A 57671-nucleotide genomic window follows, 5' to 3' on the forward strand; every position below is an offset into this window, starting at 1 on the left:
TTGAGCTGTAAAACCAAGTGGATCACTAATCGCGACACCAACTGTTTTTGAACCAACATCTAATCCCATCATTCTCATTAGAGATCAATGCCTTGCCCTTTCAAATAATAACGAACTAATTCCTCTACAATCTCATCACGTTCATATTTACGAATTTGATTTCGTGCATTATTATAACGAGGTACATACGCAGGATCACCACTAAGCACATATCCCACGATTTGGTTGATTGGATTATAACCCTTTTCATTCAGCGACACATAGACATCTTTCAATGTTTCACTAATTTCTTTTTTGTTTGAATCATCAAGATTAAACCGTACTGTCTCATCTGTAAATCCCACAATTACACCTTCTTTCACTAGAATACCTATATTATAGCACATTTCAAGACTTTTCACAAATTAAAGAGGTTGAAAATGTAGTGGAACAGAATTAAAAATTTTTAACTGATAACCTTAATATCGTGAGGATGATTAGGAATTTTTTAGAGATAAAAAACGAACAAAGTCAATACTGCTATAAGAGGCTTTACCTACAACCTCAAACAAATGCTTTATGCAATCGGCTTAAGTACAGGATTTTTTATACCAAATTAAGGCTGGGACATCATCGTCCCAGCCTTTTCTTTCACATATGACTATTCTTATCATGGATTTGCAACTTCTTTAGCACCAGCTGCTTTGACAGATTCAATATATTGTTTTGGGGTTAAGTTTTTAATGGTTGAGAACATAGAACCATATGTGTCTAATTTTGATGCTTCATCAAGGTTGATTTTGCTCATATCAATATTAATGTTAACTTTAATAACATAGTCTTTCGTAATATCAGTTTTAACATCAACACCAGCTAAAGACTTAAATTTATCCAATCTTGCAGCTGTCTCAAAACCAGAGATTAACTGTGGCTTTCTACTTTCTAAATCTTGTCCTCTTAAAGCGCTTTTCATATTTTCTGGAAGTACTTGCTCAAGATTGATGACAAATTTCTTAAATGTTTTTCCCTCATAAGAAATCGTTTGGATAAGTGTTTGTTCTATTCCTTGAACAGTCTGTTTTTGTTGGAAAGACTTAGTTACGACAGAATCTTTTTTTACAACACTTGAACCAGTCTTATTCCCCCCTGATTGCTTTTGCTCAGATTTCTGGCTACAAGCCGTTAGCAAGAGCAAGCTTGCACCTAATACAACAATTGATTTTCTCATAATATATCCTCCTTATATTTTAGAGTTTTACAAGAAAAGTGTACCACCTTTTGTAAGCGTTGTCAAATCAACTCGCCTAAAAAGCTCCTATTTAACAATTACAGATGAACTTCTTTTGCACCGCTTGCAATCTGATCTTCAACATATTCCTTAGGTTTCATTTTTAAAAGTTTTTTAAATTTATAATCTTTAACTACTCAGTATCTGTTGCTTTATTAATATCCAAAACTTGGAAAGCAACGTATGCACTCGCTTCAATTCTTGCTCATTAAAGTTTTCGAGAGAGGTTGAAAAGCCTTCTAAACTTTTTTCTTGTGTATATTTTACGTCTCTAGTCAAAAATTTTTCCAACAATTTTTGTGCCTCAGCAACTCCAACTTCAAACCACTTTTTTCATTTCTTCTTTCATCGGCATGATTTACTCAATCGATAAACTTAAAAATTGATTTCCCCTGTAAGCGTTGTTGAACGCCTTCAGCCGTTTTAGGAACAGATAAATTCTTCGTCATAACTGTTTCTTTTTCAGCATTCGCGAGAACTGGTAACTTGCTATCAATCGATTGCTTGCTTGTTTTTGATTTTGTTTCTTTCTTTTGACCACAACCACCTAAAATTGGAAGAATAATGGTTAATGAAATCAGGATTTTCATGGCCTACCTACTCCTCCCTATTTATTTTAACATCTTCTATGATAAACAAAAAAGCGGAAATTATATTCCACTCTTTTCGTATTATAAAGCGGCACGTAGACGTGCTTCTGTATTTTCAACATTACGGACTGAACGAGGCAAGAAAGCACGAATGTCGTCTTCCTTGTAACCCACTTGCAGTCGCTTATCATCGACCAAAATAGGACTCTTTAAGATACGTGGAGTTTCCATGATTAAATCAATCACTTCACTCACACTTAACTCTTCGATATCTACTCCTAAGCCTTTAGCATAGCGATTTTTTGAAGAGACAATACTTGCCACTCCATTTTCAGTTTTTGTTAGAATATCTAACAACTCTTCTTTTGTAATTCCTTCTTTACCAAGATTTTGTTCTTTATAAGTTAATTGATGAGCATTGAGCCATGTTTTTGCTTTTTTACAACTAGTGCAACTTGAGACAGTATAAATTGTAATCATGTAAGTACTCCTTTCGCTACACGGTACTACTATCATACTATATTATACCATAAAATCCCTCCGTCTTGCGACCTATTTTTTAAATTTATTCCTCGATTTCAATCGCACCATCTAAATCTAATGTGACTTCCTCTGCTTTGTTTGCTGAGTTGCTTGTTTCCACCTTTTTCTCATCTTCAGCATCATCCTCAATCAAACCATAATGAATTCTAACCTTGCGATCAATTTCATCAAAAATTTCTGGATGATCTGCCAAGTATTTCTTAGCATTTTCAGACCCTTGCCCAATCTTTTCATCATTGTAAGAATACCACGCACCTGCTTTTTTAATAATGTCTAGATCCGTAGCAATCTTGATGAGCTCGCCTGTTTTAGAAATGCCCTCACCATACATGATTTCTACGAAGGCTTCCTTAAACGGCGGAGCAACTTTATTCTTCACGACCTTGATCTTCGTTTCTTTCCCCACATTGGTGTCTTTTTCATCACCTGTACCTTTGATTTGAGTGTTTCCGCGGACATCCAAGCGAACTGAAGCATAAAACTTAAGGGCACGACCTCCCGGCGTTGTTTCTGGATTTCCAAACATGATACCAACTTTTTCTCGTAATTGATTAATAAAAATTGCAATCGTCTTCGTTTTATTGATAGATGCAGATAACTTCCGCATCGCTTGGCTCATCATCCGTGCTTGTAAACCAACATGACTATCTCCTATATCTCCATCAATTTCAGCACGCGGTACAAGAGCTGCAACTGAGTCGATAACCACCAAATCTACGGCCCCCGAATCAATCAATTTTCCAGCAATTTCAAGTCCCTGTTCACCTGAATCCGGTTGAGAAAGTAATAATTCATCAATATTAACCCCAAGTGCCTGCGCATAAGCTGGATCAAGAGCATGTTCGGCGTCAATAAAAGCTGCAATCCCTCCCTCTTTTTGGGCCTGCGCTACCGCATGAAGAGCCACCGTTGTCTTACCAGAAGACTCTGGACCATAAATTTCAATAATCCGTCCCTTTGGATACCCTCCTGCACCAAGTGCAATATCTAATGCCAAGCTACCTGAACTCATGACTTGAACTTTTTGTTCAGCTCGTTCCCCCAGGCGCATAATTGCTCCCTTACCAAAATCCTTTTCAATATTTTTAAGTGCATTATCTAATGCTTTTTGGCGTTCCTCACCAAATTTCTTTGAAATTTCATCTATTTTTTTTTGTTTTTTCGCCATTTATTTCTCCTGTGTAGTAATAAATTAATTTTCTTGATTATCTAATTATTGTAGCATATTCTCATTTTTTAATAAAGTTTTTCGCAACAAATTGAAAGCATGTAACACAGCTATTTTACGTACATCCGTCCGACTGCGCTCCGCAATATTAACCTGAATAGACTGAACGTTATCTGCAGTTGCCAAGCCAATATAAACAGTTCCTGCTGGATGGCCTTCTAAACTATCTGGACCTGCTACTCCAGTCAAACTCACCGCATAGTCACTAGCAGTCAATTTCCTAGCTTGCGTAGCCATTTTTTCTGCTGTATAAGCTGAGACTACCCCATGCATTTCTAAATCTGCCAATGGAATGCCTAACATTTGACTCTTCTCCTCTATGCCATAAGTAACAAAGCCACCTCCAAAGACCTTGGATGCTCCAGAAAAATTTGCTAAAGTCGCTTGAAAAAGTCCCGCAGTCAGACTTTCAGCTGCTGTGACTGTTTTGCCTGCTTTCTTCAACAATTCAAAAGCTGTCTGTCCCAGAGAATTATCATCTCCATAAGCATAGAAAAGGTCGGCTAATTGTTGTTTCTCAAAAGTCTGTACTGCTAAAATTTTCTTTTCCAGATGAGCAAACTTAACATCTGCTTCCTTTTGACTGCTGGCCTTGGTCGACAATCGCAACGTCACTTCTCCCGTCTTAGCATAAGGAGCAATGGTCGGATCCGTCTGAGTATCAATCAAGTTTCCTAAAAGGGTGACTAATTGACTCTCCCCAATACCAAAGAAACGCAAGACTCTCGAATACAATTTTTGGCCAGTTGCTAAAAGCGGAACCAACTCATTGTTTACCATAGGCTTTAGTTCACTAGGGGGGCCAGGCAGGACTACATAGGTCACTCCGTCTGCTTCTAACAATCCTCCGACAGCTAAGCCGGTCGCATTTGGTAAAGGAGTCGAGCCTTCTACTATCTGAGCTTGTCGCTCATTATTTAGTGTTCGAGTATAGTCCGGTCGGCTGGAGAAGAAACGATTCAATTTTTCAACAGCTACTTGATAAAAGACTAGCCTACGATTCAAAAATTTTGACAAAGTCTGCTTGGTTAAGTCGTCTTCAGTCGGACCTAAACCACCTGTCAAGATAACTAAATTACTACGATCTCTAGCTATTTCTAAAATGGATAACAGACGATCTTCATTATCTCCAACCGCTGTCTGGAAATAGACATCTACTCCCAAGCTCGCTAATTTTTCAGATAAAAATTGAGCATTCGTATTGACAATCTGACCAGTCAAAATCTCAGTACCCACAGCAATAATTTCTGCTTTCATAAAACCTCCTACCTTACTATTCGGAATTGGTTTTATTTTATCACAAAAAAGATTAAAAACTTCATTTTAAGAAAATAATCTTTTATAAGCTATATCTAGCGATACATTCTGACAAAACAAAAGAATCCTTCTTCAAAAATCTCACAAACAATAAAACTGAGGAAACTAATTTGTTTTATCCTAAATATCAATATAAGTCCACTAATCACCCACTACAGTTGCCTAAGTACTGAAAAAGCCCACTAGAATTTTCTAATGGACTTTTAATCTCATCTATCTTATGGTGGAGAAATTACATTTTTTTCTTCATCAAGTAAGCGACTCCGCCCAAAGTAACAAGACCTGTTAAAACAGCTAAAATAGATTCTTGGCTACCTGTAGACGGCAGAATTACCTTCTTCGGCTTCTCTGGTGTACTTGGCGGTGTTTGTGGTTTCTCTGGTGTATGACTATTCGTGATATTCATACCATCTACCTTCGCTGTATAACCTTTCGGTACAGCAACTTCTTCCACTGTATAAGTGATTGCCTTACCTGCTTCATATTTGGCAAGTTTTTCAAAGCTATACTTCCAACCAGTTGCTTCACTTGCTGTTGCTAATTTGCCTGTATCTTTGCCATTCGCAAGCAATTTCACTTGAATCTCTTTTGGACGAAGACCATCTTTATCATTTTCGTCTTCCCAAGTCTTTTGACCGCTAACTGAAGTCACCTCTGGAGTGTGGCTATTGACCAAATTCATTCCATTCGCTTCAGATTGATAGCCTTTTGGTACATCTACTTCCTCAACAGAGTAAACAATTTCTTTTCCAGCTTTGTAACGATCCAAACCTTCAAAACTGTATTTCCAATCAGTTGCTTCGCTTGCTGTTGCTACTTTACCTGTATCTTTACCGTCTGCCAATAAACGAACTTTGATTTCAGTTGGACGTTTGCCATCTTGATTGTCTGAATCATTCCAAGTCTTTTGACCAGTTAATTTGATTTTTTCTGGAGTGTGCTTGTTAGTAATTGTGTATTGATTATGTCCAGACGATTTAACTTCGGATTGGTAAGATTCTACAGCAACTTCTTTCACTTCGTATTTGATTTCTTGACCATTTTCATACTTTGGTAATGGTTTTGATTCAAAGGCCCAACCTTTTTCTTCTGAAGTTTCAATTTCATCAACAACTGGACCATTTTTGCCTTTCAGAATTTGAACCTTGACCATTCTGGTCCGTTTGCCATCTTGGTTGTTGTTATCTTCCCAAATTTTCTTACCAGAAATGACAATCGTTTCTGGAGTGTGCGTATTGGTGATTTCTTGACCCTTGATAGAGGTTTCATATCCTGCTACAGCATCTTCCTTGACAGAATAGACAATTTCTTGACCTGCTTCGTATTTTGGAAGATTACTAAAGGTATGTTTCCAAACATTCCCATTCGCTGGATCCGCTTCAGCGACTTTGATATTATATTTCTCAACTTCGGTAGTCACACCACCAACTGTCTTCATCAAGTGAACTGTGATATGGTCTGGTCGCTTACCATCTTGGTTATTATTATCATTCCAAGTTTTGGTCACTTGATAGTCAATCATTTTAGGGGTGTATTTGTTGGTAATATTGAAACCATTGATTTCGCTAGTATATTCCGAGACTACTTCTTCTGTCAAACTATATTTGATTTCTTTTCCATTTTTATATTTTGGAAGTTTCGTAAATACAGTAGACCATGTTCCGTCAGCTGCGGCTCTTACTTCTTTAGAATCTACTTTCTCACCATTTGCCAAGAGATTAACAGTAATTGATTTTGGACGTTTACCGTCTTGATTATTGGCATCATCCCAGTTTTTCGTTGCTTTAATGTCAATTGTTTCTGGGGTATATTTATTCGTAACAGTAAAACCTGCCTTAGCATCTCCTGTTGTTTCAGTTGTATAACCAGCTACTGTACTGACTTCTACTACTTTATAATCAATTGGGGTGCCACCTTTATCAACATCTAAGTCAGTGAACGCTCCTGTCCAGCTATTTGCCTCTGATAATTCAAGAGTTTTTCCTGTATCTTGACCATCTGCCAAGAGCTTTACAGTTATCTTGTTTGGACGTTTGCCGTCTTGATTATTGGCATCATCCCAGACTTTTTTCACTGGAATTTGTGTTTTTGCTGGCGTGTATTTGTTAGTGAAGACAAGGTCACTTGCTTTCTTAGAAATGGTTGCTTCTAGTTTAGTAGCACTCACTTTTTTAACAGTTACTTCTACTGTTTGAATTGTTGTATCATAGGTAATGCCCGGCTCAGTTCCTTGGACTTCCTCAATCGTATACTTATGTGTACCAACTTGATCTTCGTTGTAAGCCAATTCATCAAAAGCAAAATTTCCATTAGCATCATTAGTAACAGTTTGAACAATACTGCCGTCATCTTTCTTCAAAATAAAGCTATATTTTCTTGCTTCCAGCGCTTTACCTTCCAGTACTTTCTTACCTGAAATTTTGGCTTTAGTAGCTGCTGCAGGAGTGTAAGTGTTAGTAATTGTATACCCGTCTGTGGCAGTTCCTTCTACCTTAGATTGATAGCCTTCTTCAACTTTTACTTCTTTAACTGTATATTTGATGAGTTTATTATCTTTATTATACTTTTCTAAGTTGCTAAACGTATATTCCCAGTTGTTTGCTTCGTTTAAGGTTGTTTCTGATACTTTTATACCATCAGCCTGAAGTTCAACCTTAACCTCAGAACCTGTCTTACCAACCCATTTTTTATTTACTTTAACAGAGGTTACTGCTCTTTTGTTATTTATAGTTTTGATAACACCAGCTTTTCCAACAGTTATTTTCAATGGTGTTGGATTTAATTCATAACCAAGAGGTGCTTCAATCTCAGTAACAGTAAATTCACCCTTTTTAACATCACTTTCTGAATATATTTTGGATTGAGCAACGCCTTTATCATCTGTTGTCACAACTTCTTCTTGTGCAGTTGCTCCTGCGGGAGGAGTGATTTTGAATTTAGCTCCTGCAAGCCGATTTTGAGTCTTTTCGTCAACCTTGTAAAGAGTAATACGATAACCAGTCTCCAATTGGATTGTACCACCAGATGTAACCTGAGAATTTCGAACAGCAACTATCTCTGTATCTGTTTTATCTGTGCGAGTAGTTAGAGGCTTTTTATCACCTGACACTTCCACTTTATTGGCAATTTGTGTACCATCGGCTGGTGCCGTAGTCTTATAAGTAATTCTGTATGCCGCCGGTTTACCATTTGATGCTATTCTAGCTGAAGCATTTTTAATTTTAATTTTGAAATCAGTATAAGATTCATTCCACTCAATCGTATAATCAACATCTTTTGTCATAGTTTTTGAATCATTAAGATTATAACTTTTATCATAAAAACCTGACTCAACTTTTAATGTTTCTGGGATAAATTGTGATGGCGCATAATCGGATGAAATGCTGTCATGAACATCAATAACATCATATTTTGCCTGTCTATCATTTACACGAACAATGAATGGATGAGAATAATCACCCTTCTTTTTTAGTATCTCAGATGACCATGAATCTTTTTCAATGATTCCTCCTACTTTAGCGAAATTAGTTGTCCCAATTTCATAACTGTAATCAGGAGCGACTGGTTTCCTCACTTTAATCTTATGACTTATACTATTTTTAGTTTCTGTACTAGGATAAGTAACGGTTGTTTCGTCCTTTTCTTCTTTCACACTAAAACCAGTAAAGAAGGTTCCTTTAATATTTTCAATCTGAGCGCCACCCTTTTTCTTAAGATATTCTTGTAAGTTTTTTAAAGTAATCGTTACCTTGCCACCCTTACCATCACCATTAGATACAACTTTTGCAGAAGCAAGAGCAACTTTTGTATCATTGTCTTTAATATCAAATGTTTCTGCTTTTACAGTCATTGGCGCTGGAATCGTAAAAGTAAAAGAGTCCCCATCATTGAGCTGACCATTATACTTACTCAAATCAAAGTCAACCATGTATTTATAGTTGGCATACTTATCATTAGTTGTCAACTCATAAACACCCTGAGCATTTGGTTGTTTCTCGTTGCCATTATCAACATCCCACATTTTTATATTGGTAATAACGCTTTGAAGTTCTTTTGCCTGAACAGTATTTGTCACAGCAAGTAAACTAAACAAAACTAGAAGTGGCATCAAAAGATAAAACCATAATTTTTTCCTATGCTTTTTCATTGCATATTTCTCCTTAATTTATATTTATATTTATATTTATATTTATATTTATATTTATATGCCTATTATAATTTAAAGCCTCAAATAAATCAAGATAATTATATACTTTCACAAACGCAAAGGACAGCTATCAAATTTACAAAAACTTCGTTTTACAACACTACAAATTGTCATTGATGCGAACTATTATATAGTTCCCTAAATTAACATGGTCTTCATAATATGTTAAAATTGTTCTTGATCGTTTTCATATCGTTCAACATATGAACAGGGCTACAAACGGCCGTACAGCCAAATCATAATACTGTAGAGAGCAAATCTCACCATATAAGACTCTCAAGAACTCCGATAGCCTTATGAAGTCTACCAACATTTAGTCCTTCATTTTCGAGAGAAACAGGCCAACCAGTTCTTCGGACACATCGAAAAAACGATTTCTTACTTTAATCCTATCTTTCAGACTGGATTTAAACTTTTTTGAAAGAGAAATACAAGATTATCAACGCACTTGAACTCCCTTACTCAAACGCCAAGCTAGAGGCAAGCAATAGCCTCATTAAAAAACCATCAAGTGAAGTACTTTCAGTTTTCAGAATTTTGGCAACTTTAAAACTAGAAGCCTCATCGTTTTTAATATCAAAAAAGAGAAAATCGATTCAACTCTCTCCAAATGCTAGATTTGTATCAAACTACTACACTTGATAAAGAGCGAACATACTAAAACCTAGAAGTTTAAACTTCTAGGTTTTTCATTTATTTATAAACCCTAATGTGATGATGAAAGCAATGATATTATTACAACAATGGAGGACAATTGGATACCAGATATTCTTGTCCTTTTTCAGATACAGAAGCGAGAATAGGAAGCCTCCGGCAATATAGGAAATAGCTGTCACCCACTCTGACAAGGTCCAGCTGTGCATATGAAGGGTAGCAAATAGAGCAGTCGTTAAAACAATACCAATAAAATCAGAAAATTTCTTCAAGAGAGCCCTTAAAAAGAAGCGACGAAAGAAGAGCTCTTCAACAACTGGGCCAATAAAACAGCCGATAACCAAGATTAGAAATGGATTTTTCAAAAGCGCACCTTGAATACTGGCTTCATTCCGTCCCTGCAGCGGCAACCCTAGACTCTGTTTAATCAAAGCTGAAAGCAGATTGCAGGCAATTGTCAAGAAAAAAACAAATAACATATACAAGGAGATTGTTTTAAACAACTCCTTCTTCTTAGGCAGAATCATAGAAAACTGCTTCTGCAATTCCTCCCGATAAGCTAAATTCCCAAAACAAATAAAAGGAAATATACTGGATAATTCAGCCATTTTTGTCCAATAACCTCAACCCCCTACCGAGGAATAAAATGGTATATAGAGAGATAAAAATGAGCTGAAATTTTCTTGTTTTCATTGTTCTACTTCCAGTCACAATCATTTTCATGATCATTGATAAGGCCAGCTGCTTCTAGGAATGAATAGACACAAACGGGACCGACAAATTTGAAGCCTTGCTTTTTCAGCGCCTTGGACATGGTTTCTGACAACTCTGTCTTAGCTGGCGCTTCCTTGTAGTTCAAAATTTGGTTGTCAATCGTTTTAAAATCGACAAAGGACCAGATATAGTCATTAAAAGAGCCAAACTGCTTTTGAACAGCCAAAAAAGCTTGGGCATTGGCTCTGGTCGCATAGATTTTCATCTTATTACGGATAATATCCGGATTGTCCAAAAGACCATCCAGATCTGCATCCGTCATCTGAGCAATTTTCTGGGCATCATAGAAATGAAAAGCTTCTCGAAAAGCCTGACGTTTATTGAGAATAGTCTCCCACGAAAGTCCCGCCTGATAGGTCTCCATGCAAAGCAATTCAAATAACTTCCAATCATCATGAAGGGGCTTGCCCCACTCCTCATCATGATAGGCCACATACAAGGGGTTGTTCATTTTTACCCAGCCACAACGTTTAGTCATATCCTCACTCCTATTTCACCAACATCTTGAGAGCTGACTTGATATAATTTTCAGCTGTATCAGTTGTGCCTTCAAAGAATTTCTTGATTTCCTTAAGTTCAGCAGCCTTGTATCCCAGAGCCAGCATGGCTTCCATGGCTTCCTCCAGCTCCTGATTATCCACAGTCTGAACGGGCGCCTTGCTTTCTGCCGGACCATCTGCAGCCACTACTTTGCCTTCTAAGTCCAGTACCATCTGTTGGGCTGTCTTCTTGCCAATCTTAGGAAACTTGGTCAGGTAGGTGATGTTTTTCTGCTCAATGGCTTGCACTAAGCCAGTATTATCATCTGCAGCAATAATAGCCAAAGCAGACACAGGACCAATACCTGAGACTGAAATCAAGCTGAGAAAGAGTTGCTTCTCCTCCTCAGTCGAAAAACCATATAGAAGCTCCGCGTCTTCTCTCACCACCTGGTGCACATAGACCTTGGCTTCCTGATGAAGATGACCTGAGTAAGCATAGGGGTTGGCCACGTGAAGTATGTACCCAATAGCATTGACTTCCAAAACAATGTATTTAGCTGTGATTTTGGTAATAATTCCTTTTAGATATTCGTACATAATTTTCCTTCTTTTTGTATCATTTTGCCTATCTAGTATATCATATTTTGGGTTCAAAATAGTTTTTGGGTTGCTTTTAAGACTAGGTCGTAAGTTGTAGATATACTCTGCGTTCACATGTTTCATTAACAGATAAACTGAAGGTTAAGAACTGCAAACAGAAGTGCAACCAGTGGTTGACAAAATGTACAGGAAGCTGTATTCTCAAGATAACTAAAAGCTGTTAAGATAGAGTTAGCAAAGAAAAGGAGGCTGTGATCATGAAACTCGCTAATAAATTATTTGAACTAAGAAAAGAAAAAGGCTGGTCACAAGAAAAACTGGCTGAACAAATCAACGTCTCTCGCCAGAGCATTTCCAAGTGGGAGTCTGGCCAAGCGTTGCCCGAGCTCGAAAAAATCGTAGAACTGAGCAAGGTTTTCCAGGTGACGACAGATTATCTGCTTTTAGAAGAAGGTGACAAGCCGGAAATAAAACCCATCCTCTCAGAAGACGAAAAAGACCGCTACTACAAGGAAGTAAAATCTTATGGCTTCTGGCAGGTTTTGTATATTTTTGTATCAACCTTAGCAATCTTTCTCTTCTTTGCAGGTTCTAGCTTTCCAGCAAAATTCACTGCCCTGGTTTGGTTGAGCTTTTTCCTCTTAATCGCATCAGCAATGGCTATTAACAAGGCGCTAAAGATTAAAGAAAAGTATCTGGATAAAGTTATAGGCCTTGATGAGGATTCTAAGCAAGAAGATGCTAAAGATGAAACTAAAAACTGACAATCCCATACCTGTCAAAGCTCGTCTGAAAGAGCTCTTTGGAGACTGGCTCTTCATCTCGGGCTACCTCATTTTTCTTTTTTTGCTAACTATGGGCTTTTACAATCTGATTCTAGGAGGCATTCCTACATTCACTGAAGCCCAGAACCAACTACTGGCTTTTTCTACCTCAGTCCTGCCCCTAACTGTTATCTTTGCTTGGTTAGACTATAGAAAAGGAAGTTTTGGCAAACGTTGGGTAGGTTTACAGCTCATTTACAAACATAAGAGCTTTGCTCATAGCGTTTTGCGCTCTGCTATTAAGTTTTTCCCTTGGCAGCTGGGGCATATGGGAGCTATCCATAGTGCTTATCAAGCAGATGCATGGTCAATTTTCTTGTCAACTTCAGCAGGAATTCTCCTCTTGAGCTTTCTGCTGATGGGACTGCTTCGCAAAGACAAATGCCATCCAGCTGATTTGCTTGCTGGAACACAAGTTCAGCTTCAAGATTAAAAAATAGCCTCAGTCAAGCAACTGAGGCTATGCTATTTTATCATTGTCAATAAAAATCAAAATCAGACTAGACAGTAAAATGTAGGTATAACTTGAATCAGACAAGTCGAAATTAAGAATGTATGGTTTTAATTTTCGAAGAGTATTAATACTTACCCAACTCCCGTAGGCTAGTATGATTTTCCTGAATGCGGCGAAACATTTTTTCCATATCCGACTTGGTAAAGTTAACCAAAACTGGTCGACCATGTGGACAGTTATAAGGATTGTTGCATTGTGATAGTTGGAAAATTAAATCACGTGCCGAGTAGTCATCTAAGCTATGATTGGCCTTAATAGAACGTTTACAGCTCATCATAATAGCTAGCTCTGCACGATATTTCTTAATAGAGACTTCCTTGGTCAAAAGCAGCATATCACACATTTCATAGACACCTGACTCAATTTCCTCTTCTTTGAGCCAAATAGGATGTTCACGCAAAATAAATTGATTGACTCCATATTCTTCTAGGAAAATACCCACTTCTTCCAAAAGAGACATTCGTTGTTGAAGTCGCAACATATCGTCTGCCGGAAATTCAAAAATATAAGGTACCAAAAGCTGTTGCTGACTGTCATCTACATCTCCTATTTTGTCCCTATAATATTCATACTTGACTCGTTCTTGAGCCGCATGCTGGTCAATAATGTAAAGGCCACCATTTCCTTGTGCAAAGAGATAGGTGCCATGCATTTGACCGAAATATTCCAACTCTGGAAAGGTTGATATTCCTTCTCTATCTAGCTTCTCTAAAGCTCTCTCCATACTAGCTTGATCTAACTCAGGATGATCCAGTTGGTCATAAGAAGGCGCCTGCCTTTCTGCAAATTTAATAGAGACTGTTCTGGAATCAGGCATATCTGGAGCAACGGGTTGCTGAGCTAATTGGTCAGTTTTCTCAAAAGAAGGTCGATCTTCTGACACTTGTGGTTTCACAAAGAAATCGGTTCTTCCTTGGTCGTAATAAAGTCGGTTCTCCTTTAGTGGTAGGCTAGTCTGTTCAGGCTTACTTACTCGATTAATAGTTGATTTGGCTAAATTCTCCAAAGCATCTGGAATCAAATCATACTCTTTTAGACTCGCAGCAATCGCTTGTGAAATCAAGACCATAAGCTCTCGCTCTTTTGAGATCCGTACTTCTTGCTTAGTGGGATGAACATTGACATCAGCAAGGTAAGGATCAATCTGAATAGCAATCACTGCAATCGGAAAACGCCCCACCATGAGCTTACTACCATAGCCATCAAGGATAGCTCGATTGAGCAAGAAATTCTTAATATAGCGACCATTGATGAGAATCGTGATATAATTACGATTAGCTCGTGTTAGTTCTGGCAGGCTAATATAGCCTGATACTTCAAAATCCAGATTAGAAGCTGAAATCTCAATCATTTTTTTTGCCGTTGTCAATCCATAAACACCAGCAATCGCTTGGCGTAGATTCCCTGTTCCTACTGTTTGTGTCATTTTTTTACCGTCATTTATTAGAGTAAAAGCAATCTCCGGATGGGCTAAACTTAAACGATTCATCACATCTACAATATGAGATAATTCGGCTTGCTGACTTTTCATATATTTCAAGCGAGCAGGTGTATTGAAAAAGAGATTTTCGACTTTGATTTTTGTTCCGACAGTGCTGCTCGTTGGTTCTACACACTCAATTTCACCACCTCGGGCTACCAAGAGAGTACCATATTGATCTGTCTCTGTTGCAGTTTCAATCGTCAAACATGAAACGGAAGCGATAGATGGAAGGGCCTCACCGCGAAAACCCAACGTCCGAATTCGAAAAAGGTCGGCTTGTTTCTTAATCTTACTCGTCGCATGCCGACGCAAAGCTAAGGGAACTTCCTCATGCTCAATTCCTTCGCCATTATCAATGACTTGAATACTCTTGAGACCTGCTTCTTCAATCTCAACTATAATCTGAGTGGCACCAGCATCAATGGAGTTTTCTATCAACTCCTTGACCACGCTGCTAGGTCGCTCGATGACCTCACCTGCTGCAATCTGATTGGCAAGTTTTTCTGGTAATTCTATAATTTTTGACATAGTTTTCTCCGTAATAATTCTAGCTACCATTATAACATAAAGTCATTTGTCTATCAGAAGTCTAGTATGAAAATAGTTAGAATACCCGCTCCTTCGCAAAGTAACCGAATAGACAGACAAAGCAACCAATTAGGCAAAATCTCTTGTATTCCCCTTTAAAATAATGTTTAATAGATTTAGAAATATGGGAAAGCAAGCAACAAACTAGGAAGACAACATAATCTGGAAAGAAGGGATGTTTATGAAAGTTCAAATGCATATTGACGAAAAATTTTCAGAAGAAAGGATCATTATTGAAGCGCCTGTTTTGTCGGATTCCGTTCAACAACTACTAACATTTGCTCAACATATTGGTAAAAATAAAACCATTCGAGCAAAAAAAGAGGAGGAAATTTACCTACTAAATAGCACAGAGATACAACGCGTCTATACTGAAAATCGGCAAGTTTGGGCCGAAACAGCAACAGACACTTATCTCTTAGGGCTTCCACTTTATCAAGTTTTGGAATTGCTTCCCACTGATTTTCTACAGATTTCCCAATCTGAAATCATTAACATCAAACATATCGATCATCTGAAATTGACTGGTAGTGGTCTGATTCAGATTGCAATGAAAAACGGTCAGATAACTTATTCATCTCGCCGTTATCTCAAAGTCATAAAGGAGAAATTACAGCTATGAAAAAAACATTATTCAGAGATGCTCTAGGAGGTACTGTAATCGGGCTACTCTTATCCACCATCTATTCTTACTTTTTTGCTCCTGTCTATCATCCACTTAATCCTTATTCAACAGTTGGTCTTTGGATGGAACAACACCATATTCATGAAGCTTTAGTTGTGCTCTATTGCGCAGTGATCTGGAGCTTTATTGGCTTGCTCTTTAGCCTAGGAAAAGAGCTTTTCAAAAAAGATTGGAGCATCCTCAAAGCAACTATCTGCCATTATGGTCTTATGATTCTAGGATTTATTCCTCTAGCTCTTCTAGCTGGCTGGTTCCCTAGCAAACTCATTTTTATCTTACAGCTGATTTTAGAATTTACTGTTGTATATCTCATCCTGTGGGCAATCTTGTTTTATCTAACCAAAAAGAAAATTGAACAAATCAACAATGGATTGAAGAAACAGAATCCATAGTAAAGAAATAACCACCAAGTGAATTCTTGGTGGTTGTTTTAGTTTATTCTACTATATATCAATACAAAACCCTACCTACTTTAATAGTAACTGAACAAAAAAACAGGAATTTATTTTAGGCATTTGCATAGTTGTATCTATCAGAGATGTTTTTTCATCTCAGCTATAGCTAGCATCACTTCCATTGGGGTCATATTATAAATATCCAACTGACGTAGTTCATCTAAAATAGGGGATTCAGTTGTTTCTGTGAATAAAGATATCTGCTCAGATACTTGATTTTCCTTGCTATCATTAGCTCCTTTATTAGAAGGATTGAGAGATGGTTTCTCATTTGCTTGTTCTTCTAGTCTTGCTAGTATCTGGTCGGCTCTCATCAACAAATCATTTGGTAAACCTGCAATTCTTGCGACATGAATCCCATAAGACTTATCTGCAGGACCAGCTTCAATCTTATGAAGGAAGGTCACTTGCCCATCTTTTTCTAAAGTTGCTACATGAACATTTTCTAACTGTGTCAAGCTAGTTGACAAGTCTGTCAACTCATGATAGTGTGTGGCAAAAAGGGTCTTTGCTCCTGTTCGATTGTGGATATATTCAATAATCGCCTGAGCAAGAGCCATCCCATCATATGTTGCTGTCCCTCTTCCCAACTCATCAAAAAGAATAAGAGAGTGTTCAGTCGCCTGAGAAATAGCATGATTTGCTTCCATCATTTCTACCATAAAGGTTGATTGCCCAGATACCAAGTCATCTGCTGCACCAATTCGAGTGAAGATGGCATCAAAAATTGGTAATTGAGCACGTTCAGCTGAAACATAGGAACCCATTTGCGCCATGATAACAATAATCGCTAATTGACGCATATAGGTTGACTTCCCACTCATATTTGGACCTGTAATTAGCTGAAGATTGACATTCTCGTCCATTGAAATACTATTCGGAATATAAGTTTGTGCGCCCATAACCTTTTCTACAACTGCATGCCGTCCTTTATCGATTTCAATGGAAGGACGTTCAATAAATTCTGGGCGTACAAAGTGTTGCTTTTCAGCAACTGCTGCAAAACTCTGCAATACATCCACTGTTGCTAGAGTTTGTGCCAAGGATTGTAATCGTTTGATATATTTGCCAGCTTCTTCCCGAATACGTATAAAAATCTCATACTCTAAATTGGCCGATTTTTCACGCGCTTCCAACATTTCGCCTTCAATACGAGCCAATTCCTCTGTACCAAATCGTTCTGAATTTTTCAACGTTGCTTTTCGGAAAAAGTGGCTAGGTACGTGCTCCAACTGTGAATTAGTAACATGGAAATAATAACCGTCTTTTTTATTGTAATCAATTTTTAGATTATTAATCCCACTAGCCACCCTTTCTTTCGCTTCAATATCGGCAATCCAGCTTGTACCATCTCGCAGAACCACTCGATACTTATCTAAGGTTTCATCAAAACCAGTTTGAATGATATTCCCTTCAGTAATAACATTTGGAGCATCAGGAGAAATTGCCGACTGAATCAAATTTGCCAATTCTGGAATATCATCCAAGTTTTCAATCAACTGTCCCAAAACAGGATGATCGATTCCTTGTAAAATTCCCTTAATCTGAGGGACATTGCTCAATGTTGCCGCCAACTGCAATAAATCCTTCGGGTTTGTCTTCCCAAAAGAAACACGGCTTGCCAAGCGCTCAATATCATAAACCCCTTTGAGACTATCTGTCAAATCACTACGCTCAAAAAAATGATCTAAAAAGACTTGTACGACATCCTGTCGCTTAAGAATCCGTTCCTTATCAAGCAACGGATGCTGGATCCATCTTCTTAGAAGTCGCATCCCCATAGCTGTCTTCGTCTCATCCATCAACCAATAAAGACTGCCATGCTTCTTCCCCGTCCGTGCATTCTCCGTTAAATCTAGACTTGTCATAGTTGCATAGTTCATCTGTAAGAAATCTTTAATTTCATAATGATGAACTCGCTTTAAGTGACTAAGCTCACGCAGTTGCGTCTGGTGAACATATTCTAACAGTTTCCCAGCTACTTGATATTCTAGGCGAGACAAATCATCTCCTAATAGCTGAACATCTTCAAAAGCTGTTTCCACCTGTGATAATAACAAATTCATTTGATTTGCCAACACTTGGTGCTCTGCTTCAGGTAATTCATATCCCAACACCACTTCACGCGCTCGTAGATTTCGAATTTCCCCACAAACCATGTTAAAGTCACTGAGAGTTGTCACCTGAAATTCACCAGTTACCACATCCATATAAGCTAGCCCATAGAAATCTTCTAGCTTATCTAAAGCTACCAAGAAATTATTTTGACTATCTGGTTTTGAAGAATCAACGGCTGTCCCCGGTGTGATGACTTGTACCACCTCACGTTTGACTACACCAACTGCTTTTTTAGGATCTTCCACCTGCTCTGCAATCGCTACTTTATAGCCCGATTCAATTAAAACATCAATATATTGTTGCACCGAATGATAGGGAACTCCTGCCATCGGGATTGGCTTTTCCGAATTTTTATTACGGCTAGTCAGAGCAATTTCTAAAATCTGTGCTGCATTGATCGCATCTTCATAGAATAATTCATAAAAATCTCCCATGCGAAATAGCAAAAAAGCATCTGGATAATCTTTTTTTATATCTAAATACTGTTGCATCCCCGGAGATAGTTTTTCTTTTGTCATTCTGAGCCTTTCCGTTTATTAAATAGCAATGAGAGTTGGACAGAAATTAAATATTTCGGAGACACTTGATTTCGTCATACCACTCACATTACATCTTGTCATTAGAACTATATAAATAAAGGAAGCTGAGCGCTTCTATCTCAGCTTCATCATCTTCTCCTCTTAATCCATTTTCTCAAGGAGCTGCTCTTCCATTTGTTTCGCAGCTGCTGTATCACGACAGATCACTAAGAGCGTGTTGGCTCCTGCTACCGTTCCTAAAATCAACTCTCCTTTATTGGCATCTACAAAATTAGCTAAAATAGAAGCATCCCCTAAACGAGTATGGAGAACTAAGGAAAATTCAGCTCGAGAAACTCCTTGCAAATGATAAGATAAAAATTCAGCCAAATCAATCTTATGTGTATCATCCGCTAAAACATAATAAACTTCATTGTTTTTCTTCGCTTTCGTTAAACCAATTTCTCGTAAATCTCGTGAGAGGGTTGTTTGTGTTACAACAATACCTTGTGCCTTTAAACGATCCTGAATATCTTTCTGTGTGCTTAGTTTTTCTTCCTTAATCATTTTTTTAATCAGTTTATGACGTTCAGTTTTTTTCATTTTATCCTCAACAATGTATATTTATACCCTAAATTATACCAAAAAGATTGAAGATTCGTCAAAAAATATGTTAAAATACTAGTAAAAGACCAAAGGAGAAACCATGGATAATAAACAATTGATTGCAAGTGAGTTGGCTAAGGTCATTGACAGCTTAGACCAAGATGCTATTTTAAATTTACTAGAACAACCAAAAAGCTCAGAGTTAGGAGATATTGCTTTTCCTGCTTTCTCTTTAGCAAAAGTAGAACGTAAAGCTCCTCAAATCATTGCTACAGATATTGCAGAAAAGGTTGATACGACAAACTTTGAAAAAGTGGTAGCAACAGGTCCTTATGTAAACTTCTTTCTTGATAAATCAAGAATTTCAGCTCAAGTTATTAAAGAAATTGTAAAAGAAGGAAATAACTACGGGCAACAAGATGAGGGGCATGGAGAAAACATCACAATTGACCTCTCGAGTCCTAACATTGCAAAACCCTTCTCAGTTGGTCATTTGCGCTCCACCGTTATTGGAGATGCTCTCTCTAATATTTTCCGCAAACTAGGCTACAACACCATTAAAATCAACCACTTAGGTGACTGGGGAAAACAATTCGGACTTTTAATGGTTGCTTATAAAAAATGGGGCAGCAAAGAAGCTATTGAAGCCAATCCCATTGATGAACTCTTAAAACTTTATGTTCGTATCAATGCAGAAATCGAAACCGATCCTGAACTTGATGACGAAGGACGCCTTTGGTTCAAAAAATTAGAAGACGGTGACCCTGAAGCTACGGAATTATGGCAATGGTTCCGTGATGAAAGTCTGAAAGAATTTAACCGCATCTATAAATTGCTTGGTGTTGAATTTGATAGCCTAGCTGGTGAAGCCTTCTATAATGACAAGATGGACGAAGGAATTAAGCTCCTTGAAGAAAAAGAATTGCTAGAAGAATCTAAAGGAGCAAGCATCGTCAATCTTGATGATGTCAACCTTCCGCCAGCTATGATTAAGAAATCTGATGGTGCTACTCTCTACATTACCCGTGATATTGCCACAGCTATGTATCGCGCCCGTACTTATAACTTCGTCAAAAATGTTTATGCTGTAGGTCAAGAACAAGCGAACCACTTTAGACAATTGAAAGCCGTTTTGAAGAAAATGGGATTCGATTGGAGCGACGATATGATTCATGTAGACTTTGGTTTGGTAACAAAGAACCGGCAAAAATTATCTACACGTAAAGGTAATATCATTCTACTTGAACCAACCCTTCAAGAAGCTATCAGTCGTGCGAAGAACCAAATTGAAGCTAAAAATCCTGATCTTGAAAACAAAGATGCTGTTGCTCGTGCTGTCGGCGTGGGAGCTGTCAAATTCTACGATTTAAAGACAGACCGCCGCAACGGTTACGACTTTGATTTGGAAGCAATGGTGTCCTTTGAAGGAGAAACAGGTCCATATATCCAATACGCTTATGCGCGTATCCAATCTATCCTTCGCAAAGCTGATTTTAAGCCAAGTGTTGAACTAGCATACAGTCTCGAAGATGCTGAAAGCTGGGAAATCATTAAACTGCTGCAAGATTTCGCCCGTGTTGTTAAACGTGCAGCTGACAATTATGATCCATCACTCATTGCAAAATATGCTATCAGCCTTGCACAAGCATTCAACAAGTTCTACGCTCATACTCGTATTTTGGACGAAAGTCCTGAACGTGACAGCCGCTTAGCTCTCAGCTATGCAACAGCTGTTGTTCTAAAAGAAGCTCTTCGTCTTCTCGGTGTTGACGCTCCAGAAAAAATGTAATTATTTTAATGGTATCATAAAAACCTATCGATATATCGATAGGTTTTTGTCTTATAGCCCGTATAATTCTTCGATTTTTAGACCAATTCGTTTAATATCTTCATTCAAGCCACGAAGTTCAAATGTATCTAAGACCGGAAAGCCAAATCGCTGTGAATATTGCTTAGCTGTTAAACAATATTGATTGTTAAAATTACGATTACCACTGCCAACAATGCCAAAACAACGCTTATAATTTTCTTCAAAAGCAATAAAATCACCTAAATCATTAGTAAGAATTTCGACATCGCCATTGTCCAGACCATTTCCACCTTCTAAGTAAGTTGGCAAAAAAGCTATAAACGGCTGAGATATGGCATAAAATGGTCGTCCTGCTTTCACTATATCTTTTATATCCACTTGCTCAATCTCAATGCTTTCATGTCTCTCTTGCAAAAATTCAGATAAGCGTTTGATAAAACTCGCTGTATTCCCACTCAAACTAATATAAACTAAGGAAATTTTCATAGTTTTCTCTCTTTCTAAAATAAAACACATCTATCATTCTTGTAAAATTGTAAGCTGATAGATATGTTTTGTTAACTATTGCAATTCTTCTTTTGTTAAGTCTTGCTGCTGCTGTTTCATTTTGAAAAAGACAACAACAAGGAAAAGAATATTTAAGACCAAATAAATAATAGTTAAAACTCTTGTTGATGTGATTGCTGTGGCGCGCATCGCTTGATCTTTATAAAGATTATTTAGCGGCATCCCTCCGATGTAATTGTAAATTGTTCCAACCATACCCAATAACACATATGCAATATAAGCAAAATTAGCGTATAAAATGTTTTGTTTGATGAGGAAAACGATGGCAGCAATCACTAATAAAATAGAAAGGACAACTAATACTTTGTGTGGAACATTATGGAGAAAGACAAGGCTTTTTTCAGTCACTTCCACAATTTGTTTTATCACCGTTTCAGAGAAACCTTTGTATGAACTCGTATTTGTTATTTTTTCACTACCAAAAAAAGTTCCTATAAATGTAAAAGATGATAAAATAGCTGATAGCGTCAACAAAATATATAAATAAATTGGTCGTTTTTTCACGATAAACCTCCAAATCGAAAGAGTTTCCAGTTCTATTTATTATAACGTAAGCAAGCAAAAATGGCAATAAGAAGAAATAAAATCGCAAAAAGGTTGTCCGACTACGACCAATATCATGATAATAGTATCTTAAAACGTACAATGGTCTCACATAGACAAGAACCACTCAAAATCACAGAACAAAAGGGAGTGAGGCAGAACTGAATAAAACAACATTTAGTTCTATCTCACCCCCAAAAAGCTAATTAGGATTTCTTCCAAGCTTGGGACTATAATTTTACAAATTCTATCCACAACCTCAAAACAATATGTCAAAGTTGAGAATGTCCTTTATCCTTTTAAACTAAGCGTTCAAATGCCAAATTTCATCGTTGTATTGAGCAATGGTACGGTCTGCTGAGAAGAAGCCTGCTTTCGCAATATTAATCAGAACTTTTTCAAGCCAAACATCACGGTCTTCATAATCCTTAAACATACGTTCTTTCGTTTCGATATAATCTTCTAAATCAAGAAGCGTCATGAACCAATCTTTATGAATCAATTCATTATAGAGACGTTCTAAGCGTTCTTTCTTACCAACTGCGAGAACCGCATCACTAACAATGAAATCAACCAATGGCTTGATTGTTTGACGAGCATAAAATTCGCTTGATTTGTAAGCTTCTTTCGCATACAGGTCAATAACCGTTTCAGAATCTTCACCAAAGATGTAGATATTGTCTTGACCTACCAATTCAGCAATCTCCACGTTAGCGCCATCCATAGTACCAAGTGTCAATGCACCATTCAGCATGAATTTCATGTTACCAGTACCTGAAGCTTCTTTAGAAGCAAGTGAGATTTGTTCAGAAATATCACCAGCTGCAATTAAAAAGCTAGCTGCAGTAACATTGTAATTTTCAACCATGACGACTTGCAAATATGGAGAAACTTCTGGGTCATTAGCTATCACCTCTGACAAGCAAAGAATCAAATGGATAATATCTTGAGCGATTGTGTATGCTGGAGCAGCTTTACCACCAAAGAAGACCGTAATTGGACGTGCAGGAATATTCCCAGCCTTGATGTCCAAATATTTATGAATAACATAAAGAGCATTCATTTGTTGGCGTTTGTATTCGTGAAGACGTTTGATTTGGATATCAAAAATAGAGTTTGGATTGATTTCAACACCTTGGTGTTCCTTCAAATGACGAGCCAATTTCCGCTTGTTGTGAGCTTTAATTTTTTCAAGTTCAGCTTTCACATCAGCCTTGCTAGACACCTCAAGTAACTCTTCCAAATGTGATGCATCATGATGCCAATCACGACCAATTAAACTGTCGATATAATTTGATAAACGTGGATTTGCATGCATGAGCCAACGACGGAACGTAATACCATTTGTCTTATTGTTGAATTTTTCTGGATAAATATCGTAGAAAGCTTTAAGCTCTGAGTTCTTCAAAATTTCTGTATGAAGTGCTGCAACACCATTTACACTATATCCATAGTGAATATCCAGGTGCGCCATGTGTACTCGATTGTGTTCATCAATAATTTGAACAGCCGGATCTGCATATTCTGCTTTTACACGTTTATCCAATTCTTTGATAATTGGAACTAATTGTGGAACAACTTCTTCTAAAAATTCAAGTGGCCATTTTTCCAATGCTTCTGCAAGAATAGTATGGTTTGTATAAGCAGTCATACTACGAACGATTGAGATTGCTTCATCAAGCTCAATCCCACGTGCAGTCAAGAGCCGGATCAACTCAGGAATGACCATTGATGGGTGAGTATCATTAATTTGCACAACTGCGTAGTCAGCCAAGTCATGAAGATTGCTACCTTTTTCAATTGCTTCGTCGAGAATCAATTGCGCACCATTTGATACCATGAAGTATTGTTGGAAGATACGGAGCAGTTCACCTTGTTTATTGCTATCATCTGGATAAAGGAAAAGAGTCAAATTACGAGCAATATCTGTCTTATCAAAATCAATCCCATCTTCAATGATACTTGCATCAACCGAGTCAAGATCGAACAGACGAAGGCGGTTTTTAGTAGCCGTCTTGTAACCAGGCACATCAATATCATAAAGAGTTGATGTTAACGTAAAATTAGCAAATGGAACTTGATAGCTACGGCTTGATTTTACCAACCAATTTTGTTCAGTTAGCCAAAAGTTTGGAATTGTTGTTTGCTCATTATTTTTCAAGACTTGTTGGAACAGGCCAAAGTGATAATTTAGTCCAACACCATCTCCATTCAATCCAAGAGTCGCAATTGAATCAAGGAAACAAGCAGCCAGACGTCCCAAACCGCCATTTCCAAGTGAAGGTTCTAATTCTACTTCTTCAACTTCAATTAGATCTTTACCAGCGTCTGCTAACTCTTTTTTAACATTGTCATAAAGGCCAAGGTTAATCAGGTTGTTTGACAAAAGTTTCCCAATCAAAAACTCGGCAGAAATATAGTAAAGCTTCTTTTTACCAGTATTGACTGGCTTTTGCGCACTAGCCAATTTTGTATAGTTTAAAAGGGCAATATACAATTCTTCATTGCTACATTCAGCAATTCCTTTTTGATAAGTTTGTTGGATAAATTTTTGTAAATTTGACATTTTTTCTCCTACCTAGAAAAGAACGTTACAATTCATTCTATTTCTTTAATAAATTTTTATTTAAACGACGATATGTTTTCGTCAAGCTATATAACTCTGCTTCAATCACAGGATCCAAATCATCTGCTGTCATACGCCAGGACCAATTTCCACCAATAGTTGATGGATAGTTCATGCGAGCTGAACCGTCTAATTCAAGTAAATCTTGCATGGTTGCAATTGCCATAAAGCTGACAGAAGAAAAAATAGTCCGTAACATTGCATGAGGTACTGTTTCATATTCCTTACGATTGGTATATTGAGCCATATATTCACGTGTAGCATCATCGATTTCATCACGATACCAACCAAGAACAGTATTGTTATCATGTGTCCCTGTGTACATCACAGAATTATTAGGCGCAAGATGTGGACTATCAATACTTTCAGACTCTGGATTAAAAGCAAATTGAATGACTTTCATGCCAGGGAAGCCCGTTTTTTCACGCAGAGCAATCACTTCATCGGTCATAAAGCCCAAATCCTCAGCGATAATATTTAGTTCACCCAATTCTTCCTTTACAGCTTTAAACAAAGCATAATCAGGACCTTTTACCCATTTACCCGGAGCTGCTGTGTCAGAACCCGCAGGGATTTCCCAGTAAGATTCAAATCCACGGAAATGATCAATACGTACTACATCATAAATCTTGAAGCTTTCGCGTAGGCGTTTAATCCACCAACTATAACCATCTTTATCCATTGCTTCCCAGTCATAAATTGGGTTCCCCCAGAGTTGGCCAGTCGCAGAGAATTCATCTGGTGGGCATCCCGCTACGCATGTAGGTTGCCCTAGCTCATCTGTTTTAAAGAAGTGTGGTTGTGCCCAAACATCACAGCTATCAGCTGCTACATAGATTGGCATATCGCCAACAATTTCAATGCAATGTTCATTAGCATACGCTTTTAATTCTAACCATTGTTTAAAGAAAAGATACTGCGTTACACGATGATAAGTCAATCTGTCAGCTAATTTTTCACGATAATGGGCTAAACTAGCTGCTTCACGACGTCGAAGAGCCGCATCTGGCCATTCGGTCCAAGCTTTCAAGTCAAAATACTCTTTAATCGCCATGTATTCAACAAATACTTCGAGCCATGATGAGTTGTCAGCCACAAACTTTTCATAAGCTGCTAAATCATCAACTTCTAAGAAACGTTTCACCGCCTTTTCCAACACAGGCCTACGATTATTAAATACCTTTGCGTAATCTACTTTTCTGGGATCTTGACCAAAGTCTAGCCCTTCAAGATCACTTTGCACAAGCAATTCTTCTTCAACCAATCGATCAAAATCAATAAAATGTGTATTTCCCGCAAATGCAGAAAAAGATTGATATGGAGAATCTCCATAACTAGTTGTTCCTAGCGGCAATATTTGCCAGTAACGTTGCTTAGTTCTCACCAGAAAATCGACAAAATCGTAAGCACTTTGCCCAAATGAACCGATTCCGTATTTTCCTGGTAGAGAAGAAATATGCATGAGAACACCACTTTGACGCTCTTTCATCTTTTTCACCTCAATAAATTTTTCTGTTAAATTTTGTATTCATTTAACGAAAACGTTTGCGTTGATTTGATTATAACTTAATTCCAGAATGGACGCAACCATTTTTCTGCTTTTTTTGTAATTTTTTAAAATGTTTTGGATGTTTAAATCATTTTCTTCTATTATTTTATTAAATTTTTTGGATAGGAAAATAATTTTTTTTAAGATTTTTTTAAAAAAGTGTTGCAACCGTTTTCCATTTGTGCTATAATAATCTTAGTTTAAGAAAACGTTTGCGTAAACTAATTAAATTATTATCTATTATTTTATTCTTTAGGAGGAATAAATCATGAAACGTAAAATGTTGAAAAGTGTTGCAGTTCTTGGAACTGTAGGATTGGCTAGTTTGTTACTAGTAGCTTGCGGTAGCAAAAATAATAAATCAGCTTCTTCTGGTGATGGTAAAAACCTCACTGTTTACGTAGAAAAACAATACGAAAAATATGTAAAGAAAGCAGCTGAAGCTTTTGAAAAAGAAAGTGGAACAAAAGTTACTATTAAAACTGGCGACCAACTTAAAGGTCTTGAAAATCTTTCACTTGACAACCAATCTGGCAAAGCTCCAGACGTTATGATGTCTCCATATGACCGTGTAGGTAGTCTCGGCTCAGACGGCCAACTTTCTGAAATGAAACTTGATAAAGGTTCAATGACAGATGATACTACCAAAGCACTCGTAACAACAAAAGGTAAGACTTATGGCGCACCTGCTGTTATTGAAACATTAGTAATGTACTATAACAAAAATCTTATCTCTAAAGCTCCAACTACATTTGCTGAATTAGAAGAACTTGCAAAAGACAGCAAATATGCTTTTGCTAACGAAAATGGCAAAACAACTGCTTTCCTCGCTGACTGGACAAACTTCTATTATACTTATGGTCTTTTAGCGGGTAATGGTGGATACGTCTTTGGTAAGAACGGTACCGATCCTAAAGACATTGGACTGGCAAATGACGGTTCTATCAAAGGTGTTGAATACGCTAAAACTTGGTATGCAAAATGGCCAAAAGGAATGCAAGATACTAAAGGTGCCGCAAACTTAATTCAAACTCAATTCCAATCAGGTAAAACAGCTGCTATCATTGAAGGCCCTTGGAAAGCTGCATCATTCAAAGAAGCTAAAGTGAACTATGGTGTTGCCACTATTCCTACACTTCCAAATGGTAAAAATTATCAAACCTTTGGTGGTGGTAAAGCTTGGGTCATCCCTGCAGGATCTAAAAATGCCAAAGCAGCTCAAAAATTTGTTAATTTCTTGACTTCGACTGAACAACAAAAAGCTTTCTATGATGCTACAAACGAAGTACCTGCAAACACAGAGGCTCGTAAATACGCTGAAGGAAAAAATGATGAATTGACTTCAGCTGTTATTAAACAATTCCAATCTGCTCAACCTATGCCAAATATCTCTGAAATGAGTACTGTATGGGATCCAGCAGCAAGTATGCTCTTTGATGCTGTAAGTGGTAAAAAAGATACTAAAACCGCTGTAAATGATGCCGTTAAATTGATTAAAGATACTATCAATCAAAAATTTGGTAAAAAATAAAACAGATTGAGGTAGGATAGAACTCGATTGGCAGCACCAGTCGAGTTCTATATTTTAGAAAAAGGAGACTCTGATGACTACACAACAACAGCCACGTAAAGCATTGCTGCTCTCCCTCATCCCAGGACTTGGGCAAATTTATAATAAACAAAAAGCAAAAGGGGCTATCTTTTTAGGAGTTACCATCTTATTTTTGATTTACTTTTTCGCCATTGCTGCTCCTGAGTTAGGAAACTTAATTACTCTCGGTGAGGTGCCTGGACGCGACAACTCTCTTTTCATGCTGATTCGTGGTGCATTCCACTTTATTCTTGTCATTGTTTATTTCATCTTTTATGCTCTCAATCTAAAAGATGCTTATACTATTGCGAAACGTTGGAATAATGATTATCCAGTTCCTACGACTTTCAAAGATATGTTAAAAGGAATTTACGCTAATGGTTTTCCTTACCTATTGATTATTCCTTCATATATTGCAATGACTTTTGCTATCATTTTCCCTGTATTGGTCACTCTTTTAATCGCCTTTACAAACTATGATTTCCAACATCTGCCTCCAACCAAGCTCTTGGATTGGGTTGGCGTGACAAACTTCACTAATATTTGGCGACTTAGCACTTTCCGTTCTGCTTTTGGAGCCGTTCTTGGTTGGACTATTATCTGGGCACTGACTGCCTCAACTGTCCAAATCGTTATTGGTATTTTTACCGCTATTATTGCAAACCAACCATTTATTAAAGGAAAACGCATTTTTGGTGTTATCTTCCTACTACCTTGGGCTGTCCCAGCATTCATCACTATCTTAACTTTCAGTAACATGTTCAACGATAGTATCGGTGCGATCAATACCCAAGTCATTCCGCTTCTTGGTAAAGTATTGCCATTCTTAAATGGACATCTGATTCCTTGGAAAACAGATCCAACCTGGACTAAAGTTGCTCTAATTATGATGCAAGGTTGGCTTGGCTTCCCTTACATTTATGTATTGACACTTGGTATCTTGCAATCCATTCCAAACGATCTTTACGAAGCAGCTTACATTGATGGTGCAAATGCATGGCAAAAATTCCGCAATATCACTTTCCCAATGATTTTAGCAGTTGCTGCTCCTACACTCATCAGTCAGTATACTTTCAACTTCAACAACTTCTCTATCATGTACCTCTTTAATGATGGCGGTCCTGGTACAGTTGGTGGTGGTGCAGGTTCGACCGACATCCTCATTTCATGGATTTATCGTTTAACGACAGGTGCAGCTCCTCAATACTCAATGGCTGCTGCGGTAACACTTATCATTTCTCTTATCGTGATTTCAATCTCCATGATTGCGTTCAAGAAACTACATGCATTTGATATGGAGGATGTGTGAGATGAATAATTCTATTAAATTTAAACGCCGTTTAAACCACTTTTTAACTTATTTCTATCTAGTGGCTTTATCTATTATCATTATCTATCCTCTCTTGATTACGATTATGTCTGCTTTCAAGACAGGGAATGTCCTTGCATTTAAACTCGATACAGATATTAATTTTAGCCTAGAGAACTTTAGCAAGCTTTTTACTGAAACTCTTTATGGGACTTGGTACTTTAATACCTTAATCATTGCTATCTTGACAATGATTATCCAAACAAGTATAGTTGTACTAGCTGGTTACGCTTATAGTCGTTATAATTTCCTAGCTAGAAAACAAAGTCTGGTCTTCTTCTTAATCATTCAAATGGTACCAACAATGGCTGCTCTGACCGCCTTCTTCGTTATGGCTTTGATGTTGAATGCACTCAACCAAAGTTGGTTCCTCATCTTCCTTTACGTTGGTGGCGGTATCCCAATGAACGCTTGGCTCATGAAAGGGTACTTTGATACGGTTCCCATCTCACTCGATGAGTCCGCGAAATTGGACGGTGCTGGTCACTTTAGACGCTTCTGGCAAATTGTATTGCCACTCGTTCGCCCAATGATCGCTGTACAAGCTCTCTGGGCTTTCATGGGACCATTTGGAGACTATATCTTATCTAGTTTCTTACTTCGTGAAAAAGAATTCTATACAGTTGCTGTTGGTTTACAAACCTTTGTTAGTGATGTGAAGAATTTGAAGATTGCCTACTTCTCAGCAGGTGCTATCTTGATTGCCTTGCCAATCTGTATCTTATTCTTCTTCCTACAAAAGAACTTTGTATCTGGTTTAACAAGTGGTGGCGACAAGGGATAATCTTGTCCCACCCTCTTTTATTTATAGTTGTATGATAGCTAATAAATTTAATTTTATTAGCCATCACCTGATTATAATTCTTTAGAAAGAGTGTCTTATGCTACCTTATCCATTTAATTATTTTTCTAGTATTTCCGGTTTTAAAAAGCCTTTTGCCAATCGAAAATTACTGACCTGGTTTCAACTGATTTTTACAAGCATTTTTTTAATTTCTCTATCCATGATTCCGGTTGCCATGCAAAACGCATCTCTCAAAACTTATCCACTCACTACCTTCGTAGACGGTGTTTTTGACCCTATCACAAAGGAGGCGATGACTGATATCACAAAAAATGCTAAAATTGAAAATCATCAATTTCACTATGCTGGTCAGCAATCAACCCACAATAGCAAAGCTGGCACTATTCTTCTAGGACAAGAACAGTCTACCTTAGGAGAAAAACTAACACTTGCTTTTGGATCCAAACAACTGATTATCAGCAAAAAAGGAAAAAAGCTGGCAAACATTCAATATCAGCATATCAATCAAGCTGCTTTGAACAATAAAAAATCTCTTAGTGCAGCTATTTCTCAGGATTGGTTCCAACAAAATCGTGTCACCATTAGCCTATTTTTGACGCTGATTTCAGGTTTTTTACTGACATTAAACTTCTTTATTGTCCTTTTAGGAGCCACTTTCTTCCTTTACTTAACTAAAAAATCCCGTCTTTTTTCTTTTAGAACAGTCAAAGAATGCTATCACTTTGCTTTGAACTGCTTAGGTCTGCCGACATTGATTGCTGTTGCAGCCGGATTATTATTCGGTCAAGCTATTACAACTATGATTACTATTCAAAATATTCTGTTTGTTCTCTATCTCGTCATCATTTTTTACCGAACACAGTTCCGTGATGAAAAAATTAAGAAGTAAGGAGTTTTTTATGCGAGTCACTATCAAAGACGTTGCTAAATTAGCAGGAGTTTCACCTTCTACCGTTACCCGTGTGGTCCAAAACAAATCTAGCATTAGCGATGAGACCAAAAAAAGGGTTCGTAAAGCTATGAAGGAATTGAATTATCATCCTAATCTTAATGCACGTAGTCTTGTTAGCAGTTACACACAAGTCATTGGTGTTGTTTTACCTGATGATTCCGATGCTTTTTATCAAAATCCATTTTTCCCTTCAGTCTTTCGCGGGATTGCTCAGGTAGCTTCTGAATTTCACTACGCTATTCAAATTGCGACCGGGAAAAATGAAAAAGAACGCATGGAAGCTATTTCCCAAATGGTTCTAGGGAAACGTGTGGACGGACTCATTTTTCTCTACTCTCAGGAAAATGATCCATTAGTGAAAATGGTCAGCGAAGAACAATTTCCTTTCTTAATTTTAGGAAAATCTCTTTCACCATTCATTCCTTTGGTGGACAATGACAATATTCAAGCCGGATATGATGCAACAGAATACTTCATCAAAAACGGTTGCTGCAACATTGCTTTTATTGGTGGTAGCAAAAGGTTATTTGTGACACAAGATCGTTATAAAGGATATCAAAAAGCACTAGAAGATTACAAATTAGAATCCGATCCTCAAAACACAGCCTTTGTAAATGAATTTTTGGAAGAAAAGGGTTATCAATTCACCAAACGACTTCTCAGTCATGATTCAAAAATTGATGCCATTATCACAACAGACAGTCTCTTAGCTGAAGGGGTTTGTGAATACTTAAAAGAACAACACTTGACCATCCCAACATTATCATTTGACTCTATCAAGCCAAAACTTGACTTAGCAGCCTATGTTGATATTAATACGCTAGAACTGGGGCGAATTTCTTTTAAAACCATCCTGCAAATTATCAATGATACCAAAGAAAATCGACAAATTTGTTATCGCCAATTAATTCCACATCGCATTATCGAACAATAAAGAAAGGAAGTTTATGGCTTTCCGAACATTCCAAGCCTACTTAGATGACCAAAGTCTCATCACGATCGAGTTAGAAAAACAATTTTATACTGAACAATTACAATTTACAATTGAAGCGGTTGATAGCACACAAACTTTACAGATAAGAACTCTGGAAGAACAAGACGACTTCGTGCAATACAGTCTTGCTCCTCTAACACCACTAGACGTAACCAAACTTTATTGGATTTATGACCACGATCGTAATAAAACGTTCTTACAATTTCGCCATATTGTGAGAAAGCCAATTTTTGACCAGACGTTTGCTTACACCAAAAATGATTTAGGAGCTCATTATACCCCAGAAGCAACAGCTTTTAAGCTCTGGGCACCAATTTCTGAACAAGTATTACTTCATTTACAAAATTCCGTTTACCCAATGACTCTCGGAGAAAAGGGAGTGTGGCAAACAGAAGTATCTGGAAATTTTGATGGAACTGCTTATTACTATCTACACAAAGTAAATGGTCACTGGGTAGAAGTTCACGACCCTTATGCCCTATCGTCCGAAAGCAATTCTGGAGCTAGTTACGTAATTAACCTAGAGAAAATTTCTCGTCCTATCCATCGAGCACAGACACAAATGTCAATGACAGAGGCCATTATTTACGAGATGAGTGTACGAGATTTTTCCATGCAAAAAGAAGCTAAGTTTACTTATCCTGGTAAATTCAAATCTCTGACAGAGTCTCCGCAGTTGCAAAAACACACTTTAGGGATGGAGTACATCAAACAGTTAGGTGTAACTCACATTCAGCTCATGCCTTTGTATGATTTTGGCAGTGTTGATGAAAATCATCCAGAACTCGTATACAACTGGGGATACGACCCTATGCAATACAACCTTCCTGACGGCAGTTTTACAACTAATCCACATGATCCCTATGCAAGAATCGTTGAATTGCAAGAAGTCATCGCTACTTACCACCAAGCTGATATGAGCGTTATCATGGACGTTGTTTATAATCATGTCTACGATCCTAAAGCCTATGCTTTTGAAAAAATTGTTCCAGGTTATTTTTTCCGCTACGATCACAATGGTAATTTAACAAATGGTACATTTTGTGGAAATGATGTAGCAAGTGAACGGGCAATGGTTCGTAGCTATATTAAGCATTCCCTCAAACAATGGTTAACGATTTACGGATTCGATGGATTCCGCTTTGACCTCATGGGGATTTTAGATATAGAAACCATGAAACAGATTGCAGAGGAATTGCAATCTCTCTATCCGAACGTCTATCTTTACGGAGAAGGCTGGCGTATGAATACAGGCCTAGATAACAATAGACTGGCTCACCAGTTTAATGCTGACAAATTACCAAGTTATGGTTTTTTCAATGATCATTTCCGCAATACAATAAAAGCAACCATTGCAGAAGGAAAACAATTACAAGAAAAGCATTCGATAAGTTCCATCGAGAATATCCTAACTGCTAATGTCGGCGTCACAGGCACTAAACACTTTATTGCCCCACATCAAGCCATAAACTATGTAGAGTGCCATGATGATGCAACTGCCTTTGATTACTTCGCGATTCAGAATTCGAAGATTGATTTGAAAGAACAGCTTGACAATGCCCGACTTGCTCTGCATCTCTCCATCCTTGCACAAGGAGTACCTTTCATCCACAGTGGACAAGAATTTTTCCGCAGCAAGAATCTCATTGAGAATACTTATAATACTCCAGATACTATTAACCGTCTAGATTGGTTACGCTCAATTGAATATGAAAAAGATGTGGCGTTTATCCGTCAGCTCATTCAATTCAGAAAAAAACATCCACTCTTACGTTTGAGAACACGTACAGAAATCAAAAATTGTTGCTCTGCTCAATGGCTGAATGAATCTATAGTCGAATACAAAATCAAAGAAAAAGAAAATCAAATCACTATCCTCATTAACTTTGGGAACAATTCATTTATCTATCCAAATCAGGATAAACAAGCTGTGTTTATCAACTATCCCAAAATCAGCCTTGATACTCCTCTCGACGCTAACAAAGATTACTATACTGTCCCTGGAAAACAAGTTCTCGTACTTAAATAATCATGAAAAAACCTTGCTTTGTCAGTCCTACCCACCTTTCAAAGCTGTACTTTTTGAACTCAGCTCTTGTATCATTGATTTACTTCATCCTATACTTTAAAACAAAAACTCTTTGGCTCACTTCCTATTGATTTTGATCTTAAAAAAGGAAGACAGTCTTAAAGGTGACTAACCAAAAAACCATCAGATTAGCTAGTTCAGCCAATCTGATGGTTTTATTCTTCCACGAAACGTCCAAGAATGTGAACATTATCTGCTACTGATACAAAAGCATGTGGGTCTACTTTTCGCATGATATGCTTGAATTCATTAAATTCAGCACGCGTAATAACTGTAATCAAAACTGCTTTTTTCTCATGATTGTAGGTACCTTCTGCACCATTGATAATCGTTGCACCACGATGCAACTTATTGTGGATTTTTTCAATAACAGCTTCAGGATAACTGGTAATAATCATAGCTTGCATCCTCTTTTGCTTGGTAAAGACGGCATCTGTCACCCGACTCGAAACAAAAATCGTAATCATCGAATAAAGCGCATATTTCCACCCAAAGGTCACACCCGCAATAATCATAATCATCCCATTGACAATAAAAGAAATATTTCCGACATTTCTGCCTGTTTTCTTCCGAACTGTCAAACTGACAATGTCTGTCCCACCACTAGAAATATTGGAACGCAAAGCAAAGCCAATTCCCATTCCCATAATGACCCCACCAAACAATGCATTGATAATTGGGTCATTTGTTAAACTCACTTCAGGAACAAACTGGATAAACAGTGAGCTCATGGAAACCGTAATAAAAGTAAACACCGTAAACTTGTGCCCAATTTGATACCAAGCCAAGATCATTAGTGGGATATTGATGAGATAAAAAGTTACAGAAACAGGAATGGCAAATCCCAAAAAACGTATACTTAAAGCGGCTAAAATCTGTGCCAATCCCGTCGCCCCACTTGAGTACACATGCCCTGGTTGAAAGAAGAGATTAACTGCAACAGCAGATAAAAAACCATAGATTAGTGAAGCAGATATTTTTTCATCATACTTCTTACGGGAGATACTTTTAAGCACTTGTATCAATTTAAAATTATAAGCCAAACGGCGCAAATAATAACGAAATCGTTTATAAATCTTAGTTTTCTTCATGAGTTTCTACTTGTAAACTTAATTCCTCAAGCTGCTTAGTGTCAACTAGACTTGGCGCCTGTGTCATAGGATCACTTGCTTTATTATTTTTAGGGAAAGCAATCACTTCACGGATATTTTCCTCACCAGCTAGCAACATGACAAAGCGATCTAGTCCGATAGCTAACCCACCATGTGGTGGAAAGCCGTAATCCATAGCTTCTAGCAAGAAACCAAACTGATTAGTAGCTGCTTCTTTAGAAAAACCAAGGGCTTTAAACATTCGTTCTTGCAAATCTTTATGGTTAATACGAAGACTTCCACCACCCAATTCATAACCATTCAAGACAATATCATAAGCAATGGCACGAACTTTACTCAAATCACCTTCTAACTCATGAGCTGTGTCTGCTTGTGGAAGGGTGAATGGGTGATGTGCACTCATATAACGTCCTTCCTCTTCTGACCATTCAAACATTGGCCAATCCACTACCCAAAGATAATTAAATTTCGACTCATCAATCAAGCCTAGTTCTTTTGCCAAACGGACACGAAGTGCACCCAAAGTTGCATTGGCAACTTCTACAGTATCAGCTACAAAGAGAACCAAATCATTTTCTTCAAGCCGTAAAGCATCCGTCAACTCACTTGTCAAGTCTTTCAAAAATTTAGCAATTGGACCATTTAATTCATCTGAGGCCACTTTGACCCAAGCAAGTCCTTTTGCACCATATTGTTTTGCCTGCTCTGTCAGCTTATCAATATCTTTACGAGAATATTTATCAGCAGCATTTTTCACAACAATAGCTTTAACTACTGGTGCTTCTGAAAAAACTTTAAAGTCAATCTCCTTGACAATATCTGTCAAGTCTTGCAAAAGCATTTCAAAACGAGTATCTGGTTTATCACTTCCATATAAAGTCATTGCATCATCATATGTCATTCGTGGGAATGGCAGTGTAACCTCAATCCCCTTTGTTTCTTTCATCACTTGAGCAATCAAGCCTTCTGTAATATCTTGGATTTCTTGATCAGAAAGAAATGAAGTTTCCAAGTCAACTTGTGTAAACTCTGGTTGACGATCGCCACGCAAATCCTCATCACGGAAACACTTCACAATTTGATAATAACGATCAAAACCAGCATTCATCAACAATTGTTTTGTAATCTGAGGACTTTGTGGCAATGCATAGAAATGCCCTTGGTTCACTCGACTTGGCACCAAATAATCACGCGCACCTTCTGGAGTTGATTTCGTAAGAAACGGAGTTTCTATATCAATAAACTCAAGCTCATCTAAGTAATTACGAATTGAATGTGTTACTTTAGCTCGTAATTTCAAATTTGCCAACATTTCAGGACGTCGAAGATCTAAGTACCGATAACGAAGGCGTGTATCATCATTCGCTTCAATACCATCTTTAATTTCAAATGGAGTTGTTTTGGCTGTATTGAGAATTGTCAAAGTCTCCACATGCAGTTCAACAGTTCCTGTTGCAAGTTTATCATTTGCCTGCGTACGTGCTTCTACTTTTCCAGTCACTTCAATAACATATTCGCTTCGCAACTTTTCGGCAGTTCCCATGACTTCTTTAGTCACATTCTCGGGATTGATAACCAGCTGCATAATGCCTTCGCGGTCACGTAAATCAATGAAAATCAAGCCTCCCAAGTCACGACGACGAGATACCCAGCCTTTTAAAGTGATTTCTTGACCGACATGTTCACTACGAACACGTCCAGCATACATTGAACGTCTCATTTTTATTCTCCAAACTTTTAATTCTTTTACTATTTTACCACAAAAGAGATGAAAAAGAAGTCCGCTTTTCAAAAACTTCTTATCTTAACCTAATCTCTCATAAAAAGGAGATTAAGTTTCATTTCTTAATCTCTCTTTCATATAATTCAGGATGCAAAATCTTAACAACATAACTTGAGGCTAAGCGCAACAGTCCTGCCGCTAAACCAAAAATCGGTGCTAAGAATCGAAAGAAAAAGTCTCCTCTAACAAAATAAGCAATACCACCTATTACTAAAAAAACTATTATAAATTGAAGTATAGATGGAATGACAATTTTTTTCATCAGTTATTCAACCTCTGTTCACCTTACACAAATAATAGCAGAAAACCGCTACCTAGCTTTTGCACTTCTCAACTAAAATCCTACTTGCTTAAAAATTGCTTGAAAATCTTCTTGGATCTGATTTAAATCGACAATTAATTCTTCACGCGTTTGGTTGTTTTTGACAGTGACTTGCTTGCTTTCAATTTCACTTTCGCCAAGAGTTATTAACACTTTAGCACCAAAGGTATCTGCTGACTTGAATTGCGCTTTTAACTTACGATTTAAATAATCACGCTCAACTGTAAACCCTTGCCTGCGAAGTGCTTGCACAATTTCCAATGCTGTATTATTAGCACCTTCTCCCAAAACTGCAATATAAACATCTAAGCGATTCTCTAGCGGCAATTCCACACCTTGCTTTTCAAGAACGAGTAGGAGGCGCTCCACACCCATTCCAAAGCCAAATCCAGCTGTCTCTGGCCCACCAAAATAAGCAACAAGGCTATCATAACGCCCCCCTGCACAAATTGTCAGTTCATTACCTGCTACATCTGCGGTAAATTCAAAAATCGTATGATTATAATAATCTAATCCACGAACCATATTAGTATTGATGGTATAAGGAATTTCCAGCGCCTCCAACAGCGACCGCACTGCTTGAAAATGAGTTTGGCTTTCTTTATCTAGATAATCCAAAATAGACGGTGCATTTTCAACAGCAAGTTTATCTTCTTTTTCCTTACTGTCTAATACACGAAGAGGATTCTCTTCCAAACGACGTTGGCTATCTTTAGACAGATTGTCTTTTAATGGCATCAAATAATCAATCAAGGCCTGACGGTAAGTGGCACGACTCTCCGCATTCCCCAGACTGTTCAATTGCAACGTCACATTGCGAATACCAATTTCATTAAAAAATTGGGCTGCCATAGCAATCGTCTCTACATCAGTCGCAGGATTGTTTGAGCCAAAACACTCTACACCAATCTGATGAAATTCCCGCAAACGACCAGCTTGTGGACGCTCATATCGAAACATTGAACCCATATAGTAAAGTTTTACCGGTTTTTGGATTTCTGGTGCAAATAGCTTATTTTCCACATAAGAACGTACGACAGGTGCTGTCCCTTCAGGACGCAAGGTAATATGGCGATCGCCTTTATCGTAAAAATCATACATTTCTTTCGTCACAATATCGGTCGTATCCCCAACAGAGCGGCTGATCACTTCATAGTGCTCAAACAGTGGTGTGCGAATCTCAGCATAGTTGTATTTTTTAAAAGTATTACGAGCAAATTCTTCCACATACTGCCATTTCCCAGAGTCCTTTGGAAGAATATCTTGTGTACCCTTTGGTTTTTGTAATTTCATAGTCTTTCCTCGAATTTATATAATATAATTATTGTACCACAAGTCCGTTATTTTGCGGGACATTTGAAAATATTTCCCATAGAAAACTTCCCTTTGCTGAAAAAAACTGGCTAGTTTGTCAAAAAAATTGTCAAGTAACTTTACTTTACAAAAAAAATTTGATATACTACTAAAGTTGATGAAATTCATCATTGAATAGATTTTAAAAACTAAAAGGAGAATTTAAAATGGCAGTACCTGCACGTCGCACTTCAAAAGCGAAAAAAAACAAACGTCGCACTCACTACAAAATTACAGCTCCATCTGTAACTTTTGATGAAACTACTGGAGATTACTCACGTTCTCACCGTGTATCCCTTAAAGGATACTACAAAGGACGTAAAATCGCTAAAGCTGCTGCAGCTGAATAATAGAAGGGAGCTATCATGCGCGTAAATATTACACTTGAACACAAAGCATCTGGTGAACGCTTGTACCTTACTTCTAAAAACAAACGTAACACTCCAGACCGTCTTCAATTGAAGAAATACTCACCAAAACTTCGCAAGCACGTTGTGTTTACAGAGGTTAAGTAAGGGTTTCAGTACACGTCAATAGACGTCAAAATATTGATTTTAAGCGATTTTTGATTTTTTGAAACTCATTATATCGCACTACAAATCAATAAAAACTCTACCTTTTACTCTACCTTTTTTAGATAAATATATCATCTGGATATTGAAGTTAAGCCCTGCTATCATTTCGATGGCAGGGCTTTTTAATATTTGGTACATTAACTTCTTATCTATATTTTGGTGGATTTTAAGTTGACATCTACAAAGTTTAATGTTAGAATACATTCAAAAATATATTTGAATGAGGTATTTTATGATTCAAAATGTTGTTACTTCAATAATCCTGTATTCTGGGACAGCCGTAGACTTACTTATTATCCTAATGTTATTTTTTGCCAAAAGAAAAAGCAGAAAAGACATCATTAACATCTATTTAGGACAGTTTCTAGGCTCTGTTAGTCTAATATTGCTAAGTTTACTTTTTGCATTTGTCTTAAATTATATTCCTAGTAAAGAGATTTTAGGTTTGCTCGGTTTGATTCCAATTTTCCTAGGACTCAAAGTTTTGCTTTTAGGAGATTCTGATGGAGAAGCTATTGCAAAAGATGGTTTGCGAAAAGATAATAAAAACCTGATTTTTCTAGTCGCTATGATTACTTTTGCAAGTTGTGGTGCTGACAATATTGGTGTTTTTGTCCCATATTTTACCACCTTAAATTTAGCGAATTTGATAGTGACTTTACTTACTTTTCTAGTCATGATTTATCTCTTGGTTTTTTCTGCCCAAAAATTGGCACAAGTCCCTTCTGTTGGAGAAACTTTGGAAAAATATAGCAGATGGTTTATTGCCGTTGTCTATTTAGGATTGGGGATGTATATCCTGATTGAAAACAACAGCTTTGACATGCTATGGACTGTGTTAAGCTAGGAGAAAATATTATGAAAAAAGATAGTATCTGCCAAGTGAATGTTATAAATCAACAAAATGTTACAACCGCAACGAACTACCTTGAAAAGGAAAAAGTCCAAAAATCACTTCGCATTTTATCAAAGTTTACCGATAATAAACAGATAAATATCATCTTTTATCTCCTTGTTGTTGAAGAACTCTGTGTCTGCGATATAGCCTGTTTACTAAATCTCAGTATGGCATCTGCCTCCCACCATCTTCGTAAACTAGCCAATCAAAACATCTTGGACACTAGAAGAGATGGGAAAATTATATATTATTTTATAAAAGATGAGGAAATCAGAGATTTTTTTAATCAACTAGGATAACAACTATTTTTACTACTTTTCCATGATTATAGGGGGATTATATATGAAATTTTTTGAAGAAAATTATTCACAAGAAATACCTACTCGTATCAAAAATTTAAGAAAAAAACACAATATTACACAAAGCGAACTAGGCAATGCAGGTCAAGTTAGTCAAGTTGAAAGTGGTAAGCGACCAATTACGAGTTCGATGTTAGTTTATTTAAATGCTCTAACCGCTTCGAGCTATACGTATATCGTTTTTGGAGAGTTAGATGAGTTTATTGAGAATCTGTTTCATTATTTTTTCAGTTCTATTTTATATAGAGATTTAGAGGCTGTAGATGAAAACCTATATTCTTTCATGAGTGATGATTTAATTTCAATCCAATCTAGCTGTCTTAGACTTTCTAAGACATTCGCAAATTTCAATATTAAAAGAAAAAATTTTTTGGTTTCTGATGAAACTGAAATGGATACTTTTCACAAGAAAGATGACATTGATATTACTGTTGGTGAAAAAAGTTATAACCTCGCTAGAAGTTTTAGAACCCGTACCATCAATGAATTGACTGTCATTGATTTTGAAGAAATGTTTGATATTCTTTGGTTGATGTTAGGGGATAATTTAATTAAATCATTTGAAGTTAATGTCTGTGGTATCCTATTTGAATTGGACGGAAATGGCATACCCTCAACATTTAGGAAAGAAAACATTGATCCTCTCATCAATAAATGGTGGTATGATAACGTTTCGACAGAAATTATCCCTAATCTAATAAAAAAACTCAAAGAAAATCCACTATTCAATATCGGATTTCTGGTTGATGATATTCTAGAACGAATGTATAAAGAAAATATCCCAAAATCTTACCTTACGTCCGTTCCGTTAGTTAGTTCCAAAAAAGCAAGGTCAACTTTATCAGTTAAGTCAAACGGAAGTCAAAAAATAGATAAATCAAAATTTGCACAGATAAATTATGACTTTATGAAGTTAGTAAGTCAAGGTAAAGATATCACAGACTTGTACCAAAAATATTCTGAAAAGGAGCTAACAAATATGGGTATTCGTATTCATAAATCCACTGATATAGAAAGGATTGAGGAAAAAACTTTTGATGAAATAATCAGCTGGGTTTCCAATCCTTATGCAACAAGACCAATTCAGGAAATATCCAGTATTCAAATAGAGCCCACAAGATTTTCACTAGAGGATAAGAAAAGAATTGAAGAAGCTGCAGCTCAAGGACTAAGCGAAATCGACCTTATTGATTTAGTTGACCTATATGATATTAATTTAGACAATACAAGCGTCAATCGCTATATTGAGGGATTATTGACGAATAATACACAAGTAACATACTATTTCCAAGAACAATTAAACGAGGAATTACTCGCAATGGCTTCGACTTTAGATAGAGTTCAACAAGCATTTATTAAACTATTAAGCGAAGAAGAGATACGAAAATTTGCTCTTTAAAAACTAGGTGAATCGCCTAGTTTTTTTTTGCGCTTCGTTTTACAAATTAGTCTATTGAAGTAAAAAAAGAAGTAAAAAATAAAAGAACATTATGCCTTATACTGAATATATCAAGAAAAACTCTTGATAAAAATTTTAACAGTCCATATTGATGGCCATCAAAGGACAGATTGAAACAAATATGATGATATGACAATAAAGGTCATGTCTTGCATAGAATTGTTTCGCTGTTTCTTTGTTGTGCCTTTTAGCATACTCAGCGTTCAATATTTGCTCATATACGTTTCTTTCTGTCCAAGGACGAGAAAGGATCATATATTACTATGAGTAATAAAGTACAAGAACGCCGTGAGCGTAAAATCACAGAAGCTATTAAAGCTAAAAATTGGAATGAAGTAACTCGTTTGCTTCAACAAGAACAAAGTAATGCAGAACGGCGTGACCGATACCACCATAAACGAAGTATGGAAGAAAACATAGCTCGTAATGACGGTAAACGACGTGAACGCTATGAAGTAGTTGCAAGTTCTGATTTGAATCCCGAAGAAGCTTTAATCCTAGAGGAGTTAATACAAGCTATTCGTGAAGCTAAAGCATCCCTATCAGAAATTGACAGTAAGATTGTTGAAATGATAGCGGAACAAGGTTCAAGCTATAAAGAAACGGCTCGCTATGTCACTGAACATTATAAAAAAATGAGTGATGTAACAGTTAAATCCCATTATTGTAAAGCGCTAAAAAAATTAGCACCTTTATTAAAAACTTATCGCTAATCCCTCAAATCCAGTGTCTCTTATCACTGGATTTTTTTGTAAAAAAATTAAAAATTCAACAAATAACTTTGCGTTTAGCTGTCTCATTCTCCTTAGTAATAAGGAGGTGGTACACAACCAAAACAACTACGTCCAGCTCACGACCAAAACCGAGCAACTCGCATTCGCATTATTTCTCAATAATAAAGGAGGAACAGCCCTATGGCGTTTAAAATGAAAACCACAAAAGGTGGTTATACAACTACATTGGCTGATAAAATTATCAGTCAAAAACAACCGATTTACTCACTTAGTACCGAACTTGAACCACAACAACGGTTTGAAGAAGGAAAACCAACAGGAGAAATCGTAGCCTATAAAGCATGGTTTGTACAGGAAGGGCAAGACCCTTTCCAAGTAAAATTCGAAGATAGGATTGAGCTTCCATCGTTCCAATCCATGATTCAATTTGACACCCTACAAGCTTGCGAAGTAAAATATAACGTTTACTTCAAAGCAAATGGTATCAAGGAGGTGCGGTAATGACCTCACAATCTCGTGATGCGCTGAACCAATCTTTCCTGCAATCTTACCTGCTCCAGAGCCTAAACATGGCTCTGGGGGCTTTAATGCAGGGGGAAACCAGCTATACTAATTCTTTTAACGTCATTATTCAAGAAGACGGCTTTGTCTTTGTCCCTCGCCTGCCTTGTGCTTATATTCTTGATGATGACTTGTACAAGAAAATTTTTCTGATTGCTAACGCTTCTCTCTACCCTCAATTTACTCTCTTGAAACAAAATGCAACCTATTTTGTTCCACTCAAAACAGATGACTTACACATTCAACGTGGATTGTTTTTCCCTTGGAAAAAGGGAATTTCAGAACGTTTAACTATTCCTGATTTGGATAAATTTTCAGCTAGCCTACCACAAGGAAAAATTCCCATTATGAAGCACTTTGAACTAAACCTTGAAAAGATAAATCACTGGGCTATTGCTGGAAATTCAGGCTCTGGGAAAAGCTATGCTTTAACGTACTTTTTGAGTGTTCTGAAACATATGTCTGACTTAATTATAATTGACCCAAAATTCGATACACCAAGCCGATGGGCAAGGGAAAATCAAATTGCAGTTATCCACCCTGTCGAAAACCGTTCAAAATCTGATTTCGTTTCACAAGTCAATGAACAATTAAGCCAATGTGCAACCCTCATTCAGAAACGACAAGCTATCTTATATGATAACCCCAACCATCAATTTACTCATCTAACCATTGTCATTGATGAAGTCCTAGCCCTATCAGAGGGAGTCAATAAGAACATCAAAGAAGCCTTTTTCTCTTTACTCTCACAAATTGCCTTGTTGGGACGTGCTACCAAAATCCATCTCTTTTTAGTAAGCCAGCGTTTTGACCATAACACTATCCCCATTTCAGTGAGGGAACAGCTAAACGTATTGATACAAATTGGAAATATCAATCATAAAACCACTCAATTCTTATTTCCAGACCTAGACCCAGAGGGTATTGTCATTCCAACAGGACATGGAACAGGCATCATTCAAGTTATCGACAATGAACACCCCTACCAAATTCTGCCCCTACTCTGTCCAACCTACTACACTAAGCGAGGTATTTTATGACCACTAAAACATACTTTATGAGAAGTTTCAATCTCATACTATACTTACTTCTATTTGCTCCTATCTGTTCTGCATTTGGTTGCTTATTCAATTTTCTTTCTGTTCAATTAACCAACATCACATTTTTCAATCTAGATACGGTCAAAAGTACTACGGATTTCATTAGTTCCGTTTGTCATAGATTTGCTCTTGTTTCTCTACTACTTGCCTTATTATTGGCTGGGATAGAGATGATACAACGATTGAAAACAGATAGTTTTTGGAATTACTGTCAATCTGTCTATCGTACTTTCATGTTGCGACACTTCCTGTTTCAGCGTGAACGAGTACAGAAGATAAGCAACCTTGAACATCAGACCGTTACCACTATCAATCCAATCCATAACGGATTTAACCGAGCTGTTCGCAAGTGTATTGTAGATATACGAAAAGATACCATCACTATTTTTCTAAAAGTCCCTAGAGACCAACAGGGGCAAAAAATCCTAAAAGAGATGGAAGCACAATTAAAAGAAGAAATCGTCAGCCAACATGCAGACTATTATTTCTCCTCTCCTATTCGAGTTCGTAACCAATTGTGGTTCACTGGACAAAAACGTTAATACCTTGGGGCTGTGGCTTGCGTTAAGCAAAAGCCAGACAGCCCCTTTTTATATTCTTATCTATCATGACCTATTGGGGTTACTACGACCCCCAATAGGTCAATAATCAATAATCACAAAAAATTCAATTTTTTCAAAAAACTTTGCATCTGACCTGCCATTTCTCCTTAGTAATAGAGCCCAAAAGAAATGAGGTAACTGCCTATGGCAAAAGAACAACGCTCAACCAAATGGACGTTTCTCTTCTACGAGGAAAGCGCACCAGAGGACTACTTGACTATCTTAGAGAAACTTCATATCCCCTTTATTCTTAGTCCTTGGCATGATAAAGATGTTAATAAACAAACAGGAGAGTTCAAAAAGTCGCACAAACACGGTGCTTTCTTCTTTGATTCACTGAAAAGCTATTCTCAAGTATCAAATATCATCAGTGACAAACTGAACGGTCCAGCACATGTGGAGGTAGTTATGTCTCCCACTGGTTTATTTGACTACTTTACCCATGCGGAAAATCCAGATAAGACCCCCTACAACATTGAGGATATTGAAGTCGGTTGTGGATTTAATTTGGAAAAATTCTTGATGGAGATGAACTCCTCGGATTTTATACATGAAGTAGTCGATATTATCGAAGAAAACGACTTTACCGAATTTGAAGAATTGGTCTGGTATGCCCGAGCAAACAATACCAATTTATTAGGACTTATCATTGAACGTACATATTTCTTCGCCAAGTACCTAGATTCACGACGATACAATCCTAATCGACTCCATAATTCAAACACAGAGGAGAAAGAGAATAATGAATAACGAAAAATTAGAACAAATTGAACAATCATTGCAAACTCTTATCAAACTCATTCAAATCAAAGAACAGAACATACAACTAAAGATAATACAACAGCGAGAATTGTTAAAACAGCTAAACATCTCTCCAAACACACTAAAAACTTGGGAACAAAAGGGACTAAAAAGGTTAGAACCTCCTATCGAGGGAACAAGAACTGTCTTCTATCTATTAGATGATATTATTGACTTCTTGCAACCCTAATTTTGAAAAATTGTGCTAAAATAGTTTTATCTAAAAGAAAGAGTGGTAACTATTTTAGCCTACTTCAATATTCATGAAGAAAGGCAACTATGAAAATAGAATTCATTATCCATAACGGAAAAAAGATAATTAAAAAAATCAAAAAAGATAAGTCCATATCATACACCTTAAAAGGTGCATTTCTAGGAAAAGATGTAAAAACTGGTAAACAAGTTACTACTACCATTACAGCCAAGACACTAAAACAGTTAGATAGAGCAATCATTCAAGCTCGACTAGAATTTGAAAAAAATGGCTCAACACGAGAAAAAGTTATCATCATTGATACACTTGAAGATTTAGCTGAAGAATGGTTTAAATCATACAAGACCTGGGTTAACTCGCATAATACACTGAACAGAGTAAGAGGTTATCTTGATAATTATATTATCCCTAAATTTGGAGATTACAAACCAGATAAAATTGAATCTGCGGATATCCAGCTTTGGTTAAATGATTTGGCAAAGAAATCAAAAGAGTCCATTGAATCTGGTGTAAAGCGTGCTGATAAAGGTAGTGCTAAAGATTTTGGTGCTGTTATCCATAAGTTGAAAGATATTTTTGACTATGGAATTACAAACTATGGACTAATTACTAATCCTGTTGTCTCTGTCAAGATACCACCTAAGCCAAAATCAAATAAGCAACGCATCATGGTATTACATGATGATAGTCTTGTAGTATGGCTTAATTATCTTGAAAGTTTAGATAACACTAGAGCCAATCGTAGATTTAAGTTAATTTGTAATACTTTATTAGCCTCCGCTTTGCGAATAAATGAACTACTTGCATTGACGATTGATGACCTAGATTTTGAAAATTCTTCTATTAACGTCAGTAAAACATTGATGTGGAAAACTGCAAATAAAAAAGATGGGACAAAAGGGGAAGTTATCTGTAAAGCTACACCAAAAACTGATGCAGGAAATCGCTCTGTTCCTGTCCCTCTCCCCATAATAGAAAAACTCATAGATTTCCACAATGAAATGAACAAGTATCTCGAATTGCACAACAGACATAGAACAAAACTGATTTTCCCTACAATCTATGGGAACTATATGTGTGATAGAAACGAGAGAACAACTCTTAAGAAAAGGTTAGTAGGTCTTGGATTACCAAACTATGGTTTCCATTTATTCCGACATACTCATGCTTCAATGCTACTTAATGCTGGAACAAATTGGAAAGAACTCCAAGTCAGAATGGGACATAAATCCATTTCAACTACAATGGATACTTACGCTGAATTAGCACCACAACGAAAGTTAGAAGCTGTGGGGATTTATCTTGAAAAGATTGCTGAACTAACGCAATAACTACTCTACCATTCACTCTACCTTTTATTATGTAGCATTCTAAAAACATTGATGTACCAACGTTTCTAACAGCTAAAATAGAAATTATTTAACTCTTACAGAGGTTAAATAATTGAGATAAAGAAAAGCCTATGGAATCAATGTTTCAAAGGCTTTTTCATTTTAGCAAATTAACTGAATTTCAACTGATTAAGTCATCTTAGCAAAGCAATAATAGCACTAACAGTATTGGTCTTTGTGTAGTTTATTTCTGTTAGCACTCTCAAAACGGAAGACGTAAGTAAAACTACCTTTTTATTTATCTAAAAATTAATGTTGGATATGAGTTATAGGTATCTATTCCTTCTTGAAAAAATTCTCTGAAGACAATACAATCGTTAAAAAAGCAATTAGTAAAAATATAATCCAAGTTATATTCGTGTTCCAAGAAGATGTTAAACTAAATATGGCAGCTCCTAAAGGAATAGAGAGTGTAAACAATAAAGAGAGAAAATTACTCGTTTGAGCCAAAATATTAGATGGCAAATTTGTTAATAAAAGTGAATTAATTTTTGGATTGACTTTTCCTGATAAATACGTCGCGAATGCAAGTATTAAAATTCCAATTAAAGGGGTAGGACTGAACAAATTTGAAATTGCTACAAGTAGAAAAATGACGGAATTAATCCTTACCAATTTCCCAATCGATAGTCTAGAAAAATAATCATTTGGTGTTAGGCTTCCCAACAATATTCCCCCCACTAAAATTACTTCAACAACAAGCAATGATTGGCTATAGGTAAAACTCAATAAATTGTGTTCTAGTAAAAAAATATTGTATACGGCAGTAATTGACCCTCCTAAAGAGTTTAGAAGAAGAATTGAAATTAATAAATTTATAAAATTTCCTGAGTTGGTATCGTTAAATATCATTTTGATATTATTAAACATTTTTATAATTTGTTTCTTCAGGGATAATTTTTCATGATTATTATCCTCATCAATAATTTTATAAGTCATCTTATCTTTAATCGTAATTAAAACAAAAGAAGATAGGAAGAATGAAATTCCATTAATAAAGGCGACGAATGCAAAGTTATTATGCGATATAGTTAAAAGCCATATACCTATAGCTTGTCCTGATAGACTGCAGATGTATGAAATAAACTGTGTAAATGAATAAGCTTCAACTAAATCCTCTTGTGAAACGTTATTTTGGATAATTGGCATTCGTAGGCCATTTGCAAAATCACTCAACGTATCACTAATTACATTGATTAAACAGACTAATGAAAATACAAGTAAAGTAGATTCATGAATAATTAATGATGCAAACGTAAAAAGCACAGCTTGGATAATACCTATATAAATTAGCCAGTTTCCTTTTTTTCTAGTTTTATCAGCTCTTATTCCTACAAATACCGTAAATATTGTAGGAATAACCATTGTTATATTTGCAATCCCCACAACTAACTTCGAATGGAATACGGTAGCAGCATAAACTACGAATACAATGTTATAGAGATATGAACCCATTGAATTTAGAAGGCGTGATAATGTTAACACACCATATAGACGATTTTTCAAAAATAATTTCATCATCTTCTCCCTTCCTTAATTGATTGGATACGATTATAAATGGTTAAAAATTCTGAATTTTCTATTCTACTTGTATTCAAATAAAAGCTTGATGAAATGATTAAAACATTCGAATATTCCAGATATTTTTTACAATTTGTTAGTTCGTACACATCTAATAAAGTATCAGCAATTCCCAACATACCATCCCAATAGGTCGGACGCTGAGCAAAATTAACTAATAACCCTTCAGCAAATTCTTCTATTAGAGGACGAAACTCTACCGCATCAATTTTACATAATGCTTTTATAAAGCCAGCTGATCCATTTTTTAAATATGGAGACGCAGTTTTATCAGAGACCTTTACCATCCGACCACAATTAGTTTTAAGAGATTTAGATAGAATTTCAGTAATTCCATAGTTAATAATGTCTTTATCTACTGATAAATTATCTAAAAGTATCAAAACTCCGGATAATCCGTCTAGACCAAAATCACTTTCATTATTTATAAAATGTTTGATTACTTCTAAATTATCTAGATTATGAATATACTTTTCATATTTTTTATTATGCTTGTAAACTAATTCTTCAATGCTTAAATATGGAGATTTTAAAATATCATACTTGCAATTATGTATAGTTGGATTAATTAATATTGTTCGTTCCTGAATTGATTTGGCATAAATAGTTGACATTATTTTCATTGCTGTATTTATATCTGGATTTTTACTAAATAAATATCTAATAAGAATATCTATATTAGAGTCTATCCCATAAAAATATAGAAATTGTTTTAAAATCTCAACTTCTTCTTTTATCTGCCTTTTTATGTGTAATCTCCCAACGAGGAATAAAATCATATTACCCACTTTATGACAATCTGAAACTTTCCCATCTAGAGAATTCCATTCCTTTAAACTTATATTACTAAAAATTCCTGTAATTGGTTTTTTACCATATTTATAAGAATGCTCTAAATCTACAAAATATATATTTCCATTTTTATCAATTTTAAAGTTATCTGGATGAATATCATTTAAAATTAAATCATTTTTATGAAAATGGGAAATTAATTTTAAGGTTTTAAAAAATGCTTCTAACAATTTTTTAAATTTATTAGTATTTTCTACCCACTTATTTAATTTGTATCCATATAAAGTATAGTTACTACAATAATCTGAAAATGTCTTTCCATCTATATATTCATAAATATAATAGTGGTTTATCCATTCATTCACACTTTCTATAGCCTTTGGAATATATGCTTTTATATTGCTTGAAAGTTGAAATTCATTTTCACGAAGCTGTTGTTTTTCGATATTTTCATAAAAAAGTATATTTGGTCTAGCCTCTTTCATTACAATCTCCAAATTATTCCTTTTCGAAATTCCTTTGTAGACATTCCCGCCGCTTGATGTTTTAAGAACTTCATTTATGATATAATGTTCGGACAAATATGATTCTTCAGATAAGTCACTTTCTTGTATATCCTCTATCCAACTTGGTAATTCAAAATAATTTTTAGGATAATCTTGCCATATTTCTCCGTTTGGACCATTCAAAGTAAGTTTACCGTCCTTAATATAATTTATATCCTCTTTAAAGAAGCCATATCGGTAAAAAATATTATTAGAATCTCTGTATGAACGATCGCTCATTACATATATCCCATCTGTTGTTTTTGGAATACGGTCATACAATTCAGAAAGAATTTTTTGAAAACTTAATTGGTCTTTTGGATATATTGTAATAAGTTTTCCTGATGACGACATACTTGTTTTAATCGAAAAATTTTGCAAAATATCATCTTTTTCATAGATGTACTTGTAAGAAAGCTTATTATTTTCAAGATAAGGTATCACAATATTGAGGATTTCATTAAAATTATAAGGCGTTGCAGAGATATGGATTTTATAACCAAATGTTGGCAATAACTAACTCTCTCTTATTCTATATTTAAAAATACTTGACATATGTTTATGTTCTCCTAATTCAAAAAATAGAGCTTATACAAAGCTCTATTGTATTAAACAATGAGTATCCAAAAATGATGTTAACATTTTTCCTTATGAAATGATTGGGCATCCAATAGTAATGTTAATATTTTGGTCAGATTGTACAATTTCTTTTTTATTGATATTATTGATAAATTTTGTCATATGCTACTTCCTTACTAATAAATTTAACGTGTAGAAAATACTTTATGTATTAGTCATGTACAAAAATTATTATGAATTATCATGGTCGACTTTCCTTCCTAATTTCTATAGTTCCATTATACTTTCATTTTTACTTTTCAAAATTAATCTTGAATATATTCAAAATTTATAAACTGCTTTATTTCCCTAGAAAAAATTATTAAAACTGTCCAAAAGACACTCTTTAGTGTGATTAAAATTTGTATATTTAATTTTTATAAAAGTGTGACATTGAATATATTCAATGTCACACTTTTATTTCTCTATCTGATGAATCATTTTTTCTAGTGCTTTATCATAATATTTAGCAGCTTGATGGCAATCTAGACTTTTGAGAATAGTGGTTGCTTGTTTACATTGTTCTATCCCTTCTTGTTTCTTTCCGTTTTTATAAGTTAATAAACCTTTAGCCCAAAAATAGATTATCCTATAATATGTTTCGTTTTCTTTGTAAAAGTTAGACTGAATTTGTTTATCAAAAAAATTGGCATTAATAAAGTCATCTTTTTCAATACATAGTAATAAGCCATTTAATAACATTGTTTGTATAATAACCCTATTATCATTCATTGAACCTAAAAAATCTGTCCTTCTAAGCATTTCTCTAGCATATCTAGTAAATAAGTCTGGCGTCAAGAGAGTGGAACTAATTGAAAACAAAGTTAATTCATATTTACCCCATATTTCAATGCCAAATAAATAATCATATAAAAACTCTTCTTCATCTTCAGTTAACTTTGTAGTGTCGTCTAGTCCTTTTAAATGAGCTTTTATAACTAACGCATTAACCATATGACTCTTTAAATCTGTTTTATAATTTTCACTAATCTCTTTGTAATATAGCTTTTGTAAACCTTTATAATCGTTCTCTAATTCTAATTGATGGATTTTTTCTTGTAATTCAACCAGCCGGCTTTTAGAAAAACCTCTTGCTAAATACAAGTACTCATTCACCTCAATATGTGTATTTTCTAATGCCACAAATAACTTATAAGCAGAAATATCATTTTTTCCAGATTCAAATCTTGAAAGCATTGAGGGAGAAAATGCTTCGCCAGTTGCCTCAGCTAAAGAAATATGCCTAGCTTCTCTTAATTCCTTAAAAGCTTGTCCTAAATTTTCCATAATTGAACTCCTTCAATCTCACTATTTCACATGTCTGCTCTCTATACTCTGTTCTTTTATACGCTTCAAATCCCATATGTTTGTAGAAACCTTTGACAAAAGGGTTCTGTTCGTTAAATTCTTCCTACTCATATTTTAGCAGTTTCTTATCTCTATGACAACCTGAGCTATTTTTTTCGATGTTCAAGAAATAATGGTTTCAGCTGTCTTCTTTTTCAAACTTGTTAATAACAGATTTGACACTTTTCAACAGCTCCTTGACAGAGGAATGTTCCATTTTTTATTTCCCTTATTCCTCATTTTCTCCACCAATACAGCATTCTTCGTGCTCATCTAAACTTTCGTCTGTCTGAATGGTGACTTTTGTAATTCCATACATTTTGAAATGTTGGCGAATGAGCTGCTGAGTTTCTTTTACAGAAGTTTCCCATATTTTTAACAATTGATTGCTTAGTTAACTCTTATTTCTATAATTTTCAATTATACTCTCCATCTGAATTTCTTTTGCAGACTAAGAATCGATTTATTATGTATATACCCATGACTGACAACTCTGCTAATTGCGAAATTGATTGCAATTGTAAAAATTCCCATAACAGCTTGACCTCCCCTTAATAGTATAGTAGTATAGTACAAGTATTACAAGGTTAAAGCTAACACCACACCGAGGGAGGATTCACATGAAAATAAAACATTCTATTTCATTAGCAATGATTTTATACTTCATAGGCATTCTTATTTATATCATTAATTTCGTAGCACTTATTGACACAGTGACACAAGAGCTTTTATCTACCCTTGCCATGCTAGTTTCAGGTTACCATGTGCTACTAGAAGGTGTTGAAGAGACGATTCAAAACACAAAAAAAGCTGGGAAATTTTTACCCAATACACATATCCTGATGGCTTTGGCAGCTCTTGGTACCGTTTTATTAGAAAATGCAAGTGAAGGTGCTTTGCTCATCTTTATTTTTGCTGGAGCTCATTTTTTAGAGGAATATGTAGAAAATCACAGCCAAAACGAGATTACTCAACTCTTACAGCTAAATCCTACAGAAGCCAGACGAATCAATCCAGACGGCAGCATAGCAGTTGTTCCAGTTTCTGAATTAATTGTAGGAGACCATGTCCAAGTGCTAAACGGGGGACAAGTACCAACAGATGGTATTATTTTAGAAGGAATAGCCAACATCAATGAAGGAACAATCAATGGTGAAGCCATGCCGTGCGAAAAAACTGTTGGCGATCAAGTATTTGGTGCAACTATAAATGGTGCTAGCACTTTTATTATGCAAGTTACCAAAGATAGCTCGGAAACTGTTTTTGCAAAAATTCTAGAATTAGTCAAAAATTCTCAAAACAATCTCTCCCCAACTGCCAGTCGCATTCGTCAATTTGAGCCAATTTATGTAAATATTGTACTGTTCATTTTTTGCATGTTGTTACTTGTAGAGGGCTTTTTATTTCACCAACCTTTCTTCCCCACTCTTGAGATTGGACTGACCTTTATGGTATCTGCTTCTCCCTGTGCTTTCGCCGTATCTGCCATTCCAGCAACCTTAGCCAGTATTTCACAACTTGCTCGGCAAGGAATCCTTTTCAAAGGCGGAGCTTTCTTATCAAATTTAAGCAATGTAAAAGTCATTGCCTTCGATAAAACAGGAACTCTCACCGAAGGCAAACCGAGCGTTGTTAGTTATAAATTTGAGCAAAGTATGCTTACTGACGATAAATTAAAAACCATTATTGTAGCAATGGAAAATCAATCCAATCATCCTCTAGCGACTGCAATTGGAACTTATTTTAAAACGCGGCAAAATAATTTCCCTGCGTTAACAGTTGAAAATAAGGTGGGAGAAGGCCTAATAAGTCATTATCAAGGACAAGAATTTCGCATTGGTAAACCTAGTCTCTTTGTCAATGTAGCACAGAGATGGATTTCAGTAAAAAACGAAAAGGAAAAACAAGGCTGTACAGTCGTGTTTGTTTCTATCAATGAAGAAGTTGTTGGATACATTGCCTTTCAAGACAAACCACAGCATGGCGCCAAAGCAGCAATTCAGTATTTCAAAGCAGCAGGTATAAAAACAGTCATGCTTACAGGAGATGGGCTTTTGGCCGGTCAAGCCATTGGACAAGAGTTGGGTATTGATGAAGTCATTGCAAACACTTTACCAGAGCAAAAAGCCGCAATCCTCCAAAAACTAAAAAAAGAGAATGGTATAACTGCTATGCTTGGAGATGGGATCAACGACGCTCCGGCACTAGTCACATCCGATATTGGTATTGCAATGGGAGAAGGAACAGATATTGCTATTGAAACAGCTGATGTTATCCTGATGAAAAATGATTTAAAAAAACTTATTATTGCTTATCAAATGTCAAAACGATTAAAACGTAATATTTTTCAAAACATCGTTTTTTCCATGACCGTTGTCGTATTCTTAATTATTTTTACATTTTCAAAAAACCTCTCTATCATAGCTAGTATCTCATTGCACGAAAGTTCCACCCTGCTAGTATTACTGAATAGTTTGAGATTATTAGTTTCAAAAAAGTCGGCCTAATAGCTCGTTTTAAAAATTTATAGTTGTCTTGCTTACAATTTTTATTCTTTCTATGATATAATCTTTTAAGAACTCTTATAGGAGCATTTATGAAAAAACAACATTCTGTTTTCTTTTTACCAGGAATTATCATGGTGGGTGTCGCTTTGCGAACGCCTTTTACAACGCTTCCAACTGTCTTGACGGACATTGCTAGTGGACTTCATGTTTCAGTGAGCTCACTTGGTCTTTTGACCAGCCTACCCTTAATTATGTTCGCTCTCTGCTCTTCATTTTCAGCACGTCTAGCGAAAAAAGTTGGATTGGAAAAATTATTTACTCTTGTACTAATGCTACTTGCTGTCGGATCCTTTATTCGGATTTTTAACCTACCACTTCTTTATATAGGAACCCTTCTCATTGGAGCTGCCATTGCAGTACTCAATGTTTTATTACCAAGTGTGATTCAAGCCAATCAGCCACATCGGATCGGGCTATTAACAACGATGTATGTCACCTCTATGGGATTGTCAACAGCTATTGCTTCCTCTATTGCCGTGCCCATAACAGAAGCTAGTTCATGGAAAGGACTAGTCCTTGTATTGACATTTATCTGTCTTCTAGCACTTTTAATTTGGCTTCCCAATACATCTTATAATCATTTCTTGGCGAGTAAAAACAAAGAGCAATCAAGCTCTTCTATTTTGAAAAGTAAGAAAGTTTGGGCTATTATCATTTTTGGCGGCTTGCAGTCACTACTCTTTTACACTTGCCTAACATGGTTGCCGACGATGGCCATACAAGCTGGCATCTCAAACGCTTCTGCGGGATTTTTAGCTTCTGTTTTTAATCTGATTAGTTTGCCATTTTCAATGACCATTCCTAGCTTAACAACTCGGCTCTCTCCTCGCCATCGTCTCATCATGCTTGGTTTAATATCTACATCCGGTCTTATTGGTATTAGCATGCTACTGCTACAAACAAATAATTTTATATGCTGGCTCGTTATCAACATTCTTATTGGTTCGGCAGTAAGCGCACTTTTCCCTTATCTTATGGTTACTTTTTCAATGAAAACAAGCAGCCCTGATCAGACTGCACAGCTATCTGGATTAGCACAAACAGGTGGCTATGTCCTTGCCGCTTTTGGTCCAGCTCTTTTTGGTTACAGTGCAGATTTTTTCCGCTCTTGGATACCAGCTATTATCATTTTGCTTGCTCTTACAGTCATCATGATTATTGCGCTCTTTTATGTAGAAAAATCTGATAAAATTTTATAAAAAAACGAGAATGAAATTCGAAACTAGATTTCTATGAAATCACACGTTCGTCTTCATTCTCTTTTTTCTTTAACAATTCGAAGTCTGTTTCTAAATCACTATCCTATTACAAATATCCAAACATCAAAAAAGAAACTATTTAGTGTCACGCCTTTTATCAATTATATGACTCCAGAAAATCAAAAAATAAATTCATCATCTCCATAACTTCTACAAACATTTCAACATTCGTCATCAATAGACTTTTTCCATGTTTCTTCATCTGGTAATAACCCTATTTTTGCAATTTTTGACACATGACGATTGCCAGCTACATAAAAGCAAAGTGGCTCTTCTCGCCAATGATCTACACAAGTAACACCAATTCGTGGACGTGAACTAATTTGCAAAGGAAGTGCATCGGCTGCCAGTTGCAAACGTGATTCTTGTAAATTCTGACCATCAAAAGCTTTACTAATCCCTACAAATTTGGTTAATTTCCCCGGACCATTAGCAAGTAAGGTACCATCTGGTAATTCCAAGGCCCGAATCAAGACGGCTTCTGCTATATTTTCAGCCCTCGTCACTAAATTCAGCATCTGATGACCGTAAATCTGATAGACATACCAATGCCCTGCTGATAAATACATAGATTCATTTTTCGGACTGCGTTTACCATGCGCACTATGGCAAGCACTATCTTTTGCACCCAGATAAGCTTCCGTTTCAACAATTCTTCCTATGGACTGTCCATCCAAATAAAGTTGCATGCCAAGCAAGGCTTTTGCTGTAGCAATTGTATCTACTCGCATCAGCTCTTGAAATTCTTTTGAAATCATGGTCTTATTATAACATGAATTTTACACAAAAAAGCAATCGTATTTGTCCAACTTTTGAAGGCAGTACAATTCGATTGCTTTTTTCTTTAGGAGATTAGTATGAGAAAAGGTTTTTAGGATTATCTATAGTATAAGAAAGTTAACTTAAATTTGCCTTAAGGTTTTACAGTTGAACCACACTGTTAAAAAACTTATAAAACATTAAAAAAACTTGTAAACACTTAATCTCTATGTTAAAATGAAATCATAGGAGGAAGAGTATGTATCAAGAACAACGATTAAATAAAATATTAGAATTACTTGCAGAGAAAAGACAGCTTTCTGCAAAGGAAATGGTTGACTATTTTCACGTTTCTAAAGATACCATTCGCAGGGATTTTGCTATTTTAAGTGAGCGCAAGCTCGTACAACGGACTCATGGTGGAATCCTTCCTTTAGAAAACAAACAACAAATCCTCTCCTTCAATGATCGTAGCAAAAAATTTACCAAGGAAAAAAGAAAAATTGCTCAAAAAGCGTACGAATTGATTGAGGAAGAACAACTGCTTTATTTTGACGTCTCAACAATTATCTTGCAATTAGCTCAATTGAT

53 protein-coding genes and 3 pseudogenes (2 of these 56 only partly in view) are annotated in these 57671 nt (G+C 36.2%); 27 read left to right on the plus strand and 29 right to left on the minus strand.

What is annotated here, in order from left to right:
- The 9 genes from ruvX to PCY10_RS06255 all read right to left on the minus strand — a co-directional run.
- A protein-coding gene (gene ruvX, locus PCY10_RS06220) for a Holliday junction resolvase RuvX (protein ID WP_021003313.1) crosses the window boundary here: on the minus strand, positions 1–78 show its 5' end (the start). 342 nt of this gene lie to the left of the window's left edge; the window shows 78 of its 420 coding nt (coding positions 1–78); it begins with the start codon at positions 76–78; its stop codon lies beyond the left edge, outside the window.
- Positions 78–344 (minus strand): IreB family regulatory phosphoprotein, encoded by a 267-nt coding sequence (locus PCY10_RS06225; protein WP_009569646.1) that lies wholly within the window; start codon positions 342–344, stop codon positions 78–80. Before PCY10_RS06225 ends, ruvX begins: the two co-directional genes overlap by 1 nt.
- Before the next feature lie 305 nt (positions 345–649).
- Positions 650–1207 carry an SP0191 family lipoprotein gene (locus PCY10_RS06230; RefSeq protein WP_020999236.1) on the minus strand — a complete coding sequence of 186 codons (558 nt, stop codon included), beginning with the start codon at positions 1205–1207 and terminating at the stop codon, positions 650–652.
- 189 nt (positions 1208–1396) lie between these two features.
- Entirely contained in the window at positions 1397–1561 is a 165-nt protein-coding gene (locus PCY10_RS09685; RefSeq protein ID WP_327083042.1) for a hypothetical protein, read from the minus strand.
- A gap of 68 nt (positions 1562–1629) precedes the next feature.
- Positions 1630–1857 (minus strand): hypothetical protein, encoded by a 228-nt coding sequence (locus PCY10_RS06235; protein ID WP_041787613.1) that lies wholly within the window; start codon positions 1855–1857, stop codon positions 1630–1632.
- Positions 1858–1938: 81 nt separating this feature from the next.
- Positions 1939–2337 (minus strand): transcriptional regulator Spx, encoded by a 399-nt coding sequence (gene spx / locus PCY10_RS06240; RefSeq protein WP_003026638.1) that lies wholly within the window; start codon positions 2335–2337, stop codon positions 1939–1941.
- A gap of 85 nt (positions 2338–2422) precedes the next feature.
- On the minus strand, positions 2423–3568 hold the full coding sequence (gene recA / locus PCY10_RS06245; RefSeq protein WP_003077215.1) for a recombinase RecA: 1146 nt from the start codon (positions 3566–3568) through the stop codon (positions 2423–2425).
- Positions 3569–3613: 45 nt separating this feature from the next.
- Positions 3614–4885, minus strand: a complete 1272-nt coding sequence (locus tag PCY10_RS06250; RefSeq protein WP_301558944.1) for a competence/damage-inducible protein A — start codon at positions 4883–4885, stop codon at positions 3614–3616.
- A 292-nt stretch (positions 4886–5177) separates the two neighbouring features.
- Entirely contained in the window at positions 5178–9092 is a 3915-nt protein-coding gene (locus PCY10_RS06255; protein WP_021003315.1) for a Cna B-type domain-containing protein, read from the minus strand.
- 334 nt (positions 9093–9426) lie between these two features.
- Between PCY10_RS06255 and PCY10_RS06260 the strand changes: the two are divergent.
- Positions 9427–9769, plus strand: a pseudogene (locus PCY10_RS06260) (transposase); the annotation flags it as partial.
- Positions 9770–9841: 72 nt separating this feature from the next.
- Here PCY10_RS06260 and PCY10_RS06265 read toward each other — a convergent pair.
- From PCY10_RS06265 to ruvA, 3 genes and pseudogenes are all read right to left on the minus strand, one after another.
- Positions 9842–10499: pseudogene (locus PCY10_RS06265) on the minus strand (lysostaphin resistance A-like protein).
- Positions 10500–10503: 4 nt separating this feature from the next.
- Complete coding sequence (locus tag PCY10_RS06270) at positions 10504–11058, minus strand: DNA-3-methyladenine glycosylase I (protein WP_021003317.1); 555 nt, start codon at positions 11056–11058, stop codon at positions 10504–10506.
- Positions 11059–11068: 10 nt separating this feature from the next.
- A complete protein-coding gene (gene ruvA, locus PCY10_RS06275) occupies positions 11069–11659 on the minus strand; it encodes a Holliday junction branch migration protein RuvA (RefSeq protein ID WP_021003318.1) in 591 nt (196 codons plus the stop codon).
- Between the two features lie 260 nt (positions 11660–11919).
- Between ruvA and PCY10_RS06280 the strand changes: the two genes are divergently transcribed.
- Entirely contained in the window at positions 11920–12426 is a 507-nt protein-coding gene (locus tag PCY10_RS06280; RefSeq protein WP_021003319.1) for a helix-turn-helix domain-containing protein, read from the plus strand.
- Positions 12410–12919 (plus strand): RDD family protein, encoded by a 510-nt coding sequence (locus tag PCY10_RS06285; protein WP_041787616.1) that lies wholly within the window; start codon positions 12410–12412, stop codon positions 12917–12919. Before PCY10_RS06280 ends, PCY10_RS06285 begins: the two co-directional genes overlap by 17 nt.
- A gap of 145 nt (positions 12920–13064) precedes the next feature.
- On the opposite strand, the gene mutL is transcribed toward PCY10_RS06285, so the two are convergent.
- Positions 13065–15011: a DNA mismatch repair endonuclease MutL gene (mutL, locus tag PCY10_RS06290; protein WP_021003321.1), complete on the minus strand. Its 1947-nt coding sequence runs from the start codon at positions 15009–15011 to the stop codon at positions 13065–13067.
- A gap of 241 nt (positions 15012–15252) precedes the next feature.
- On the opposite strand from mutL, the gene PCY10_RS06295 reads away from it, so the two are divergent.
- Together PCY10_RS06295 and PCY10_RS06300 are read left to right on the plus strand one after the other, a co-directional pair.
- Positions 15253–15693, plus strand: coding sequence for a LytTR family DNA-binding domain-containing protein (locus tag PCY10_RS06295; RefSeq protein ID WP_041787618.1), 441 nt, complete (start codon positions 15253–15255; stop codon positions 15691–15693).
- Entirely contained in the window at positions 15690–16148 is a 459-nt protein-coding gene (locus tag PCY10_RS06300; RefSeq protein ID WP_021003323.1) for a DUF3021 domain-containing protein, read from the plus strand. Before PCY10_RS06295 ends, PCY10_RS06300 begins: the two co-directional genes overlap by 4 nt.
- Before the next feature lie 140 nt (positions 16149–16288).
- Here the strand turns inward: PCY10_RS06300 and mutS are convergent, their stop codons facing one another.
- Together mutS and argR are read right to left on the minus strand one after the other, a co-directional pair.
- On the minus strand, positions 16289–18847 hold the full coding sequence (gene mutS / locus PCY10_RS06305; protein WP_021003324.1) for a DNA mismatch repair protein MutS: 2559 nt from the start codon (positions 18845–18847) through the stop codon (positions 16289–16291).
- Between the two features lie 162 nt (positions 18848–19009).
- A complete protein-coding gene (gene argR, locus PCY10_RS06310; RefSeq protein WP_003075336.1) occupies positions 19010–19450 on the minus strand; it encodes an arginine repressor in 441 nt (146 codons plus the stop codon).
- A 103-nt stretch (positions 19451–19553) separates the two neighbouring features.
- Between argR and argS the strand changes: the two genes are divergently transcribed.
- Complete coding sequence (argS, locus tag PCY10_RS06315; protein WP_021003325.1) at positions 19554–21242, plus strand: arginine--tRNA ligase; 1689 nt, start codon at positions 19554–19556, stop codon at positions 21240–21242.
- A gap of 51 nt (positions 21243–21293) precedes the next feature.
- Here argS and nrdI read toward each other — a convergent pair whose 3' ends face one another.
- From nrdI to malQ, 4 genes are all read right to left on the minus strand, one after another.
- Entirely contained in the window at positions 21294–21749 is a 456-nt protein-coding gene (nrdI, locus tag PCY10_RS06320; protein WP_009569662.1) for a class Ib ribonucleoside-diphosphate reductase assembly flavoprotein NrdI, read from the minus strand.
- 75 nt (positions 21750–21824) lie between these two features.
- On the minus strand, positions 21825–22334 hold the full coding sequence (locus PCY10_RS06325; RefSeq protein WP_021003326.1) for a hypothetical protein: 510 nt from the start codon (positions 22332–22334) through the stop codon (positions 21825–21827).
- Between the two features lie 343 nt (positions 22335–22677).
- Positions 22678–24939, minus strand: a complete 2262-nt coding sequence (gene glgP, locus PCY10_RS06330) for a glycogen/starch/alpha-glucan family phosphorylase (protein ID WP_021003327.1) — start codon at positions 24937–24939, stop codon at positions 22678–22680.
- Between the two features lie 37 nt (positions 24940–24976).
- Positions 24977–26488 carry a 4-alpha-glucanotransferase gene (gene malQ / locus PCY10_RS06335; protein WP_021003328.1) on the minus strand — a complete coding sequence of 504 codons (1512 nt, stop codon included), beginning with the start codon at positions 26486–26488 and terminating at the stop codon, positions 24977–24979.
- 328 nt (positions 26489–26816) lie between these two features.
- Between malQ and PCY10_RS06340 the strand changes: the two genes are divergently transcribed.
- The 6 genes from PCY10_RS06340 to pulA all read left to right on the plus strand — a co-directional run bounded on the left by PCY10_RS06340 (position 26817) and on the right by pulA (position 34288).
- Positions 26817–28079 carry an extracellular solute-binding protein gene (locus tag PCY10_RS06340; protein WP_003075353.1) on the plus strand — a complete coding sequence of 421 codons (1263 nt, stop codon included), beginning with the start codon at positions 26817–26819 and terminating at the stop codon, positions 28077–28079.
- Between the two features lie 73 nt (positions 28080–28152).
- Positions 28153–29448 (plus strand): sugar ABC transporter permease, encoded by a 1296-nt coding sequence (locus PCY10_RS06345; RefSeq protein ID WP_003040644.1) that lies wholly within the window; start codon positions 28153–28155, stop codon positions 29446–29448.
- A 1-nt stretch (position 29449) separates the two neighbouring features.
- A complete protein-coding gene (locus PCY10_RS06350; protein WP_003075356.1) occupies positions 29450–30292 on the plus strand; it encodes a sugar ABC transporter permease in 843 nt (280 codons plus the stop codon).
- A gap of 97 nt (positions 30293–30389) precedes the next feature.
- On the plus strand, positions 30390–31202 hold the full coding sequence (locus PCY10_RS06355; protein ID WP_301558945.1) for a DUF1189 domain-containing protein: 813 nt from the start codon (positions 30390–30392) through the stop codon (positions 31200–31202).
- 10 nt (positions 31203–31212) lie between these two features.
- Complete coding sequence (locus PCY10_RS06360) at positions 31213–32199, plus strand: LacI family DNA-binding transcriptional regulator (RefSeq protein ID WP_003075362.1); 987 nt, start codon at positions 31213–31215, stop codon at positions 32197–32199.
- 13 nt (positions 32200–32212) lie between these two features.
- Positions 32213–34288 carry a type I pullulanase gene (gene pulA, locus PCY10_RS06365; protein ID WP_021003330.1) on the plus strand — a complete coding sequence of 692 codons (2076 nt, stop codon included), beginning with the start codon at positions 32213–32215 and terminating at the stop codon, positions 34286–34288.
- Between the two features lie 215 nt (positions 34289–34503).
- Here the strand turns inward: pulA and PCY10_RS06370 are convergent, their stop codons facing one another.
- From PCY10_RS06370 to hisS, 4 genes are all read right to left on the minus strand, one after another.
- Entirely contained in the window at positions 34504–35439 is a 936-nt protein-coding gene (locus tag PCY10_RS06370; protein WP_021003331.1) for a YitT family protein, read from the minus strand.
- Positions 35426–37180, minus strand: coding sequence for an aspartate--tRNA ligase (gene aspS, locus PCY10_RS06375; RefSeq protein WP_021003332.1), 1755 nt, complete (start codon positions 37178–37180; stop codon positions 35426–35428). Before aspS ends, PCY10_RS06370 begins: the two co-directional genes overlap by 14 nt.
- 118 nt (positions 37181–37298) lie before the next feature.
- Positions 37299–37505: a hypothetical protein gene (locus PCY10_RS06380; RefSeq protein WP_003075368.1), complete on the minus strand. Its 207-nt coding sequence runs from the start codon at positions 37503–37505 to the stop codon at positions 37299–37301.
- A 72-nt stretch (positions 37506–37577) separates the two neighbouring features.
- Positions 37578–38858: a histidine--tRNA ligase gene (gene hisS, locus PCY10_RS06385; RefSeq protein ID WP_021003333.1), complete on the minus strand. Its 1281-nt coding sequence runs from the start codon at positions 38856–38858 to the stop codon at positions 37578–37580.
- Between the two features lie 227 nt (positions 38859–39085).
- Between hisS and rpmF the strand changes: the two genes are divergently transcribed.
- Positions 39086–39268 (plus strand): 50S ribosomal protein L32, encoded by a 183-nt coding sequence (gene rpmF / locus PCY10_RS06390; RefSeq protein WP_003071531.1) that lies wholly within the window; start codon positions 39086–39088, stop codon positions 39266–39268.
- A gap of 15 nt (positions 39269–39283) precedes the next feature.
- The gene (gene rpmG / locus PCY10_RS06395) at positions 39284–39433 is read left to right on the plus strand and encodes a 50S ribosomal protein L33 (protein ID WP_003026692.1); all 150 of its coding nucleotides are present in this window, start codon (positions 39284–39286) and stop codon (positions 39431–39433) included.
- 78 nt (positions 39434–39511) lie between these two features.
- On the opposite strand, the gene PCY10_RS06400 is transcribed toward rpmG, so the two are convergent.
- On the minus strand, positions 39512–39697 hold the full coding sequence (locus PCY10_RS06400; RefSeq protein ID WP_026248198.1) for a hypothetical protein: 186 nt from the start codon (positions 39695–39697) through the stop codon (positions 39512–39514).
- Positions 39698–39725: 28 nt separating this feature from the next.
- On the opposite strand from PCY10_RS06400, the gene PCY10_RS06405 reads away from it, so the two are divergent.
- The 10 genes from PCY10_RS06405 (at position 39726) to PCY10_RS06450 (ending at position 47552) form a co-directional block, all read left to right on the plus strand.
- Positions 39726–40340, plus strand: a complete 615-nt coding sequence (locus PCY10_RS06405) for a CadD family cadmium resistance transporter (protein WP_003032325.1) — start codon at positions 39726–39728, stop codon at positions 40338–40340.
- An 11-nt stretch (positions 40341–40351) separates the two neighbouring features.
- A complete protein-coding gene (gene cadX, locus PCY10_RS06410) occupies positions 40352–40690 on the plus strand; it encodes a Cd(II)/Zn(II)-sensing metalloregulatory transcriptional regulator CadX (protein ID WP_003032337.1) in 339 nt (112 codons plus the stop codon).
- Positions 40691–40733: 43 nt separating this feature from the next.
- Complete coding sequence (locus PCY10_RS06415; RefSeq protein ID WP_003077408.1) at positions 40734–42149, plus strand: helix-turn-helix domain-containing protein; 1416 nt, start codon at positions 40734–40736, stop codon at positions 42147–42149.
- Positions 42150–42472: 323 nt separating this feature from the next.
- Entirely contained in the window at positions 42473–42922 is a 450-nt protein-coding gene (locus PCY10_RS06420) for a sigma factor-like helix-turn-helix DNA-binding protein (RefSeq protein ID WP_003032329.1), read from the plus strand.
- 201 nt (positions 42923–43123) lie between these two features.
- The gene (locus PCY10_RS06425; RefSeq protein ID WP_003032314.1) at positions 43124–43444 is read left to right on the plus strand and encodes a hypothetical protein; all 321 of its coding nucleotides are present in this window, start codon (positions 43124–43126) and stop codon (positions 43442–43444) included.
- Entirely contained in the window at positions 43444–44544 is a 1101-nt protein-coding gene (locus PCY10_RS06430; RefSeq protein ID WP_003032336.1) for a type IV secretion system DNA-binding domain-containing protein, read from the plus strand. The genes PCY10_RS06425 and PCY10_RS06430 overlap by 1 nt, the downstream gene beginning before the upstream one ends.
- Complete coding sequence (locus tag PCY10_RS06435; protein WP_003032334.1) at positions 44541–45146, plus strand: hypothetical protein; 606 nt, start codon at positions 44541–44543, stop codon at positions 45144–45146. Before PCY10_RS06430 ends, PCY10_RS06435 begins: the two co-directional genes overlap by 4 nt.
- A gap of 204 nt (positions 45147–45350) precedes the next feature.
- A complete protein-coding gene (locus PCY10_RS06440; protein ID WP_003032321.1) occupies positions 45351–45956 on the plus strand; it encodes a replication protein in 606 nt (201 codons plus the stop codon).
- Complete coding sequence (locus PCY10_RS06445) at positions 45949–46197, plus strand: MerR family transcriptional regulator (protein WP_002919941.1); 249 nt, start codon at positions 45949–45951, stop codon at positions 46195–46197. Before PCY10_RS06440 ends, PCY10_RS06445 begins: the two co-directional genes overlap by 8 nt.
- Before the next feature lie 89 nt (positions 46198–46286).
- The gene (locus PCY10_RS06450; RefSeq protein WP_003032328.1) at positions 46287–47552 is read left to right on the plus strand and encodes a site-specific integrase; all 1266 of its coding nucleotides are present in this window, start codon (positions 46287–46289) and stop codon (positions 47550–47552) included.
- A 336-nt stretch (positions 47553–47888) separates the two neighbouring features.
- Here the strand turns inward: PCY10_RS06450 and PCY10_RS06455 are convergent, their stop codons facing one another.
- The 4 genes and pseudogenes from PCY10_RS06455 to PCY10_RS09690 all read right to left on the minus strand — a co-directional run.
- The gene (locus tag PCY10_RS06455; protein ID WP_021003337.1) at positions 47889–49130 is read right to left on the minus strand and encodes an MFS transporter; all 1242 of its coding nucleotides are present in this window, start codon (positions 49128–49130) and stop codon (positions 47889–47891) included.
- Entirely contained in the window at positions 49130–51043 is a 1914-nt protein-coding gene (locus PCY10_RS06460) for a hypothetical protein (RefSeq protein WP_021003338.1), read from the minus strand. Before PCY10_RS06460 ends, PCY10_RS06455 begins: the two co-directional genes overlap by 1 nt.
- 522 nt (positions 51044–51565) lie before the next feature.
- A complete protein-coding gene (locus PCY10_RS06465) occupies positions 51566–52435 on the minus strand; it encodes a helix-turn-helix domain-containing protein (RefSeq protein ID WP_021003339.1) in 870 nt (289 codons plus the stop codon).
- 289 nt (positions 52436–52724) lie between these two features.
- Positions 52725–53032, minus strand: a pseudogene (locus tag PCY10_RS09690) (hypothetical protein); the annotation flags it as partial.
- An 83-nt stretch (positions 53033–53115) separates the two neighbouring features.
- On the opposite strand from PCY10_RS09690, the gene PCY10_RS06475 reads away from it, so the two are divergent.
- Together PCY10_RS06475 and PCY10_RS06480 are read left to right on the plus strand one after the other, a co-directional pair.
- A complete protein-coding gene (locus tag PCY10_RS06475) occupies positions 53116–55002 on the plus strand; it encodes a heavy metal translocating P-type ATPase (RefSeq protein ID WP_021003340.1) in 1887 nt (628 codons plus the stop codon).
- Between the two features lie 89 nt (positions 55003–55091).
- On the plus strand, positions 55092–56261 hold the full coding sequence (locus tag PCY10_RS06480) for an MFS transporter (RefSeq protein ID WP_003075384.1): 1170 nt from the start codon (positions 55092–55094) through the stop codon (positions 56259–56261).
- A 221-nt stretch (positions 56262–56482) separates the two neighbouring features.
- Here PCY10_RS06480 and PCY10_RS06485 read toward each other — a convergent pair whose 3' ends face one another.
- The gene (locus PCY10_RS06485) at positions 56483–57079 is read right to left on the minus strand and encodes a DNA-3-methyladenine glycosylase (RefSeq protein WP_021003342.1); all 597 of its coding nucleotides are present in this window, start codon (positions 57077–57079) and stop codon (positions 56483–56485) included.
- A gap of 260 nt (positions 57080–57339) precedes the next feature.
- On the opposite strand from PCY10_RS06485, the gene PCY10_RS06490 reads away from it, so the two are divergent.
- On the plus strand, positions 57340–57671 hold the 5' end (the start) of the coding sequence (locus PCY10_RS06490) for a DeoR/GlpR family DNA-binding transcription regulator (RefSeq protein WP_003075389.1). It continues 415 nt past the right edge of the window; only the first 332 of its 747 coding nucleotides appear in the window; it begins with the start codon at positions 57340–57342; its stop codon lies beyond the right edge, outside the window.

Source organism: Streptococcus sp. SI1 (genome assembly GCF_030439945.1).
GTDB classification, from domain to species: Bacteria; Bacillota; Bacilli; order Lactobacillales; family Streptococcaceae; genus Streptococcus; species Streptococcus intermedius.

Bases quoted from the DNA above. Each gene is read 5' to 3' on its own strand.
- PCY10_RS06360 (WP_003075362.1), top strand. From the start codon at position 31,213: ATGCGAGTCACTATCAAAGACGTTGCTAAATTAGCAGGAGTTTCACCT.
- PCY10_RS06415 (WP_003077408.1), top strand. From the start codon at position 40,734: ATGAAATTTTTTGAAGAAAATTATTCACAAGAAATACCTACTCGTATC.
- PCY10_RS06475 (WP_021003340.1), top strand. From the start codon at position 53,116: ATGAAAATAAAACATTCTATTTCATTAGCAATGATTTTATACTTCATA.
- PCY10_RS06350 (WP_003075356.1), top strand. From the start codon at position 29,450: ATGAATAATTCTATTAAATTTAAACGCCGTTTAAACCACTTTTTAACT.
- recA (WP_003077215.1), bottom strand. From the start codon at position 3,568: ATGGCGAAAAAACAAAAAAAAATAGATGAAATTTCAAAGAAATTTGGT.
- PCY10_RS06485 (WP_021003342.1), bottom strand. From the start codon at position 57,079: ATGATTTCAAAAGAATTTCAAGAGCTGATGCGAGTAGATACAATTGCT.
- PCY10_RS06230 (WP_020999236.1), bottom strand. From the start codon at position 1,207: ATGAGAAAATCAATTGTTGTATTAGGTGCAAGCTTGCTCTTGCTAACG.
- PCY10_RS06270 (WP_021003317.1), bottom strand. From the start codon at position 11,058: ATGACTAAACGTTGTGGCTGGGTAAAAATGAACAACCCCTTGTATGTG.
- PCY10_RS06480 (WP_003075384.1), top strand. From the start codon at position 55,092: ATGAAAAAACAACATTCTGTTTTCTTTTTACCAGGAATTATCATGGTG.
- PCY10_RS06235 (WP_041787613.1), bottom strand. From the start codon at position 1,857: ATGAAAATCCTGATTTCATTAACCATTATTCTTCCAATTTTAGGTGGT.
- rpmF (WP_003071531.1), top strand. From the start codon at position 39,086: ATGGCAGTACCTGCACGTCGCACTTCAAAAGCGAAAAAAAACAAACGT.
- PCY10_RS06280 (WP_021003319.1), top strand. From the start codon at position 11,920: ATGAAACTCGCTAATAAATTATTTGAACTAAGAAAAGAAAAAGGCTGG.
- spx (WP_003026638.1), bottom strand. From the start codon at position 2,337: ATGATTACAATTTATACTGTCTCAAGTTGCACTAGTTGTAAAAAAGCA.
- mutL (WP_021003321.1), bottom strand. From the start codon at position 15,011: ATGTCAAAAATTATAGAATTACCAGAAAAACTTGCCAATCAGATTGCA.
- cadX (WP_003032337.1), top strand. From the start codon at position 40,352: ATGAAAAAAGATAGTATCTGCCAAGTGAATGTTATAAATCAACAAAAT.
- PCY10_RS06455 (WP_021003337.1), bottom strand. From the start codon at position 49,130: ATGAAATTATTTTTGAAAAATCGTCTATATGGTGTGTTAACATTATCA.
- PCY10_RS06370 (WP_021003331.1), bottom strand. From the start codon at position 35,439: ATGAAGAAAACTAAGATTTATAAACGATTTCGTTATTATTTGCGCCGT.
- PCY10_RS06355 (WP_301558945.1), top strand. From the start codon at position 30,390: ATGCTACCTTATCCATTTAATTATTTTTCTAGTATTTCCGGTTTTAAA.
- PCY10_RS06285 (WP_041787616.1), top strand. From the start codon at position 12,410: ATGAAACTAAAAACTGACAATCCCATACCTGTCAAAGCTCGTCTGAAA.
- pulA (WP_021003330.1), top strand. From the start codon at position 32,213: ATGGCTTTCCGAACATTCCAAGCCTACTTAGATGACCAAAGTCTCATC.
- PCY10_RS06255 (WP_021003315.1), bottom strand. From the start codon at position 9,092: ATGAAAAAGCATAGGAAAAAATTATGGTTTTATCTTTTGATGCCACTT.
- PCY10_RS06250 (WP_301558944.1), bottom strand. From the start codon at position 4,885: ATGAAAGCAGAAATTATTGCTGTGGGTACTGAGATTTTGACTGGTCAG.
- ruvA (WP_021003318.1), bottom strand. From the start codon at position 11,659: ATGTACGAATATCTAAAAGGAATTATTACCAAAATCACAGCTAAATAC.
- PCY10_RS06345 (WP_003040644.1), top strand. From the start codon at position 28,153: ATGACTACACAACAACAGCCACGTAAAGCATTGCTGCTCTCCCTCATC.
- PCY10_RS06450 (WP_003032328.1), top strand. From the start codon at position 46,287: ATGAAAATAGAATTCATTATCCATAACGGAAAAAAGATAATTAAAAAA.
- PCY10_RS06400 (WP_026248198.1), bottom strand. From the start codon at position 39,697: ATGTATTCTAACATTAAACTTTGTAGATGTCAACTTAAAATCCACCAA.
- argR (WP_003075336.1), bottom strand. From the start codon at position 19,450: ATGAAAAAAACTGAACGTCATAAACTGATTAAAAAAATGATTAAGGAA.
- malQ (WP_021003328.1), bottom strand. From the start codon at position 26,488: ATGAAAGAGCGTCAAAGTGGTGTTCTCATGCATATTTCTTCTCTACCA.
- PCY10_RS06465 (WP_021003339.1), bottom strand. From the start codon at position 52,435: ATGGAAAATTTAGGACAAGCTTTTAAGGAATTAAGAGAAGCTAGGCAT.
- PCY10_RS06420 (WP_003032329.1), top strand. From the start codon at position 42,473: ATGAGTAATAAAGTACAAGAACGCCGTGAGCGTAAAATCACAGAAGCT.
- argS (WP_021003325.1), top strand. From the start codon at position 19,554: ATGGATAATAAACAATTGATTGCAAGTGAGTTGGCTAAGGTCATTGAC.
- PCY10_RS06300 (WP_021003323.1), top strand. From the start codon at position 15,690: ATGAAAAAAACATTATTCAGAGATGCTCTAGGAGGTACTGTAATCGGG.
- PCY10_RS06295 (WP_041787618.1), top strand. From the start codon at position 15,253: ATGAAAGTTCAAATGCATATTGACGAAAAATTTTCAGAAGAAAGGATC.
- glgP (WP_021003327.1), bottom strand. From the start codon at position 24,939: ATGTCAAATTTACAAAAATTTATCCAACAAACTTATCAAAAAGGAATT.
- PCY10_RS06380 (WP_003075368.1), bottom strand. From the start codon at position 37,505: ATGAAAAAAATTGTCATTCCATCTATACTTCAATTTATAATAGTTTTT.
- PCY10_RS06430 (WP_003032336.1), top strand. From the start codon at position 43,444: ATGACCTCACAATCTCGTGATGCGCTGAACCAATCTTTCCTGCAATCT.
- PCY10_RS06435 (WP_003032334.1), top strand. From the start codon at position 44,541: ATGACCACTAAAACATACTTTATGAGAAGTTTCAATCTCATACTATAC.
- mutS (WP_021003324.1), bottom strand. From the start codon at position 18,847: ATGACAAAAGAAAAACTATCTCCGGGGATGCAACAGTATTTAGATATA.
- aspS (WP_021003332.1), bottom strand. From the start codon at position 37,180: ATGAGACGTTCAATGTATGCTGGACGTGTTCGTAGTGAACATGTCGGT.
- PCY10_RS06425 (WP_003032314.1), top strand. From the start codon at position 43,124: ATGGCGTTTAAAATGAAAACCACAAAAGGTGGTTATACAACTACATTG.
- nrdI (WP_009569662.1), bottom strand. From the start codon at position 21,749: ATGAAAATTTCCTTAGTTTATATTAGTTTGAGTGGGAATACAGCGAGT.
- PCY10_RS06405 (WP_003032325.1), top strand. From the start codon at position 39,726: ATGATTCAAAATGTTGTTACTTCAATAATCCTGTATTCTGGGACAGCC.
- hisS (WP_021003333.1), bottom strand. From the start codon at position 38,858: ATGAAATTACAAAAACCAAAGGGTACACAAGATATTCTTCCAAAGGAC.
- rpmG (WP_003026692.1), top strand. From the start codon at position 39,284: ATGCGCGTAAATATTACACTTGAACACAAAGCATCTGGTGAACGCTTG.
- PCY10_RS06340 (WP_003075353.1), top strand. From the start codon at position 26,817: ATGAAACGTAAAATGTTGAAAAGTGTTGCAGTTCTTGGAACTGTAGGA.
- PCY10_RS06440 (WP_003032321.1), top strand. From the start codon at position 45,351: ATGGCAAAAGAACAACGCTCAACCAAATGGACGTTTCTCTTCTACGAG.
- PCY10_RS06445 (WP_002919941.1), top strand. From the start codon at position 45,949: ATGAATAACGAAAAATTAGAACAAATTGAACAATCATTGCAAACTCTT.